Origin of the sequence: Escherichia sp. MOD1-EC5495, assembly GCF_002965965.1 — a bacterium.
GTDB classification, from domain to species: domain Bacteria; phylum Pseudomonadota; class Gammaproteobacteria; order Enterobacterales; family Enterobacteriaceae; genus Escherichia; species Escherichia ruysiae.
The window spans coordinates 1-57,671 of sequence record NZ_PTRI01000024.1; the positions used below are offsets into that span (position 1 = coordinate 1).

Below are 57,671 nucleotides of genomic sequence, written 5' to 3' on the forward strand. Positions count from 1 at the left end.
AATCCGTATCTTCGAGTGCCCACACAGATTGTCTGATAAATTGTTAAAGAGCAGTTGCGACGCGGCTTTCAGCTCACTGTCGCGAGGTGGCGTATATTACGCTTTCCTCTTTCAGAGTCAACCCTGAATTTCAGGATTTTTCTCTTCAACCGAACCGGCTGTTTGTGTGAAGTGATTCACATCCGCCGTGTCGATGGAGGCGCATTATAGGGAGTCGTTTCAGGAAGACAAGCGGAAAAATGCATTTTTATTTCAACCGCTCATCTTTTAATCACTACGCCGGTTTTTGCTGCTTTTTTATCGCTTGCGGCAGGTCTGCCAGGCTATTTAACACCCAATCCGCCGCGTTTTCTGCTTCAGGCGTAATAGGTTTACCCGTACGCACCAGCACTTTTGTTCCCACGTTCGCCGCAGCCGCTGCCTGCATATCTTCTAATTTATCGCCCACCATATAAGAAGCGGCCATATCAATATGCAAATAATCGCGTGCTGACAAAAGCATCCCCGGATGTGGTTTGCGGCAATCGCAGACCTGGCGAAACTCTTCAACACTACCCTGCGGATGATGCGGGCAATAATAGATGCCATCCAGATCGACATCGCGGACCGCCAGCGACCAGTCCATCCACTCGGTCAGCGTTTCAAACTGTGCTTCAGTAAATTTACCGCGAGCAATGCCAGACTGGTTGGTTACTACCACCAGCGCAAAGCCTATTTTTTTCAGCTCGCGCATGGCGTCAATAACACCGTCGATAAATTCAAAGTTGTCGATCTCATGGACATAGCCGTGATCGACATTAATGGTGCCATCACGGTCAAGAAAAATTGCGGGTACGCTCTTCGCCACCTTTTATAGCTCCTTAATAAGGCATGTGACGCTAGTATCGCATGTTTCGACCTGCAAGAAAGTGCTCTTCGCATAAACCTGATTGATTTAGACGTCTGGATGCCTTAACATCCATTTCATTAACGGCGTTGCCCGTTCCAGGCATTCGAAATGCCACGACTAACTTAATGACGATAATAAATAATCAATGATAAAACTTTCGAATATCACCAAAGTGTTCCACCAGGGCACCCGCACCATCCAGGCGTTGAACAACGTCAGCCTGCATGTGCCAGCTGGACAAATTTATGGCGTTATCGGTGCCTCAGGCGCGGGTAAGAGTACGCTTATACGTTGTGTAAACCTGCTGGAGCGCCCAACCGAGGGTAGCGTGCTGGTAGATGGCCAGGAACTGACTACGCTGTCAGAATCCGAGTTGACCAAAGCTCGCCGCCAGATTGGTATGATTTTCCAGCATTTTAACCTGCTCTCTTCGCGTACTGTTTTTGGCAACGTGGCGCTGCCGCTGGAGCTGGACAACACGCCGAAAGACGAGATTAAACGTCGCGTGACAGAATTGCTGTCATTGGTTGGCCTTGGCGATAAGCATGATAGCTACCCGTCGAACCTTTCCGGCGGGCAGAAACAACGTGTGGCGATTGCCCGTGCATTAGCCAGCAATCCCAAAGTATTGCTGTGCGATGAAGCCACCAGCGCGCTGGACCCGGCAACCACGCGTTCTATTCTCGAACTGCTAAAAGACATCAACCGCCGTCTGGGTTTGACGATTCTGTTGATCACCCACGAAATGGACGTTGTTAAGCGCATTTGTGATTGTGTGGCGGTCATCAGCAATGGCGAACTGATCGAGCAAGACACGGTAAGCGAAGTGTTCTCGCATCCGAAAACGCCGCTGGCGCAGAAGTTTATTCAGTCAACCCTGCATCTGGATATCCCGGAAGATTATCAGGAACGTCTGCAAGCGGAGCCATTCGCAGACTGCGTACCGATGCTGCGCCTTGAGTTTACCGGCCAGTCGGTCGATGCCCCGCTGCTTTCTGAAACCGCGCGTCGTTTCAATGTCAACAACAACATTATTAGCGCGCAGATGGATTACGCCGGTGGCGTTAAGTTCGGCATCATGCTGACTGAAATGCACGGCACACAACAAGATACGCAAGCCGCCATTGCCTGGCTGCAGGAACACCATGTAAAAGTAGAGGTACTGGGTTATGTCTGAGCCGATGATGTGGCTGCTGGTTCGTGGCGTATGGGAAACGCTGGCAATGACCTTCGTATCCGGTTTTTTTGGGTTTGTGATTGGTCTGCCGGTTGGCGTCCTGCTTTATGTCACGCGTCCGGGGCAAATTATTGCTAACGCGAAGTTGTATCGTACCGTTTCAGCGATTGTGAACATTTTCCGTTCCATCCCGTTCATTATCTTGCTGGTATGGATGATTCCGTTTACTCGCGTTATTGTCGGTACATCGATTGGTTTGCAGGCAGCGATTGTTCCACTGACCGTTGGTGCAGCACCGTTTATTGCGCGTATGGTCGAGAACGCCCTGCTGGAGATCCCAACCGGGTTAATTGAAGCCTCCCGCGCAATGGGTGCCACGCCAATGCAGATCGTCCGTAAAGTGCTGTTACCGGAAGCGTTGCCGGGTCTGGTAAACGCCGCAACTATCACCCTGATTACCCTGGTCGGTTATTCCGCAATGGGTGGCGCAGTCGGTGCCGGTGGTTTAGGTCAGATTGGCTATCAGTATGGCTACATCGGCTATAACGCGACAGTGATGAATACGGTACTGGTATTGCTGGTCATTCTGGTTTATTTAATTCAGTTCGCAGGCGACCGCATCGTCCGGGCTGTCACTCGCAAGTAACGTTCAACACAACATAAATAATTGAAGAAGGAATAAGGTATGGCGTTCAAATTCAAAACCTTTGCGGCAGTGGGAGCCCTGATTGGATCACTGGCACTGGTAGGTTGCGGTCAGGATGAAAAAGATCCGAACCACATTAAAGTCGGCGTCATTGTCGGTGCCGAACAGCAGGTTGCAGAAGTCGCGCAAAAAGTCGCGAAAGACAAATATGGTCTGGACGTTGAACTGGTAACCTTCAACGACTATGTTCTGCCAAACGAAGCATTGAGCAAAGGCGATATCGACGCTAACGCTTTCCAGCACAAGCCGTACCTTGATCAGCAACTGAAAGATCGTGGCTACAAACTGGTAGCTGTAGGCAACACTTTTGTTTATCCAATTGCCGGTTACTCCAAGAAGATCAAATCTCTGGATGAACTGCAGGATGGTTCGCAGGTTGCAGTTCCAAACGACCCAACTAACCTCGGTCGTTCACTGCTGCTGCTGCAAAAAGTGGGCTTGATCAAACTGAAAGATGGCGTTGGCCTGCTGCCGACCGTTCTTGATGTTGTTGAGAACCCAAAAAACCTGAAAATTGTTGAACTGGAAGCACCACAGCTGCCGCGCTCTCTGGACGACGCGCAAATCGCTCTGGCAGTTATCAACACCACCTATGCCAGCCAGATTGGCCTGACTCCGGCGAAAGACGGTATCTTTGTCGAAGATAAAGAGTCTCCGTACGTAAACCTGATCGTAACGCGTGAAGATAACAAAGACGCGGAAAACGTGAAGAAATTCGTCCAGGCTTATCAGTCTGACGAAGTTTATGAAGCAGCAAACAACGTGTTTAACGGCGGTGCAGTTAAAGGCTGGTAATTTTTAGGCTGTTTCCACAATTTGTAATATCATTCAGGACGGGCGCTTGCCCGTCTTGTCATTTTTATAAGCGCCTGATTCAATATTGACGTTTTGATCATACATTGAGGAAATACTATGCGTGCTTTACCGATCTGTTTATTAGCACTCATGCTGAGCGGCTGTTCCATGTTAAGCAGATCCCCTGTCGAACCTGTTCAAAGCACCGCACCCCAGCCAAAAGCGGAGCCAGCAAAACCGAAAGCACCGCGCGCCACGCCGGTCCGAATTTATACTAATGCTGAAGAATTAGTCGGTAAGCCATTCCGCGATCTTGGGGAAGTCAGTGGTGATTCTTGCCAGGCCTCTAATCAGGATTCTCCGCCGAGCATCCCGACCGCGCGCAAACGAATGCAAATCAACGCCTCTAAAATGAAAGCCAATGCGGTTTTACTGCATAGCTGTGAAGTCACCAGCGGTACGCCAGGCTGCTATCGTCAGGCTGTATGTATCGGTTCTGCGCTTAACATTACGGCAAAATGAGCAGTTTCCAGTTTGAGCAAATAGGCGTTATTCGCTCGCCCTATAAAGAAAAATTCGCCGTTCCGCGCCAGCCAGGTCTGGTAAAAAGCGCCAACGGCGAACTGCATCTCATTGCTCCCTACAACCAGGCCGACGCCGTGCGCGGCCTGGAAGCGTTCAGCCATTTATGGATCCTTTTCGTCTTTCATCAAACGATGGAAGGCGGCTGGCGTCCGACTGTGCGTCCGCCTCGTCTTGGCGGTAATGCCAGAATGGGTGTTTTCGCCACACGCTCTACTTTCCGCCCTAACCCGATTGGTATGTCGCTGGTAGAGCTGAAAGAGGTTGTTTGCCATAAAGACAGCGTGATTCTGAAGCTCGGCAGTCTGGATCTGGTCGATGGTACGCCGGTAGTGGATATCAAACCGTATCTCCCCTTTGCCGAATCGCTTCCCGATGCCAGTGCCAGCTATGCGCAAAGTGCGCCAGTGGCAGAGATGGCAGTAAGCTTTACCGCAGACGTTGAAAAGCAACTTTTGACGCTGGAGAAGCGTTATCCGCAGTTAACGCTGTTTATCCGCGAAGTACTGGCGCAGGACCCGCGCCCGGCCTATCGTAAAGGTGAGGAAACGGGCAAAACCTATGCCGTCTGGCTGCATGATTTTAACGTTCGCTGGCGCGTCACCGACGCAGGTTTCGAAGTCTTTGCGCTGGAACCGCGTTAAATTCACGCCCTTCTCTTTTGACATTTCTTTTGCACTGGTAAACTAAATCACTTTTTTTGTCCCAGGCTCGCCTTGAGCCTGTTCTACCTTCCAACTGGAACCGTAACAACATGCGTACTAGCCAATACCTGCTCTCCACTCTCAAGGAGACACCTGCCGACGCCGAGGTGATCAGCCATCAGCTGATGCTACGCGCCGGGATGATCCGCAAGCTGGCCTCCGGGTTATATACCTGGCTGCCGACCGGCGTGCGCGTTCTAAAAAAAGTCGAAAACATCGTGCGTGAAGAGATGAACAACGCCGGTGCGATCGAGGTGTCGATGCCGGTGGTTCAGCCAGCCGATTTGTGGCAAGAGAGTGGTCGTTGGGAACAGTACGGTCCGGAACTGCTGCGTTTTGTTGACCGTGGCGAGCGTCCGTTCGTACTCGGCCCGACTCACGAAGAAGTGATCACTGACCTGATTCGTAACGAGCTTAGCTCTTACAAACAGCTGCCGCTGAACTTCTATCAGATCCAGACCAAGTTCCGTGATGAAGTGCGTCCGCGTTTCGGCGTCATGCGTTCCCGCGAATTCCTGATGAAAGATGCTTACTCTTTCCACACTTCTCAGGAATCCCTGCAGGAAACCTACGATGCAATGTATGCGGCCTACAGCAAAATCTTTAGCCGTATGGGGCTGGATTTCCGCGCCGTACAGGCTGACACCGGTTCTATCGGCGGCAGCGCCTCTCACGAATTCCAGGTGCTGGCGCAGAGCGGTGAAGACGATGTGGTTTTCTCCGACACCTCTGACTATGCAGCGAACATTGAACTGGCAGAAGCTATCGCGCCGAAAGAACCGCGCGCTGCTGCCACCCAGGAAATGACTCTGGTTGATACGCCGAACGCGAAAACCATCGCTGAACTTGTTGAACAGTTCAATCTGCCGATTGAGAAAACGGTTAAGACTCTGCTGGTTAAAGCGGTTGAAGGCAGTAGCTTCCCGCTGGTTGCGTTGCTGGTGCGTGGTGACCACGAGCTGAACGAAGTTAAAGCAGAAAAACTGCCACAGGTTGCCAGCCCGCTGACTTTCGCGACCGAAGAAGAAATTCGTGCCGTGGTTAAAGCAGGCCCAGGCTCACTGGGTCCGGTAAACATGCCGATTCCGGTGGTGATTGACCGTACCGTTGCGGCAATGAGTGATTTTGCTGCCGGTGCTAACATCGATGGCAAACACTACTTCGGTATCAACTGGGATCGCGATGTCGCCACCCCGGAAGTTGCTGATATCCGTAACGTGGTGGCAGGCGATCCAAGCCCGGATGGTCAGGGTACGCTGCTGATCAAACGTGGTATCGAAGTCGGTCACATCTTCCAGCTGGGTACTAAGTACTCCGAAGCACTGAAAGCCTCCGTTCAGGGCGAAGATGGTCGTAACCAGATCCTGACGATGGGTTGCTACGGTATCGGGGTAACGCGCGTAGTCGCTGCGGCGATTGAGCAGAACTACGACGAACGCGGCATCGTATGGCCTGACGCTATCGCACCGTTCCAGGTCGCAATTCTGCCGATGAACATGCACAAATCCTTCCGCGTACAAGAGCTGGCTGAGAAACTGTACAGCGAACTGCGTGCGCAGGGTATCGAAGTGCTGCTGGATGACCGCAAAGAGCGTCCGGGCGTGATGTTTGCTGATATGGAACTGATCGGTATTCCGCACACTATTGTGCTTGGCGACCGTAACCTCGACAACGACGATATCGAATACAAATATCGTCGTAACGGCGAGAAACAGTTAATTAAGACCGGTGACATCGTCGATTATCTGGTGAAACAGATTAAAGGCTGATGCCAGAAAGGGTCCTGAATTTCAGGGCCCTTTTTTACATGGATTGTATAAAATGGATAAACCAAAGGCGTACTACCGCCTGCTTCTCCCCAGCTTTCTTTTACTTTCGGCCTGTACCGTTGATATCAGCCAGCCAGACTCCTCTGCCACAGCGGTAGATGTCGAGGCAAAAACATGGGCTGTCAAATTCCAGCATCAAAGCTCTTTCACCGAACAATCAATAAAAGAAATAACGGTACCTGATCTCAAACCCGGCGATTTGCTGTTCTCCTCAAGCCTTGGGGTAACCTCATTTGGAATCCGCGTCTTCAGCACTTCCTCTGTGAGTCACGTTGCAATCTATCTGGGTGATAATAACGTTGCAGAAGCGACAGGGGATGGTGTCCAGATTGTTTCCCTTAAAAAAGCGATGAAGCATAGTGATAAGCTTTTCGTCTTACGAGTCCCGGATCTTACCCCGCAACAAGCCACAGATATCACCGCGTTTGCCAATAAAATCAAAGATAGCGGTTATAACTATCGCGGCATTGTCGAATTTATTCCATTTATGGTGACTCGCCAGATGTGCTCACTGAATCCGTTCTCCGAGGATTTTCGCCAACAGTGCGTCAGCGGCCTGGCGAAAGCGCAGTTAAGCAGTGTGGGCGAAGGAGACAAAAAGTCGTGGTTTTGTTCGGAATTTGTCACTGATGCATTTGCCAAAGCCGGGCATCCGCTTACGCTGGCGCAATCGGGCTGGATTAGCCCTGCCGATCTGATGCATATGCGTATTGGTGATGTCTCTGCGTTTAAGCCAGAAACGCAGTTACAGTATATTGGGCACCTGAAGCCAGGAATTTATATCAAAGCGGGTCGCTTTGTTGGGCTGACTCGGTGATAAAAGCCAGCCTCGTGCACAAAATGCCGGATGCGGCGTGAACGCCTTATCCGGCCTACAAAATCGTGCTAATTCAAAATGTTGCACTATATGCTGTAGGCCTGATAAGCGCAGCGCATCAGGCAATTTTTCGTTTGTTTCTGTCTCAAAAACGGGCTACTGCCCCAAACTACTGCAATCCTTGTTCGGGTAAAATTTACCCGCCGTATCGGGCGCTAATACTTTGGTCGGCGCACCGGTATCCGGGTTAGCCTCAAGCGTAAAGTGACCTTCTACAGACAGTAACACGGATTTTTCACTGTTACCGCGCGCAGCCAGGTAGCCCCGTTCCAGCTCTGCGTTATTCGCCACCATGAAACGTTTTCCGGTCGCGCAATCAGTAAAGGTCGCCGCATCAGCCATATAAAAATACATGCCACGCAGAGTCATCGGTGTCATGGGGAGGCTGGACTTTGCAGGTTCCAGCGTGTAGTTGAACTGCGATTCAATCGGATTACCTTCACGATCGAGCATCTCCAGCGCATCCCCTTTCGCCCGATAATATGACTTTTCACCTTTGCTGTCGGTTAATACCAGCTTGTCAGCGGTTCGCGCCCATGTACCGTAGGAAGCGAAAGAGGAAGGCTCTTCACGCGCCCCCAGATAACGTTCATTCATCACCCATGTTCCGTCTTTTTCGAGGAACAGAGAGGTTTCGATTCCTTCGCAATCGGCACACGGCAGCACGCCGCGCCAACTTTGCGGCATCGGTTTCAGTTCGGCAGCCTGCGCCGGGGAAAGCGTATCGACTTCGGCCCGATTATTACATCCCATTAGAGTAAAGAGGCTGATTACAGCCATCGCCGTCACTATCGCTTTTTTCACCATCCATTCCTTACTTTTTATTCCCGACCGCTGCGCACTTTGCCGCGCATCGCCTTCACGCTTGATTTTTGTGCTTTCGATACCAGCCTGCGCTCTTTCGATGCACGGGTGGGGCGCGTGGGTCGCCGGGCTTTTTGTTCTGTTGTTAAATCTTTAATCACAGCCACCAGCCGGGCCAGCGCCGCTTCACGGTTTAGCTCCTGGCTGCGGTATTCCTGTGCCTTAATGACAATCACTCCATCACTGCTGATCAAATGATGGCTGGCGGCGAGCAGGCGCTCTTTATAATACTCTGGCAGGCTGGACGCCCGAATGTCAAAACGCAGATGAATAGCCGTTGAGGTCTTATTAACATGCTGCCCGCCCGCACCCTGCGCACGAATGGCGGTGATCTCAAGCTCACCATCGGGGATAGCGACATGTCGGGAAATCACAATCATGAAGGTTGTTGCCAGGCGGTTAAGTTCACTTCCAGATTATTCTTATCATCCGATAACCAGATAACACCATCCTGAATCGTTGCCTGCAGCGTCATGGTACGATCGGCAAAGGCGCTCACTTTTGCCAGTTGCTCGTCGTCCAGATACCAGACGGAAAGATTGGCAAACTGCGCGCATTTGCTCTGATTTTGCTGCCACCAGATTTGCGCGGCCCGACTATTATAGGCAAACAGCGCCACTTCTGCGGCCTGAGTACAGGCTTTCTTAACCCGCCGCTCATCCGGCAGCCCCAGCTCAATCCACAAATCAATACCCAGGTGATCGTTACGCAGCCACGCTTCCGGCTCATCATCGGCACACAAGCCACGGGTAAATTGCAAACGTTCATCAGCATATTTCAGCCACGCCAGCAGGCGCAGCATCATACGCTCCTGGGTTTCTGAAGGATGGCGCGCCAGCGTCAGAGAGGCATCGAGAAACTGGTTGCGGTCGAGATCGGCTACATTAACCGTCGCTTTATAAATTGTCGCTTTAAGCGCCATAAGAAAACTCCTTTCGAATCAGGAGGCCATTGTAACGGAATACGTGCAGTTGCGACGCTGATATTGCAGAAATGAGTGTGGTATAGTCACCTTGCGAAACAGAGTTTATCTTCGTAGGCTTAGACTTGCATCCACGGTTAAGTCAGAGTGCTGACAGGAGGGCATGTGGAAAAATATTGTGAGTTAATACGCAAGCGGTACGCGGAAATCGCCAGCGGAGACTTAGGATACGTTCCGGACGCGCTGGGCTGCGTTTTGAAAGTGCTGAATGAAATGGCTGCCGACGACGCCCTTTCAGAGGCTGTCAGGGAAAAAGCAGCATACGCTGCGGCAAACTTACTGGTGAGCGATTATGTCAATGAATGATACGTATCAACCAATCAATTGTGATGATTACGATAATCTTGAGCTCGCCTGCCAGCATCATTTAATGCTGACACTTGAGATGAAAGATGGTGAAAAATTGCAGGGGAAGGCCAGCGATTTAGTCTCCCGCAAAAATGTGGAGTATCTGGTCGTCGAAGCCGCTGGCGAAACCCGCGAGCTACGTCTGGATAAAATTACCAGCTTTAGCCACCCGGAAATCGGTACGGTGGTGGTGAGCGAGTCCTGATTCACTTTTGCCGGATGCGACGCTTGATACGTCTTATCCGGCTTTCACTTACTAAGCGTTTCTCTGCCAGACAAAACTTACGCCATTCTCACCTTCAGCCACACCGTCTTGCGTCACAAAAACCTCCGCCGCCGCAATCAGCGTTTCGCCATAAAACAGCAACGGCGTAGTGTCGCGCAACCACGGCGGCACGCCCAGTTCCTGCCAGATTTTCTTTAACTTACGCCCACCGTTGCGCCCGACAATATGCAGCAATCCCGACGCTTTAAAACGCACGCTGACCGCTTCGTCTGCACGCGGAGGGCGAATATCTCCACCCGCAATAAGTTGCACACTTCCCAGACTTGCCGGTAATTCCAGCGGCTGTTGCCACGCCTGCCACGGCACAACCGTTTCGCTTTGTCCGGCAACGGATTTAATCCACCACAATTGCGACTGATAGCGACGTATTTCAAACGCACCAAATCGCAAGCAAGGAGAAGCATCTTCCCGCGCCAGCGCCACTTCTTGCCAGATGCGCACCATCGCGTCGCGGGAAGGCATCGGAGCATTCTGCCCTGCCAGCCAGCGGCGGATAATCGCCGCGCGACGGGCGTCGCTCATCGTCATCATTGGCGCAATCTGCAACGTCCCCTGCGGCGTTTGACAGTGCGCTAAATCATCCGCCAGCAATTCATCTAACAGGCTCTCTTGTTCAGCGCAAAGTGCGGCGCTGCGGGCCGTTGCTTCGGTAAAATGCGGCCAACGCTGCTGCAATAACGGCACCACGCGCAGGCGCAGGAAATTACGATCGTAGGAATCATCCTGATTACTTTCGTCTTCAATCCAGCGTAAATCATGCTCACGCGCCCACAGCTCCAGTTCCCCCCGCGTGCGGGCGAGCAACGGGCGGATAAGCCGCGTTCCGGCAAAATCGGAGACTTCCCCCATAGCCGAAAGCCCGGCAGGGCCGCTACCGCGTTTTAGCGCCAGCAGAAAGGTTTCACATTGATCGTCAAGATGCTGCGCGGTAACCAGCACTTCGCCAGGTAACAAGGTACGAGCAAATGCCTGATAACGCGCCTGCCGTGCCTGGGCCTCAATACCTAGCCCCTCTTGCGCAAGTTGTACGCGCTCAACCACCAGTGGCACCTGCCACTGGTGGCAGATATTTTCGCAATGCGTAACCCAGGCATCGGCATTGGCACTTAAACCGTGATGCACATGGATAGCGCGCAGAGTGACGCCCGGATTTTCCGTCCGCCACTGCACCAGCTGATGCAGCAGAACGGTAGAGTCAAGCCCGCCGCTAAAGGCCACCAGAATCTGGCGTGAGGTGAGAAGTTGTCTATTCAGCGTGAGTGTCATGATGGTGCGATTTTACAGTAGCAATGCCCGGCACGTTACCGGGCAAATGCGGCGATGACAAGCCTTACTGCTCATACAGTTCCAGCGGCAGCCCGTCAGGATCGTTAAAGAACGTGAAGCGTCTTTGCGTGTATGGATCGACACGGATGGCTTCACACTTCACGTTATAGCTTTCAAGGTTCGCCACTGCCGCATCGATATCATCAACGCTAAACGCCAGATGCCTCAGGCCGCAGGCTTCTGGTCGGCTGGGACGCTCCGGCGGGAACGGAAATGAGAAAAGTTCAATCACATATTGCCCGTTAAGCGCCAAATCCCCTTTCCACGAATCGCGCTCTTCACGATAGACTTCACTTTGCAGCGTGAAGCCGAGAATATCGCAGTAGAAAGCTTTGCTCACCGCATAATCCGTCGCAATAATCGCAATATGGTGAACCTGTTTTAAACCCAACATAGAATCTCCTGCATTGATATGATACGCACGTGCATCGCGATATATTGATAATACGCATAAATTGCAGGAAAGATGAATCGGACATTTACACTGACTTTAAAACAACATCTCAAACGCCTGTAATAGCGGTTGAGATGCGGTTTGGTGAAGCGTTTTACGGGAGATTACTCTGCGCTATTCTTGCTAACACTCTCAGCAATGCGGCGCAAATATTCGTTATTCTTAAACGCTATCATAATTAATTCGAAAGTCATACGACAGCTTATAAGACCAATGACGGTATAAGCTAACCCTAAGAGAAAGTTTCCGCTAAATATGGAGAAGACACCGCCTATCAGTGTCAGCACCATAGCCAGCCAGTAAAAAAACACCAGTACACGCGGCATAAGAAGACGATCAAATCCTAAAATTGCTTTCATATTTTATCCTTAAAAATTCTATGAGCCTGATAAATTTATATTATTTTTAACTACTGTGTATATTGGTATATGCCTCCGAAATCGGAGTTATCAACATGAGTTCAAGAGTTTTTGGGATGAGGGAAATGAAAGTAAGATTATCTAAATGTATTTATAATATGACTAAATAAACCACATACAAAAAAGGTCACCGAAGTGACCCTTTTCAGAACATTTGCTGATTACGCGTAGCCGTAGCTCATCAGGCGCTGATAACGACGATTTTTTAAATCTTCAGTGCTTAACACGTCGAGATCGGCCAGATCCGCCAGCAGTTGCGCTTTCAAAGACGCCGCCATCGCTTCCGGGTTACGGTGAGCGCCGCCCAGCGGTTCCGGGATGATGGAGTCGATCAATTTCAGTTCTTTCAGACGCGGAGCGATGATGCCCATCGCTTCAGCCGCCAGCGGCGCTTTATCGGCGCTCTTCCACAGAATGGACGCACAACCTTCCGGCGAGATAACAGAATAGGTGCTGTATTGCAGCATATTCACTTTATCACCCACGCCAATCGCCAGCGCGCCACCGGAACCACCTTCACCAATAACGGTACAAATAGTCGGTACGCTCAGGCGAGACATTTCACGCAGGTTACGCGCGATGGCTTCAGACTGACCACGCTCTTCTGCGCCCACGCCTGGATATGCCCCCGGTGTGTCGATAAAGGTGATGATTGGCATCTTAAAGCGTTCAGCCATTTGCATCAGACGCAGTGCTTTGCGGTAACCTTCTGGCGCTGGCATACCAAAGTTACGGCGAATTTTCTCTTTGGTTTCACGACCTTTCTGGTGACCAATAATCATCACCGGACGACCATCGAGACGGGCGATACCACCAACGATAGCTTTGTCATCTGCATACGCGCGGTCACCTGCCAGTTCGTCAAATTCATCAAATGCCAGGCGAACGTAATCCAGGGTATAAGGACGCTGTGGATGGCGAGCCAGTTGCGCAATTTGCCATGCACCGAGATCGGCGAAGATTTTACGCGTCAGTTCTACGCTTTTTTCACGCAGACGATGCACTTCTTCATCGATGTTAATATCCAGTTTCTCATCCTGGCGGCTAACCGCAGTCAGAGAATCGATTTTCGCTTCCAGCTCTGCAATCGGCTGTTCAAAATCAAGGAAATTCAGACTCATAGTATTCCTGTATTAGTCAAACTCCAGTTCCACCTGCTCCGAACCAATGAGGCCACGGAGATCGTTTAATAAACGATCGCTCGGAGAGACACGCCACGTCGCGCCAAAACGCAACCGCGCGCGTGCATCCGCCCTCTGATAGTAGAGATGTACTGGAATTGTCCCAGAGCGGTGGGGTTCCAGAGACTGACGGAGTCGGTTTAAAAGCTGGTCATCAATTTGCCTGTCCGTCAGCGAGATAGCAAGCCCACGAGCATATTTTTCCCGGGCTTCGTCAATATCCATCACTTCGCGAGCGGTCATTTTAAGCCCACCGCTGAAGTCATCAAAGCTGACCTGTCCGCTGACGATAAGTATGCGGTCTTTTTCCAGCAATTGCTGGTATTTATCCAGGGCGTCAGTAAACAACATGACTTCCAGCCGCCCGGAACGGTCATCCAGCGTGCAGATACCGATACGATTGCCGCGCTTGGTGACCATAACCCGCGCGGCAATAACGAGCCCCGCAGCCGTGGTGACTTTACCACGTTCTGTCGGGTGCATGTCTTTCAGCCTTACGCCTCCGACATAACGCTCAATCTCTTTTAAATACTGGTTGATAGGGTGGCCCGTCAGGTACAGACCTAACGTTTCACGTTCCCCATCTAACACCACCTGTTCCGGCCACGGCTGGCAGCTAGCGTAAGATTGTTCAATTTGCTCCGGCTCTTCCGCCAGTACGCCAAACATATCGGCCTGGCCGATGGCTTCTGCTTTCGCGTGTTGATCTGCCGCTTTTAACGCATCGCCCAGCGAGTTCATCAGCGCCGCGCGGTGTGGCCCCAGACGGTCAAACGCCCCGGACATGATCAGTTTTTCCAGCACACGACGGTTCAACTTTTTGGTGTCGGTGCGGGCGCAGAGATCAAACAGTTCGCGAAAGTAGCCGCCTTTATTACGGGCTTCGATGATGGCCTCAATTGGCCCCTCACCTACCCCTTTGATGGCGCCAATACCATACACGATTTCGCCGTCATCGTTGACGTGGAAATGGTAAAGACCGGAGTTTATATCTGGTGGCAGGATTTTCAGCCCCATCCGCCAGCACTCATCCACCAGGCCAACCACCTTCTCGGTATTATCCATATCGGCGGTCATCACCGCCGCCATAAACTCTGCCGGATAGTGCGCTTTCAGCCATAACGTTTGATATGACACCAAAGCATAGGCCGCAGAGTGCGATTTGTTAAATCCGTAACCGGCGAATTTCTCCACCAGGTCGAAGATTTTCATCGCCAGTTCGGCGTTGATCCCGTTCTTTTCTGCACCTTCAGCAAAAACAGAACGCTGCTTAGCCATCTCTTCCGGCTTTTTCTTACCCATCGCACGACGCAACATATCTGCACCGCCGAGGGTATAACCAGAAAGTACCTGGGCAATCTGCATTACCTGTTCCTGATACAGGATAATGCCGTAAGTCGGTTCCAGTACTGGTTTCAGACTTTCATGCTGCCACTGCACGTCCGGATAGGAGATCTCTTCGCGACCATGTTTACGGTCGATAAAGTTATCCACCATCCCTGATTGCAACGGACCGGGGCGGAATAGTGCCACCAGTGCGATCATATCTTCGAAGCAGTCAGGTTGCAGACGCTTGATCAGGTCTTTCATGCCGCGCGATTCAAGCTGGAATACCGCCGTGGTTTCCGAGCGTTGCAGCATGTCAAAACTTTTCTTGTCATCCAGCGGGATCGCAGCGATATCCAGCGGCGGCTCGCCATTCTTCGCCCGCCGCTTGTTGATCATCTCCAGCGCCCAGTTGATGATGGTGAGCGTACGCAAACCGAGGAAGTCGAACTTCACCAGCCCGGCGTATTCAACGTCGCTTTTATCAAACTGCGTGACCGGATGTTTGCCCTCTTCATCGCAATAAAGCGGCGCAAAATCGGTAATTTTGGTCGGCGCGATAACCACCCCACCGGCGTGTTTACCGGCGTTACGGGTGACCCCTTCCAGTTTGCGCGCCATGTCGATCAGCGCCTTAACTTCTTCGTCCGCTTCGTAGATTTCCGGCAGCTGCGGCTCTGCTTCAAACGCTTTCGCCAGCGTCATCCCCGGATCGGGCGGGATCAGTTTCGAGATACGATCGACAAAGCCGTACGGATGCCCCAGCACGCGGCCTACGTCGCGGATCACCGCTTTCGCCGCCATCGTACCGAAGGTGATAATCTGCGATACCGCATCACGACCGTACATGTCCGCTACGTGTTCGATAACCTGATCGCGTTTCTCCATACAGAAGTCAACGTCGAAGTCAGGCATGGAGACACGTTCCGGGTTAAGGAAACGTTCGAACAGCAGGTCAAATTCCAGCGGATCGAGGTCGGTGATTTTCAGCGCGTAGGCCACCAGTGAACCCGCACCGGAGCCACGGCCTGGCCCTACCGGTACGCCGTTATCTTTCGACCACTGGATAAATTCCATAACGATGAGGAAGTAGCCCGGGAAGCCCATCTGGTTGATAACCTGAAGTTCAGTCTCCAGACGTTCGTCATATTCCGGGCGACGCTTAAGACGTTCTTCCTCGTCAGGGAATAAAAATGCCAGACGCTCTTCCAGCCCTTCTTTTGCGCGCTTGACCAGATAATCTTCGGTGCTCATGTCCCCGGTCGGGAACTGTGGCAGGAAGTATTCGCCAAGACGCACAGTCACGTTACAACGTTTGGCGATCTCAACGGTGTTGGCAAGGGCTTCGGGGATGTCGGCAAACAGCTCGCACATCTCCTCTTCGCTACGCATATATTGCTGCGGCGAATAGTTACGTGGGCGTTTAGGATCATCGAGGGTAAAGCCGTCGTGGATCGCGACGCGGATTTCGTGCGCGTCAAAGTCGCTGCTGTCGATAAAGCGCACGTCGTTGGTCGCCACGACGGGCAAACCGCGCGCTTCCGCCAGTTCTACCGCCGCGTGCAGATAGCTTTCTTCGTCCGGCCTGCCGGTGCGAATCAATTCGAGAAAATAGCGATCCGGGAAGTGTTCTTCATAAAACGCGACACACTCATCTACCAGCGCGCTGTTACCACGCAAAAGGCTGCGCCCGACGTCGCCCATGCGCCCGCCGGAAAGGAGGATCAGCCCTTCGTTTAATTCGATAAGCCAGTCGCGATCGATGATCGGCCCGGCGGCACCGTACCCGCGCTGATACGCTTTTGAGATCAGCAACGTCAGATTCTGATAGCCGGTATTGTTAGCCGCCAGTACCGTCAGGTGAGTTAACTCATCCCCCAACAGATCGCACTGGACGTTAAAATCCGCCCCGACGATGGGTTTAATCCCTGCGCCATGTCCCGCTCCGTAGAACTTCACCAGACCGCAAAGGTTGGTGAAATCGGTGATCGCCAGTGCTGGCATACCCAACGCCGCCGCCTTTTTTACCAGCGGCGCGGTTTTTGCCAGGCCATCGATCATCGAGTAGTCGCTGTGCACCCGTAGGTGAACGAAACGTGGTTCAGACATCTTCAGATTCCGGTTTACTTAATCTCGACACAAGAATCAGGACGCAAGTCCCAGTGCGCGTTTGACAGGGCCAAAGCTGCGCCGATGGTGTTCGGTCGCGCCGTGTTCAGCCAGTTTTTCAAGATGAAAAGCTGTTGGATACCCTTTGTGTTGGGCAAAACCATATTGTGGATAAACGATGTCCAGCGCCGCCATTTCAGCGTCGCGCGTGACTTTCGCCAGAATAGACGCGGCACTGATTTCCGGCACGCGGCTGTCACCTTTAACTACAGCCATCGACGGCATTGGTAATTTCGGGCAGCGGTTACCATCAATCAACACATATTCCGGGACGATATGCAGCCCCGCAACCGCACGCTGCATCGCCAGCATGGTCGCGTGTAGAATATTCAGTTCGTCGATTTCATGGGGTTCCGCGCGACCCAGACTCCAGCTTAACGCTTTCTCTTTAATCTCTTCATACAGCGCCAGACGGCGTTTTTCGCTCAGCTTTTTGGAATCATTCAGCCCGACAATCGGACGCGCCGGGTCGAGGATCACGGCAGCGGTGACAACCGCGCCAACCAACGGCCCGCGCCCGACTTCATCCACACCCGCAACAAGCTGCGTGTGCGGATAAACAAATTCGATCATTGTGCTAACTCCAGAACGGCTTGTGCCGCCTGCTCATCGGCATTGCAGCGGATCTGCTGATGCAGTTCGCGGAAGGTGTCGTGCATTGCGTGGCTGGTTTTACCATCCGCCAACAGCGGTAACAGCGCCGCAGCCAGTTTTTGCGGCTCACACTCTTCCTGCAATAACTCTTTGACTAACTCTCTGCCCGCCAGCAAATTGGGTAGAGAGACATAATCAGTTTTCACCAGTCGCTTCGCCAGCCAGAAGGTGAAAGGCTTCATGCGATACCCCACCACCATCGGGCATTTCGCCAGCATACACTCGAGTGCCGCCGTGCCCGACGCCAGTAACGCCGCATCGCTTGCCACCATCGCCTCACGCCCCAATCCATCTAAGAGATGAACAGCAAGGTCTGGCGCAACTTCAGCTTTGATGCATTCAAACTGCTCGCGGCGTTTGGCATTCACCAGCGGCACCACAATCTCAAGATCGGGATATGTCTGGCGCAAAAGCTGGGCCGTTTTCAGGAAATCGGCACTAAGCATCTCAACTTCCGCGCCACGACTGCCAGGCAGCAACGCCAGGCAGTGGGCATCGTGGGGTATCCCCAACACATCACGGGCGGCGTTTTTATCTGGATCTAACGGCATGGCATCAGCCATGGTGTGACCGATAAAACGGCACGGCACGTTGTATTTGTCATAAAACGCTTTTTCGAAAGGCAGAAATGCGAGCACCAGATCGGTGGCTCTGCCTATTTTGAAAACGCGTTTCTGTCGCCACGCCCACACGGACGGACTGACGTAATGAATGGTTTTGATACCCTGCTTTTTGAGGTTACCTTCGAGGGTAATATTGAAGTCAGGCGCATCAATGCCGACAAAAACATCTGGCTTTAGCTCACCAAAACGTTTCGTCAGATCGGCTCGAATATGCAGTAAGCGACGCAAACGACCGAGCACTTCAACAATGCCCATCACCGCCAGCTCTTCCATTTCGTACCAGGCTTCGCAGCCTTCAGCCTGCATCCGTGGCCCGGCAACACCAACAAAACGGGCGTTGGGCACACGTTCTTTCAGAGCGCGGATTAAACCGGCCCCCAGGATATCGCCGGAGGTTTCTCCGGCGACCAGGGCAATCGTTAATGGACGCTGTTCAGCCATTAACGAATCAGACCGCGCGTTGAGCGTGCAAAGAAATCGGTAAACGCTTTCACTTCCGGATAAGTTTCCGCCAGTTCAGCAATTTCCGGTTTCACTTCATCGAGCGTTTTTCCGCTGCGATAAATCAGCTTATACGCATTGCGGATAGCGGTAATCGCCTCACGACTAAAACCGCGACGCTTCAGCCCTTCGATATTGACACCGAACGGCGTTGCGTGGTTACCCTGCGCAATGACATAAGGAGGGACGTCCTGCGCCACACCGGAGCAACCGCCAACCATCACGTGCGCACCAATGATGCAGAACTGATGGACTGCGGTCATGCCGCCGATGATCGCGAAGTCATCTACCGATACGTGCCCCGCCAGCGTTGCGTTGTTGGCGAGAATACAGCGGTTACCTACCGTACAATCGTGCGCAATGTGAGCATTGATCATCAGTAAGTTGTCGCTGCCCACCTTCGTCAATCCACCGCCCTGGACTGTGCCACGATGAATGGTGACGCTTTCGCGAATGCGGTTACGATCGCCGATTTCCACACGGGTCGGTTCGCCAGCATATTTCAGATCCTGGTTAACTTCGCCGATGGAGGCGAACTGATAAATCTCATTGTCGCGACCAATTTTAGTATGGCCATTCACGACAACGTGAGATTTCAGTACGGTACCCTCACCAATTTCGACATGGGGTCCAACGATACAAAAAGGACCAATGTGAGCATTGGCGCCAATCGACGCGCCCTCTTCCACAATGGCGGTTGGATGCACAAAGGCGGATTTATCAATCACGTATCAGGCCTCCCGGCTACGAGCACACATCATCGTTGCTTCGCAAACTACTTTACCGTCGACCAGAGCAACCCCTTTAAAACGGGTCAGGCCACGGCGCGTTTTTTCGAAAGTGACTTCCATGATCATTTGATCGCCTGGCACGACCGGGCGCTTAAAGCGCGCTTCGTCAATACCGGCGAAGTAGTACAGCTCACCCGGTTCCAGTTTTCCTACGCTTTTAAACGCCAGAATACCTGTTGCCTGTGCCATTGCTTCCAGAATCAGCACACCCGGGAAAATCGGTTTTCCAGGGAAATGGCCCTGGAAGAATGGCTCATTGACAGAGACATTTTTTACTGCGCGCAGAAAACGACCTTCTTCAAAATCCAGCACGCGATCCACCAGTAAGAACGGGAAACGGTGTGGCAGAAGTTCTAAAATCTCTTCAATCTGCAGAGTATGAGTGTTAGTAGTCAAGATACTCTTCCTGTCAAAATATAAGAAACGACAATAATAACACGGCCTGCCGCAATCGTAAGAATGAGACAGGCCGTAAAGTTTGGCGAACAAAAGATGGAACGTTAGTCTTGTTGATTAACCTTGCGCTCAAGCGATTTCAGACGCTTGCTCATATCATCAATGTTCATCACCAGTGCAGCGGTTTTGCGCCAGACTTTGTTGGGTTGCAGCGGAATGCCTGAGGAATAGACGCCAGGTTCAGTGATAGGACGCATCACCATACCCATGCCCGTAACCGTCACTTTATCGCATATTTCCATATGCCCGTTGATTACGCTGGCACCGCCGATCATGCAGTAACGACCAATTTTCAGGCTGCCCGCCATAATGACGCCACCGGCAACCGCCGTATTGTCGCCAATCACAACGTTATGTGCAATCTGGCACTGGTTATCAATGATCACGCCATTACCGATAATGGTGTCATCCAGAGCACCACGATCGATAGTAGTACAGGCACCGATCTCCACGCGATCGCCAATAATCACGCGACCAATCTGAGGGATCTTCACCCAGTTACCCCGATCGTTGGCATAGCCAAAACCGTCCGCACCTACCACCGTTCCGGATTGGATCAGGCAATTCTGACCGATCTGGATCTCATGGTAAATGGTTACGTTCGCCCAAAGGCGCGAACCTGCGCCGATTTTGCTGTTTTTACCAACGAAGCAACCGGCACCAATAATCACGTTATCGCCCAGCTCAACACCGGACTCAATCACCGCGTTCGCGCCAATCGAAACGTTGTTACCCAGCTTCGCCGTCGCGTCGATCACTGCACTCGGTGCAATGTCCTGCGCGGGCTGCGGCGTGGTATCTAAAATTTGCGCCATGCGCGCGTAAGTCAGGTAGGGATTCTTCACTACCAGCGCGGCACTTTTCGCGAAAGGAAGATCGTCCTGGGTCATGACAACCGCAGACGCCTGGCACAAGCCTAAATGCTCACGGTATTTTGGGTTAACCATGAACGTGATGTGACCTGTTTGTGCAGATTGCATGGACGCAACGCCGGTGATGACGATATCGCCATCACCGTGTAGTTCTGCATCCAACTGCTGCGCTAAATCAGCCAGTCGAATTGAAGGCATTACTTATTTAACCTGTTTCAGTACGTCGGCAGTGATGTCTTTTACATCGCTGCTGTTGTAAGCAACGGCGTTTGCATCAACAACCAGATCGATATCCTGGCTGTTGGCAACGGATTTCACAGCAGTCTGGATACGAGTAACCAGTTTGCCGCGTTCTTCGTTGGAACGACGTGCGCGATCCTGCTCAAAAGCCTGCGCTTTCTGAGCAAAAGTCTGGCGCTGAGCCATCACGTCTTTTTCCAGCTTAGTACGATCGCTACCGGCTTTCATAGACTGCAGCTTTTTCATTTTAGCTTGCAGATCGGTTTCCATACGCTGCAGTTCGCTGGCACGGCCTTTGAACTCATTTTCCAGCGTGTTAGAAACACCGGTTTTCTGTGCTACCTGCTGGAACAGGCTGCCCATATTGACGATTGCAATTTTGTCAGCCGCCTGAGCAGAAGTTGCCAGTGCTAAACCGAGACCTGCAGCTAATAACCACTTTTTCACAATAAACTCCTTACCATCCCATTTGCACCGGAGGGTGCAGTTCTTTGCGTGGCCCGGCGATCTTATATTGATCGCCTAAAGTCATCGCTACACTACCACTACATTCCTTTGTGGAGAACACTTACCAGGTTTTACCGATGTTAAACTGGAACTGTTCTGCCTTGTCTCCATCGTACTTTTTGAACGGCTGGGCGTAGGAGAACACCAACGGCCCCAATGGGGACATCCATTGTAAGGCGATACCCGCAGACATACGGATATTGCTTGGATCGCTATAGTCCGGATATCCAGAATATTGGCTGGAATCCCAGTTTGTATCCCAAACGGTGCCCATATCCCAGAAGAAGGAAGTACGAACCGAGTTAGCATACTTGTCGCTAATGAATGGCGTCGGGGTGATGAGTTCGAGGCTGGCAACCGCCATGGCGTTACCACCTACAGCATCATCCGATTTACACAGGTCTTTCGCTCCGTCCTGAGTCGCACATTCGTAATCGTAGTCCGGATCATAATTACTGGCCTGATGCGGGAAGTAAACTGCTTTCGGACCAATGGTGTTGGACTGGAAGCCACGCACGGTGCTGGAACCACCGGCATAGAAGTTCTCGTAGAACGGCATCTCTTTGCCGCCTAAACCATCACCGTAACCCCAACGAGTACGACCCAGAACAACCCATTTGTGATCGTCATCGATCGGTACATAAGTCGCCGTGTCTAACGTCACTTTGTAGTATTCGTTATCCGATCCCGGAATGGTCACTTTACCCGTCAAGTTGACACGCGAACCATCTGTCGGGAAGTACCCACGGTCAAGTTTGTTATAGGTCCAACCATAGTTGAACGTGAAGTCGTCCGTTTTGAAGCTGTTATCCTGATCAGAGGTGCTCGGATGTTCACCCATAGAGTACAGATAACGCCACATCGCAACCTGCGGCTGCATGTTGGACAGGGAGTTATGCACATAACCCAGACCTGCACGCAACGAGTTATATTCGTTGATCGGGAAGCCCAACGTCACGTCTGTACCATAACTCTTGTTGGTATAGTCGGACAGGTCGGCGTCATCTGCCTGGAAGTCATTATAGAAGAGACGGCCACCGAGGCTTACGCCATCTACGGTGAAGTACGGGTTGGTTACCGACAGTTCAGCATAGGTCTGGTAATCGTTTTTGGTTCCGTTGATACCAACAGCATAACCCGTACCTAACCAGTTATCCTGTTGCACGCCAGCCTGGAAGCTCACGCCACTTTCAGTACCGTAACCAATACCAAAGTTGAAGCTACCGGTGTTACGTTCTTTGACCTTGTAGACCACATCAACCTGATCCGGGCTACCCGGAACACGCTGAGTGTCAGTGTCGACTGTTTCAAAGAAGCCCAGACGATTCAGACGCTCTTTACCCTGATCGACCAGATCGCTACCCAGCCATGCCCCTTCCATCTGGCGCATTTCACGGCGCAGAACAGCATCTTTCGACGTGTCGTTACCTTCAAAACGGATCTTACGCACATAGAAACGGTTACCCGCATCAACGTTCACACGTAATTTAACGGTCTTGTCGGCATCGTTAATTTCAGGCATCGACTGTACGCGCGGATAGGCATAACCATAGCGACCGAGAAGCTTTTTAATGTCATCTTCCATTTTGGTCACTTTGGTGCCGTTATACAGCTCGCCCGGCTCGATCTTAGTCAACTGCTCAATTTCAGCGGAGTGCCCGGCAAGGTTACCGCTCACTTCAACGCCAGAAAGCTTGTACTGATCGCCTTCGGTGATGTTCACCGTGACGTAGATACCTTTTTTATCCGGCGTCAGACTGACCTGGGTCGAGTCGATGTTGAAACGGGCATAACCGCGATCCAGATAGTAACTGCGCAGGGTTTCAAGGTCGCCCGCCAGTTTCTGTTTCTGGTATTTACGATCGCCTACCACGTTCCACCACGGCACTTCGTCACGCAGCTGGAAATGAGAGATCAGTTCGTCGGTGGTGAAAGCATGGTTACCAACAATATTGATTTGTTGGATTTCTGCTGACACACCTTCCTGGAACACCAGTTTAAGGTCAACACGGTTACGCGGCAGTGGAGTCACGACAGCTTTTACGCTGGCGCTATATTTACCGACGCTGTAGTAGAAGTCTTCCAGACCTTTTTCGATATCAGCAATGGTGGTGCGATCAAGAGATTCGCCCACACGCACGCCAGAAGCCTCGAGGTTTTGCTTCAGCATGTCATCTTTCACCGATTTGTTCCCGGAGAAAGTGATGCTGGCAATGGTCGGACGTTCTTTTACCTGAACCAGAAGGGTATCACCATCACGAAGGACACGAACATCCTCAAAGTTGCCGGTAGCAAACAGAGCGCGAATGGTATTACTGATATCTTCATCATTAACCGTGTCGCCTGTGCGCACCGGCATACTGAGGAGGGCCGCACCAACGGCGACACGCTGAAGGCCTTCGAAATGAATATCTTTCACTACGAACCCTTCAGCACCGTATACGGTGGCGCTGCTAAACAGCAGCGACGCTATGAGCAACTTTTTCATCGCCATCGTTATTATGCGTTCTTCCTAACTAACTCTCATAACCGAGAGAAATCATTGAAAAGTGCAAGCCCCATTAACAGCACCAGCAGAATCGAGCCAATGCGATAACAAAAGTCTTGAACCCGCTCGGATACCGGTCCGCCCTTGATCTTTTCGATCGCAAGGAACAGCAGATGCCCCCCGTCAAGTACGGGCAACGGAAACAGGTTAATTATCCCTAAGTTCACGCTAATAAGCGCAAGAAACGGTAGATAATAAACAACCCCGAGTTCCGCTGTCATCCCAGCCCCCTTGGCGATAGAGATCGGCCCACTGAGGTTGTTCAGTTTCACATCACCGGTGATCAATTTTCCCAGCATACTGACCGTCAGCTTCATCAACTGCCACGTTTTGTCCGTGGCTTCGACGATGGCGTTGAACGGCCCATACTGGCGTACAACTTTATACTCATCTGGCAAAGGAATGACTTTCGGCTCAATGCCGACAAAACCAATCGCCTTACCATTGCCCGGTTTGCTCTCCGGGACTAATGTTAAAGACAAGGGACTCCCCTGCCTTTCGATTTCCAACGCTAAGTATTTACCCGGATTATCCCGGACAAGCATCACAAAGGTCACCCATTGCGTTAATGGCTGACCATCGACTTTAACGATCCTGTCGCCTGCTTGCAAACCCGCCTTGTTTGCCGCCGAATTTGGCTGCACATTTTCCACTACAGGTTCAATTTGCGGCCCACGGGGACGAATCCCCAAAGAAGATACTGGATCTTCTTTATCAGGCTCAAACGCCCACTGACGTAAATCGAGCTTTACATCTCGCCGCTGGTCGCTACCAAATGGTGCTACGGTAATGATGGTGCTTTCATCACCAATTTTATCGACCAACTGCAAACGCACGGCATCCCAATCAGGCGTTTCGATACCATCTACGGCTTTTAGTTCCGTTCCTGGTGCAATTTGTGCTTGTGCAGCTATCGAATTGGCTGATATTTCACCAACCACCGGGCGTACGCCAGGCACACCAATGATAAAAACCAGCCAGTAAGCAAAGATAGCAAAAATGAAGTTTGCAACCGGACCTGCGGCAATGATCGCCGCACGTTGGCCAACAGATTTATTATTGAAGGCATGGTGGCGAAGCTCCGGAGCAACCGGTTCAGCACGCTCATCCAGCATTTTGACATAACCGCCCAAAGGGATCAGGGCGATGACATATTCGGTGCCTAGCTTATCAGTTCGGCGCCAGAGCGCCTTACCAAAACCTATAGAGAAACGCTCAACGCGAACACCGCAACGCCGGGCAACCCAGAAATGACCAAATTCATGCACGGTGATAAGTACACCCAATGCAACGATGAACGAAGCCAAATCCCAGAGAAAACTCAGCATAATACCTTCCGTTAAAGCGTCCTGAATACCAGCAACAGCAGGCAAGCAAAGACCGGTACAGCAGCCGTCAGGCTATCAATACGATCCAAAATACCGCCATGTCCTGGAATTAAATGACCGCTGTCCTTAATTCCTGCTTCACGCTTAAACATGCTCTCGGTCAGATCGCCAAGCACTGAGGCTAACGCTGCGACAATAGAGCAAATGAGTAAGGTGACGGGTGCAACGTCCAGATTCGCCCACATGCCATAACCCCATGAGATTACCGCTGCGGTCGCGAGTCCGCCAATAAAGCCTTGCCAGGTTTTACCCGGAGAAACCTTCGGTGCCAGCTTATGTTTGCCAAACAATTTGCCAAACATATATGCGCCAGAGTCAGCGCCCCAGACCAGGATCATGACATAGAGCAGCCATATCGCGCCACTGTAATGATTCTCGTCATAGTGCCAGGCTCGTAACGCCAACATGCCCCAAAAGAAGGGAACAATAGTTAGCACGCCAAAGATAATGCGCAATGTTTTGGACTTACGCCATATTGTCGCGGAACCGGGATAGAATAACACCAGCAATAACGCGACAACCCACCAGCCAAGCGAAGCCCAAAGTGAGACCTCAACCAGTGGTTGATGGATATTTCGGTGATATTCCGGCAACAGAAAAAGCATCAGCGCCAACAATAACCCGCACAGCACCGCCAGCCATACCCGCTGCGAGCGAGAGGTAAAACCGCTAAGCTGTCCCCATTCCCACGCTGCCAGCATACAGACTACCAGCGTAACAATAGCGAACCCCACCGGCGGCAATAAAAATAGCGCCGCGATGACGACAGGTATTAAAACAAAAGCAGATATCAGGCGATACTTCAGCAAAAGCGACCCCCATCAGGCTGTTTCATCACCGGGCTCGGTGCCGCCGAAACGACGCTCTCGATTAGCAAAGGCATTTAGTGCCCCTTCAAAGTCTTGTTCATCGAAATCGGGCCAGAGAACATCTGTAAAGTAAAGTTCGGCATAGGCAATTTGCCAAAGCAAAAAGTTACTAATGCGATGCTCCCCCCCAGTCCTAATTACTAAATCTACAGGAGCCAGTTCATGCATACAGACATGCTGGTTTAGCATCTCTTCATCTATCTGATCCGGTTGCAGGTTTCCTTGCTGCACCTTTTCAGCCAGTTGCCTGACGCCCTGGACTATATCCCAACGTCCACCGTAGTTCGCCGCAATATTCAACGTCAGACCGGTATTCCCGGCAGTTAACGCTTCAGATTTACGAATACGTTCTTGCAAACGCGAGTTAAAACGACTGGTATCGCCAATAATACGCAGACGCACGTTATGTCGGTGCAGGCTTTTTACTTCGCTATCGAGCGCCCACACAAACAGTTCCATTAACGCACTGACTTCCTGCGCTGGTCGGTTCCAGTTTTCACTACTAAAGGCATACAGCGTTAACGCCTCAATACCGTTGTTGGCCGCAAAAGAGACCGCCCGGCGGACCGATTTAGCCCCGGCTTTATGCCCAAAGGCACGAATCTTCCCTTGCTTTTTTGCCCAGCGCCCGTTGCCATCCATAATGATCGCGACATGGCGACAGCCATGAACTGGCAATTTTTCGCTAAGTGGTTGAGTAGCAGACAACATCACGCGTTTCTTATTCCCTGACAGGGTTTACGGTACTCAGGAATACTGAAGCCTATACAAAAAAAAGCCGTGTAAAACCACGGCATACCTGACCTTAGAAAGCCAACTACTTACGATCAGATGGCGCAGACTATATCACTGAAGCCCTACGCTAACAAATAGCACGACTCTCTGTAGCCGGATTATCCTCAGCTTGCGAGACGCATCACCTCTTTTCTGGCGACCTCACGCGCACAGGCATCGACAGACAACACATCGTCCACGCATTGAGGTTCACGCATATCCATATTTTCCAGAACGGATAAATTCAATGCGGCGATATCCGTAAAGCGGATTTGTTGCGCAAGAAATGCAGCAACGGTGATTTCGTTTGCGGCATTCAATGCGGTCGTCGCAGCCTGGCCTTGTTCGAAAGCATCCATCGCCAGTTTCAGGCATGGATAGCGATCATAATCCGGTGCGGCAAATGTCAACGCACTCAGTTTGCAAAAGTCGAGCGGCTTCACGCCAGAGTTCACGCGATTCGGCCATGCCATGGTGTGGGCAATTGGCGTACGCATATCGGGTTCTCCCAGTTGCGCCAGAACGCTGCCGTCCTGATAACGCACCATTGAGTGAATCACTGACTGCGGGTGAATCAGCACTTCCATCTGGCTGGCACTGGCGTTAAACAACCAGCGCGCTTCAATGTATTCCAGACCTTTGTTCATCATGGTAGCCGAATCGACAGAAATTTTACGTCCCATCGACCAGTTCGGATGACGGCAGGCTTGATCGGGCGTCATTGTTGCCAAATCGTGCAATGGCGTCTCACGGAAAGGGCCACCAGACCCGGTAAGCAAAATGGACACCACGCCATTTTGCTCAAGGTCAGCGTATCCCAGATTGTGCTGGATAGGTTGCGGTAAACTCTGAAAAATGGCGTTATGTTCGCTATCGACCGGTAATAACTGCGCTTTACTCTGCTTTACGGCGTCCATAAACAGACGTCCACAGGTGACCAGTGATTCTTTGTTGGCCAGCAGTATGGTTTTACCCGCGCGGATAGCGGCAAGCGTAGGTAACAGGCCTGCAGCACCGACAATCGCCGCCATCACCTGATCAACATCTTCAAGCGCCGCCATATCACAGGCAGCCTGCTGACCGCTTAAGACTTCGGTGCAACTACCATGTTGTTGTAGCGTCGTTTTAAGAAGTTTCGCACTCGCTTCATCGTCCATTACGGCATAACGGGGAGAGAATTCCAGGCACTGTTCTACCATGCGAGTGACATTTTTGCCTGCCACCAGCGCAACTACGCGGAAGTGTTCGGGATTATGGCGCACCACGTCCAGCGTGCTGCAACCAATCGAGCCGGTCGAGCCCAGAATGGTGAGTTGCTTCATGAAACATCCAGAGTTGAGACAGAATAAAAAGCAAAACGCCGCCAGCCGATCCGCAAGGATCTACTGAGCGGCGTTTTTTGTCGTTCAAGAAATCAGAACTGCATCAGTTCTGCTTCTTTGTCTGCCAGCGCCGCTTCAATTTTCTTGATTGCAGCATCAGTCAGTTTCTGTACATCGTCCTGAGAACGGCGATCGTCGTCTTCGCTGATCTCTTTATCTTTCAACAGTGCTTTCACTTTATCGTTCGCATCACGACGCACGTTACGTACTGCAACACGCGCCTGTTCAGCTTCACCACGAACGATTTTAGTCAGATCTTTACGACGTTCTTCCGTCAGCGGCGGCAGCGGAACACGGATGTCGCTACCTGCAGAGTTCGGGTTCAGGCCGAGATCGGACGCCATAATCGCTTTTTCAACGGCCGGAGACATTGAACGATCAAACACGTTGATTTTCAGAGTGCGGGAATCTTCTACCGTTACGCTTGCCAGCTGACGCAGCGGCGTCGGCGTGCCGTAATATTCCACGACAATGCCATCCAGCAGGCTGGGAGAAGCACGACCCGTGCGTATTTTGCTGATTTGGGTTTTGAACGCTTCGACGCATTTGTCCATGCGTACTTCAGCATCTTTTCTGATATCGCTAATCACGTTACGAATCCTTGAAAACTTGTCTCAGTCAGACCAGACAGTCACACACAGTGGAAGTGTGCTAAGTATAGCCCTGATTAAACATATTACGGGTAATCGTCTGGATTATTAGGCTATTTTATTTGCCATTTTGCCCCCGGGCAGTGCTCGCCATCCTCACGTACTTATGTACGCTCCGGTTGCTGCGCGCTGACCGTGACCAAACTGCCTGCAACAATAACGCCTTATAACCAGACTTACGCCCCCGCGATACTTATGCGGAATCTTACCCTTATTTATCCATCACGGGAATTATTCCGTGATTAAAGTCCCTTCTTTTTCACCCATTACCACACGGCGCAGCGCACCCGGTTTATTCATGTTGAAAACACGAATCGGTAATTTGTGGTCACGAGCCAGCGTGAAGGCCGCCAGGTCCATTACTTTCAGCTCTTTTTCCAGAACTTCACTGTAGGTCAGCTGCTCGTACATAGTTGCAGTTGGATCTTTCGCCGGGTCAGCGGTAAACACACCGTCAACTTTGGTTGCTTTCAGCACCACATCGGCTTCAATTTCGATACCACGCAGGCAAGCTGCGGAGTCAGTGGTAAAGAATGGATTACCAGTACCGGCGGAGAGGATCACCACACGGTTGTTGCGCAACAGACTGATAGCTTCTGCCCAGCTGTAGCTGTCGCATACGCCATTCAATGGAATAGCGGACATCAGACGAGCGTTCACATAGGCGCGGTGCAGTGCATCACGCATTGCCAGACCGTTCATTACGGTAGCCAGCATCCCCATGTGGTCGCCCACAACGCGGTTCATACCCGCTTTCGCCAGACCAGCGCCACGGAACAGGTTACCCCCACCAATCACCACACCAACCTGAATACCCAGTTCAACCAGTTCTTTGATTTCCTGAGCCATGCGATCCAGTATGCTTGCATCAATACCGAAGCCTTCAGTGCCCTGCAGAGCTTCGCCACTCAACTTAAGCAGAATGCGTTTATAGACGGGTTTTGCATTGGTAGCCATGTTTCTTTCCTGAGACTGTCAACGATTGAAATGAATTAATACTAGCGACATTGTACGTCGCTTTTCAGCGCAGCCCCATAAGGGTTAACTGAATTTACAAGATGGGCGCAAAAAGAAGCCGCCCTCAGGCGGCTCCTTTTCGATAATTAAGACTGCTTGGACATCGCAGCAACTTCTGCTGCAAAGTCAGTCTCAACTTTCTCGATGCCTTCACCCACTTCGAAGCGGATGAAGCCAGTCACTTCAGCGTTATGCTCTTTCAGCAGCTGACCAACAGTTTTTGCCGGTTCCATTACGAACGGCTGACCGGTCAGAGAAACTTCGCCGGTGAATTTCTTCATGCGGCCTTCAACCATTTTCTCTGCGATTTCTTTCGGCTTACCAGACTGCATCGCGATATCCAGCTGTACCTGGTATTCTTTCTCTACCACTTCAGCAGATACGTCTTCCGGCTTGATGAATTCCGGCTTGCTTGCAGCAACGTGCATAGCGATGTGTTTAACCAGCTCTTCGTCAGCGCCTTTAGCAGCAACCAGAACGCCGATACGCGCACCGTGCTGATAAGAACCCAGAACGTCGCCTTCCAGCGCAGCAACGCGGCGAATGTTGATGTTTTCACCGATTTTCGCTACCAGCGCAACGCGTTCTTCTTCGAACTGTGCTTTCAGAACTTCAACGTCAGTGATTTTGCCAGCTACAGCTGCGTCCAGAACTTTGTCTGCGAACGCCTGGAAACCAGCGTCTTTTGCTACGAAGTCAGTCTGGCAGTTAACTTCCAGAATGATGCCGTAGTTGCCGTCGATTTTGGTTTTGATCACGCCGTCAGCAGCAACGTTGCCTGCTTTTTTCGCTGCTTTGATAGCACCGGACTTACGCATGTTTTCGATTGCCAGCTCGATGTCGCCGTTAGCTTCAGTCAGTGCTTTTTTGCAATCCATCATGCCTGCGCCAGTACGCTCACGCAGCTCTTTTACCAGGGATGCGGTAATTTCAGCCATTCTAAAATCCTCGGAAATGTGATCTGCCCGGCATTAAACCGCACAGATATAAAAGTGAAAAAGGGGGCCATATGCAGGCCCCCTAACCAAACGTGTACTACCTGGTCTATAAGGGCTCGTACGAGCGTGCCTTATTACTCAGCTTCTACGAAGCTTTCTTCCGCCTGGGAAGCCAGATCCTGAGAACGGCCTTCACGTACGGTTGCAGCAACAGCGCCCAGGTACAGGGTCACAGCACGGATTGCGTCGTCGTTACCCGGGATAACGAAGTCAACACCGTCCGGATCAGAGTTGGTATCAACGATAGCAAATACCGGAATACCCAGGTTGTTTGCTTCTTTGATAGCAATGTGTTCGTGGTCAGCATCGATTACAAACAGAGCGTCCGGCAGACCGCCCATGTCTTTGATACCGCCCAGGCTGTTTTCCAGTTTCTCCAGCTCACGAGTACGCATCAGCGCTTCTTTCTTGGTCAGCTTGTCGAAAGTACCGTCCTGAGACTGAGTTTCCAGGTCTTTCAGACGTTTGATGGACTGACGAACGGTTTTCCAGTTAGTCAGCATACCGCCCAGCCAGCGATGGTTCACGAAGAACTGGTCGCAGCTCAGAGCAGCGTCTTTCACCGCTTCGCTTGCAGCGCGTTTAGTACCAACGAAAAGGATTTTACCTTTGCGAGAAGCAATCTTGTTCAGTTCAGCCAGAGCCTCGTTGAACATCGGTACAGTTTTCTCAAGGTTGATGATGTGAACTTTGTTACGCGCACCGAAGATGAACGGCTTCATTTTCGGGTTCCAGTAACGGGTCTGGTGACCAAAGTGAACACCAGCCTTGAGCATGTCGCGCATGGAAACAGTTGCCATGATTAAAACCTCTATATAAAAGTTGGGGTTATGCCTCCACGTATCCCATATTACCGACCCCAAAGGGCACCCCGGAATATGTGCCGATACGTGTGTGTTGTTACACAAAGTGAGATTGTCGCTTCCGTCCAGTCTGTGTATACGAAATGGATCGGAAGTCCGGCGCGCTTTATACCACAAATACGCCGTGGACTCCAATAATTGTTGGCGCTGTGTACAGCATCAGACGCTGAATTTTCTATTATAGAAAACCCTCGGTGGCACGTTTCGCGAAGTTCAGAATGATTCTCAATTTGACAGGGTGTGATACCATTGACAGCACTTACATATATATTGTCGGTATCACCGACGCTGATGGACAGAATTAATGGCTATCTCAATCAAGACCCCTGAAGATATCGAAAAAATGCGCGTCGCTGGCCGCCTGGCTGCCGAAGTGCTGGAAATGATCGAACCCTATGTTAAACCGGGCATCAGCACCGGCGAGCTGGATCGCATCTGTAATGATTACATTGTGAATGAACAACACGCGGTTTCTGCCTGCCTCGGCTATCACGGTTATCCGAAATCCGTTTGCATCTCTATTAATGAAGTGGTGTGCCACGGTATCCCGGACGACGCCAAGCTGCTGAAAGACGGCGATATCGTTAACATTGACGTCACCGTAATTAAAGACGGTTTCCACGGCGACACCTCGAAAATGTTTATCGTCGGTAAGCCAACCATCATGGGCGAACGCCTGTGCCGCATCACGCAAGAGAGCCTGTACCTGGCGCTGCGTATGGTAAAACCAGGCATCAATCTGCGCGAAATCGGCGCGGCGATTCAGAAATTTGTCGAAGCAGAAGGCTTCTCCGTCGTTCGTGAATATTGCGGTCACGGTATTGGTCGCGGCTTCCATGAAGAACCGCAGGTGCTGCACTATGACTCTCCTGAAACCAATGTCGTGCTGAAACCAGGGATGACGTTCACCATCGAGCCAATGGTCAACGCGGGTAAAAAAGAGATCCGCACCATGAAAGATGGCTGGACGGTAAAAACCAAAGATCGCAGCTTGTCTGCACAATACGAGCATACTATTGTGGTGACTGATAACGGCTGCGAAATTCTGACGCTACGCAAGGATGACACCATCCCGGCGATAATCTCGCACGACGAATAAGAGGCAGACAAACGCAAAAATGCCTGATGTGCAACGCTTATCAGGCCTACCTTCTCCATTTGCAAGGAGTTGTAGGCTGGAGCACCCGGCATGAACAAAGCGTACTTTGTCAACAATCTGAAGCCGGCGAATGCCGGCTTTTTTAATGCGATAATTTAATCCTATGGGTGGCGCACAATGAATACCCTTCCAGAACAGTACGCAAATACCGCTCTCCCCACCCTGCCCGGTCAACCGCAAAATCCATGCGTCTGGCCCCGTGACGAATTAACCGTCTCTGGGATAAAAGCCCATATTGATACCTTCCAGCGTTGGCTGGGCGATGCCTTTGATAGCGGGATCTCCGCAGAACAATTGATTGAAGCCCGTACCGAGTTTATCGACCAACTCCTGCAACGGTTATGGATTGAAGCCGGTTTCAGCCAGATTGCCGACCTGGCGCTGGTCGCTGTCGGTGGCTATGGTCGTGGCGAGCTGCATCCGCTTTCAGACGTCGATTTACTGATCTTAAGCCGTAAGAAACTCCCGGACGACCAGGCACAAAAAGTAGGCGAGCTGTTAACGCTGCTCTGGGATGTGAAACTGGAAGTTGGTCATAGCGTACGTACGCTTGAAGAATGCATCCTGGAAGGGTTATCGGATTTAACCGTCGCCACCAATTTAATTGAATCACGCCTGTTGATTGGCGATGTGGCGCTATTTCTCGAACTGCAAAAACACATTTTCAGCGAAGGATTCTGGCCTTCCGACAAGTTCTACGCGGCGAAAGTTGAAGAACAGAACCAGCGCCATCAGCGTTACCACGGCACCAGCTACAACCTTGAGCCAGACATCAAAAGCAGCCCCGGTGGCTTACGTGATATACACACTTTACAGTGGGTGGCCCGCCGCCATTTTGGCGCAACATCGCTGGATGAAATGGTGGGATTTGGCTTCTTAACCTCAGCGGAGCGGGCGGAATTAAACGAATGTCTGCATATATTGTGGCGTATTCGCTTTGCCCTGCATCTGGTCGTCAGCCGTTACGATAATCGCCTGTTATTCGATCGCCAGCTTAGCGTCGCCCAGCGTCTGAATTACAGTGGTGAAGGTAACGAACCGGTCGAGCGGATGATGAAGGACTATTTCCGCGTCACGCGCCGCGTCAGCGAACTCAACCAGATGCTGCTACAACTGTTTGATGAAGCCATCCTCGCCCTGCCCGCCGATGAAAAGCCGCGTCCGATTGACGATGAATTTCAGCTACGCGGTACGCTTATCGACCTGCGCGATGAAACGCTGTTTATGCGCCAGCCAGAAGCCATCTTGCGTATGTTCTACACCATGGTGCGTAATAGCGCGATCACCGGCATTTACTCCACCACGCTGCGCCAGTTACGTCACGCCCGCCGTCATCTGCAACAACCACTGTGCAACATTCCTGAAGCGCGAAAGCTATTTTTGAGCATTCTGCGTCACCCCGGCGCAATGCGTCGCGGGTTACTGCCGATGCATCGCCATAGCGTGCTGGGCGCCTATATGCCCCAATGGTCGCATATCGTCGGGCAGATGCAGTTTGACCTGTTCCACGCTTACACAGTGGATGAACATACCATTCGCGTTATGTTGAAACTGGAGAGTTTTGCCAGTGAAGAAACGCGCCAGCGCCATCCGTTGTGTGTGGACGTCTGGCCGCGCCTGCCGTCACCGGAGCTGATTTTCATCGCCGCACTGTTTCACGATATCGCCAAAGGGCGCGGCGGCGACCACTCCATACTCGGCGCACAAGACGTGGTGCATTTTGCCGAACTCCACGGGCTGAACTCACGCGAAACGCAACTGGTCGCCTGGCTGGTTCGCCAGCACTTGCTGATGTCGGTCACCGCCCAGCGCCGCGATATTCAGGATCCGGAAGTCATCAAACAATTCGCCGAAGAAGTACAAACGGAAAATCGACTGCGTTTTCTGGTCTGTTTAACGGTAGCCGATATTTGCGCCACTAACGAAACACTGTGGAATAGCTGGAAGCAAAGTCTGTTGCGCGAACTCTATTTTGCCACCGAAAAACAGCTACGACGCGGAATGCAAAACACGCCAGATATGCGCGAACGGGTTCGCCATCACCAGCTTCAGGCACTGGCGCTGCTGCGTATGGACAATATCGACGAAGAGGCGCTACACCAGATCTGGTCTCGCTGTCGCGCTAACTATTTTGTCCGCCATAGCCCAAATCAACTGGCCTGGCACGCTCGCCATTTATTACAGCATGATTTAAGCAAGCCGCTGGTATTACTTAGCCCACAGGCTACGCGCGGCGGCACCGAGATTTTTATCTGGAGCCCGGACCGCCCCTATCTGTTTGCCGCCGTCTGTGCCGAATTAGACCGCCGCAATTTAAGTGTCCACGACGCACAAATTTTCACCACTCGCGACGGTATGGCGATGGATACCTTCATCGTGCTGGAACCCGATGGTAGCCCGCTATCCGCAGATCGTCATGAGGTTATTCGGTTTGGTCTGGAGCAAGTACTGACACAAAGTAGCTGGCAACCGCCACAGCCGCGTCGCCAACCGGCTAAATTACGTCACTTTACTGTTGAAACCGAAGTGACGTTTTTGCCGACCCATACCGACCGAAAATCATTCCTCGAATTGATCGCGCTGGATCAACCAGGCTTGCTGGCGAGGGTGGGGAAAATTTTTGCCGATCTGGGAATTTCGCTTCATGGCGCCCGAATTACAACCATTGGTGAGCGAGTAGAAGATTTATTCATAATCGCCACCGCCGACCGACGTGCACTTAATAATGAGTTGCAGCAGGAAGTGCATCAGCGGTTGACAGAGGCCCTCAATCCAAACGATAAAGGGTGATGTGTTTACTGATATGAAAAGAGTTTAACAATGCAGCAGTTACAGAACATTATTGAAACCGCTTTTGAACGCCGTGCCGAAATCACGCCAGCCAATGCAGACACCGTTACCCGCGAAGCGGTAAATCAGGTGATCTCGCTGCTGGACTCCGGCGCTCTGCGTGTTGCGGAAAAAATCGACGGTCAGTGGGTGACGCATCAGTGGTTGAAAAAAGCGGTGCTGCTCTCTTTCCGTATTAATGATAATCAGGTGATCGAAGGGGCAGAAAGCCGCTACTTCGATAAAGTGCCGATGAAATTCGCCAACTACGACGAAGCGCGTTTCCAGAAAGAAGGTTTCCGCGTAGTACCGCCAGCGGCAGTGCGTCAGGGTGCGTTTATTGCCCGTAACACCGTGCTGATGCCGTCTTACGTCAACATCGGCGCATACGTTGATGAAGGCACCATGGTTGATACCTGGGCGACCGTCGGTTCTTGTGCGCAGATTGGTAAAAACGTCCACCTGTCTGGTGGTGTAGGCATTGGTGGTGTGCTGGAGCCGCTGCAGGCTAACCCGACCATCATTGAAGATAACTGCTTCATCGGCGCGCGCTCTGAAGTGGTTGAAGGCGTAATTGTCGAAGAAGGCTCCGTCATTTCCATGGGCGTATATATCGGTCAGAGCACCCGTATTTACGACCGTGAAACCGGCGAAATCCACTACGGCCGCGTTCCGGCAGGTTCTGTGGTTGTTTCTGGCAACCTGCCGTCGAAAGATGGCAAATACAGCCTTTATTGTGCAGTTATCGTGAAGAAAGTTGACGCGAAAACTCGCGGCAAAGTCGGCATTAACGAACTGCTGCGTACCATCGACTAAAAGTATGCAAACGGGCAGCACGATGCTGCCCGTGTGCTTTCTGGCTCAGAATAATTCGTCCTACTCATTCTTCCTCCCCCCCCCTTTTTTAAATACTTTTTCATCTTGTTTCGGACTGTCATGTAATTCGCAAAACGAAGATAAATGTGCTAATCCATCCCATGGAATATCGCCAGAATAAAGCAGGTAATTTTTTGATTTTTACGCCATGATAGAAGTCTGGAAGAAAAAGGCTTTCTGCGATCACAGTCGAGCCGGGCGGGCCAGGCCAAATGCTAAGATAAGCACAATTTACTGACTCATTTTGAGGTAACGCTATGTACGACAATCTGAAAAGTCTGGGTATTACCAATCCTGAAGAAATTGATCGTTACAGCCTCCGGCAGGAAGCCAACAACGATATTCTGAAAATCTATTTTCAGAAAGACAAAGGTGAGTTTTTCGCCAAGAGCGTGAAGTTTAAATATCCGCGTCAGCGCAAAACGGTGGTCGCCGATGGTGTGGGTCAGGGTTATAAAGAAGTGCAGGAAATCAGCCCGAATCTTCGTTATATCATTGATGAGCTTGATCAAATCTGCCAGCGTGACCGTAGCGAAGTTGATCTTAAGCGTAAGATCCTCGATGACTTGCGTCACCTGGAGTCAGTGGTAACCAATAAGATCAGTGAGATTGAAGCGGATCTGGAAAAGCTGACACGCAAATAATAGTAACTGATGTCATTCTGCGAGCCGGGTAAAGTATCACCCGGCTTTAATTTTGTTATGAACCTACCGCTCTTCATCCAGTTGCAGCGCCACATACAGCAGCAACCTGTCATCAAAATTGCCCAAATCAAGCCCGGTCAGTTCTGATATACGATTAAGTCGATACTCCAGCGTATTTCGGTGAATAAACAGCGCCTTTGACGTTGCCAGCGGTTGCACATTGTGGCGAAACCACGCCGCCAGCGTTCGCCGCAGCAAGCCGTTAGTGTCCATCGCTTTCAATCGCGCCAGTGGTCGCGCCAGTTCGTTGGCCTGCCAGTCGCCGCGCAAACTATCAAGTAAGACTGGCAGCATCAAATCCTGATAAAAATAGCAGCGATTTTCGGGCATTCGCTGTTTACCAACCACCATCGTTGTTTTCGCCGTGCGGTAAGAGCGAGCAATACTGCCAGGTCCGGTAAAATAATTACCCAACGAAACGCGAAATCGCAGCTGACCGTACTCTTTCATACGAGTAATGAGCTGCTCAACTCGCTTACAATGTTCTTCTGCATCCCAGCGCCCAAACGGATTCAACGCCGGTTTCAACACCACCATTTCGGTCAGCGAGACAATCGCCACCAGATTATTACGCTCGGGTGTAATCAGCGCGTTTTGCAATTGCTGTAACTCCGCCATTGCGCTATCTACGCCAAGCTGACCGCTGTCGACCTCGACAATAGCCACCACTCGCGGCTGATTGAGGTCTATCCCCAGCCGTTGCGCCCATTCAGTGAGTGCGGGTGTATTCTCCTCGGCCTGAATCAGGTTCATCACCAGTTCTTCCCGCAAACGACTATCCTGCGCCAGCAGGTGCATCAACCGCGACTGCTCCAGCATCATTTCAGCCGTCATACAGACCAGTTCGCCATATTTGCGCAGATTCTCTGGTTCACCAGTCAGGCCAATTACGCCGACAATCTCACCTTCCAGCCGTAACGGTAGATTAATCCCCTGCCGCACACCGTGCAGATGACGTGCTACCGCGTCATCGATATCGACTACTCGTCCCTGCGAAAGTACCAGCAACGCACCTTCGTGCAATTCACCAATACGTTCACGATCGCCGCTGCCAATAATGCGCCCGCGAGCATCCATTACATTGATATTGGTATCGATAATGCGCATGGTGCGCGCCACAATGTCCTGCGCCATTTTGGTATCAAGATGCCAGCCAGCCATAAGCCCTCCGTTGTGCACGGTTTAGCATAAGGAAGTGAGGGAAGCGCGGCATTGTGCAAATGCCCAAAGGAACGAAGATATATATGGAGTTGTGGGGTAGTTCACAGATTGCATGAAGACCCCCTTCCCTGGGCAGGAAGGGGTTAAGGGAGATTACTGCATTAACAGGTAGATGGTGCTGTCGCCGCGCTGAATGTTCAGTGCCAGCACGGACGGTTTGCTGTCGAGAACTTTACGCAGTTCAGCGATGTTTTTCACTGCCTGCTGGTTCGCGCCAATAATCACATCACCTTTTTTCAGGCCAATCTGTGCAGCCGGGGTGCCCGTTTTCACGTTGTTCACGACGACGCCCTGATCTTTGCCTTTGTTGCTCATCTCAGCGCCTTCAATGCCGTTGAAGATGGAGCTGGAATCAACCTGATTCTGGCTGCTCTGCTGCAGTTCCAGGTTCACGTTAACCTGCTTACCGTCGCGCAGTAAGCCCAGAGTCAGTTTGCTGCCCACTGGCATAGTGCCAACCTGAGCTCGCAGCGCGGCAAAGCTGCTGATTGGCTTACCGTTCAGGGAGGTGATCACATCACCTGCTTTAATACCAGCTTTCGCGGCAGAAGAATTCGGCAGAACCTGACTTACGAATGCACCGCGCTGGGCGTCAACTTTCATCGCTTTCGCCAGTTCGGAGTTCAGTTCGGTTCCCATAATACCCAGCTCACCGCGTTTCACTTGGCCGTATTCCACCATCTGCGAGGTCAGGTTTTTCACCATGTTGCTCGGGATAGCAAAACCGATACCGATGTTGCCGCCGTCCGGTGCGAGGATCGCGGTGTTGATACCGATCAGTTCGCCGTTCAGGTTAACCAGCGCACCACCGGAGTTACCACGGTTGATCGCCGCATCGGTCTGGATGAAGTTTTCGTAGTTTTCGGCATTCAGGCCGCTACGCCCCAACGCAGAGACGATACCGGAAGTTACCGTCTCGCCCAGACCAAACGGGTTACCGATAGCGACGGTGTAATCCCCCACGCGCAGCGCGTCGGAATCCGCCATCTTAATTGCAGTCAGGTTTTTCGGGTTCTGGATTTGGATCAGCGCGATATCAGAACGCGGATCTTTGCCGACCATTTTCGCGTCAAACTTACGACCATCACTTAACTGAACTTTAATGACCGTCGCGTTATCGACAACGTGGTTGTTGGTGACGACATAGCCTTTATCGGCATCAATAATAACGCCAGACCCCAGCGCCATAAATTTTTGTTGCTGGCCGCCGCCGTTACCGCCCTGCCCGCCCTGGCAGAACGGAGAGCTCTGGAACGGAGAACCTTCCTGGCAGAACGGAGAATCATCGCCGAAGAACTGCTGGAAATTGCGCGGCATACGCGGCGTATTGACGGTTGTGCTACCTTCTACGTTAATGCTGACCACTGAAGGCATCACCTTTTCGAGCATCGGTGCAAGGCTTGGCATCTGCTGGGCTGTCGTTGCTGAAGAAGTCTCAGCCGCCGTTGCAGAGAGCGGAGATAATGCCAAACCTAAACTCAGAGCCAGTGCACTCAGTGCTAATGTGGTTTTTTTCATGTATTTCAGTCTCGATTAACAGATAACGCAAAATTGCTGTGTTCTTCAGATTCGTTTTATAGCGCGAAGTTCCGAACTAAAGTTTCTGCAAAAAGTAAAAATTTATTGTCCGTCTTTACAAAAGCCTGGTTATTGTTCTACCGCCATCAGCCGCCGATATTCATCCCACGCATAAAGGTCCGTCATGCCACTGATATAATCCTGTAACAGCCGACAACGATAATAATATTCCCATAACGGGAACTCAGGAGAATCTGACGATAATTTACTGACAGCCTCGACATAGGCCAGCCGATGGCGCGTTGAGAGCTTATGGAATAAGCGTGATTCAATGGGGAAACGTTTTACTCGCTCTTTTTCTACCAGTTCAGTAAAGTCTGATAATGACATGCTTAATAAAGGACGATAAATCTCTAATAACCCGCTAATCACCCGATACCCCTGCAACTCAAGCTGCTCGACATCTGGATGGCTAAACACATGTTTTACGGCGACATTTTTATATAACTTCAAAAGTTCACTACATTCACTGGCATCTTCTAACAGGGCATGATTAAACGTTCCGGCAAAAATCGTCGGCAAATTATCAATAAATCGTTGTGCCGCATAGGGCACCAGCTTATTGAGGGTGTTCACCCGTAAATACATAAAAAACTGATCTTCCGTACTGCGGCTTAAACTATTTGAGCGCGATTTTTCCCAGGCATTTTCTACCACTTGTGCAAACAGAGAACCTTTCTCATGCTGACCCCACGCATCATGCAAATGATGATAAAGCTGCTCAACGGTAAATATTCTTTTCTCTACCGCATCTTCAAGATCAGCCACACAATAAGAGATATCGTCAGCTGCTTCCATAATCCACGTTAATGGAAAACGACTGTAAAGCGCCAAATTAAGTTCTTTACGCAAACGGGCAATATAGACTTCTTCAGAAAGATAATAGCCCGGTTTTTTCATTAAATAGTGGTGAGTCTCAGGCGTTTCACCACGCCACCACGCCGGACGAGTATATTTTAAAATACCGCCAACCTGCGCCCAGGTGAGATTCATACGCATCAATGTATGCACCAGACGAATACCTTGTGCATTACCTTCAAAATGACATAAGTCCTGACGAATTTTGCGCCGCAGCTCGTTAAGTTGTTCCTCTCCTTCCCGCAATCGCAACGCTGTCACGCTACAGCGATCGTCAGTCAGCGGCTGACTTTCGGCATCCGCCGGGTACAAACGCTGGCGAAACCAGTCATTTATAGCCGCTTCGCCAAAATGACCAAACGGTGGATTACCGATATCGTGCATCAGGCATGACATCTCGACAATGCTTTCAAACGGCCCGGTCAGTTCATCCAGGCCGTACTCCTCCAGCAATTTAAGTTCTTTCAGACGACTTAAAATCTCTTTGGCGATATAGCGCCCCACCTGCTGAACTTCCATTGAATGGGTAAGACGCGTGCGTACGGCGGCATTGCGCTCAAGTGGAAAAACCTGGGTCTTTTGTTGCAGACGACGAATCGCCGGAGAGTTGATAATACGTCCGCGATCGCTTTCGAAGATCCGCAAGATCTCATGCTCGGTTTTAACACCCTGCGGTGAACGATAACGACGATGCCAGTTTATTTTTTTTCGGAAATCAATCTGTGCCATGTCCTCTCCCGCGTGAGAAATACGCTTCCCCGTAAGCGCATGATAAACTATGCCCTCAAATCGGGCTTATCGCGAGTAAATCTATGAAAATCGGCATCATTGGTGCAATGGAAGAAGAAGTTACGCTGCTGCGTGACAAAATCGAAAACCGTCAAACTCTCCGTCTGGGTGGCTGTGAAATCTACACAGGTCAACTGAACGGAACCGAGGTTGCGCTTCTGAAATCGGGCATCGGTAAAGTCGCTGCGGCGCTGGGTGCGACTCTGCTGCTGGAACACTGCAAACCAGATGTGATTATTAACACCGGTTCTGCAGGGGGCCTGGCGCCAACGCTGAAAGTGGGCGATATCGTTGTCTCTGACGAAGCACGCTATCACGACGCGGATGTCACGGCATTTGGTTATGAATATGGTCAGTTACCTGGCTGTCCGGCAGGCTTCAAAGCTGATGATAAACTGATCGCTGCCGCCGAGTCCTGCATTGCCGAACTGAATCTTAACGCTGTACGTGGCCTGATTGTCAGCGGCGACGCGTTCATCAACGGCTCTGTTGGTCTGGCGAAAATCCGCCACAACTTCCCGCAGGCCATTGCGGTAGAGATGGAAGCGACAGCTATCGCTCATGTTTGCCACAATTTTAACGTACCGTTTGTGGTGGTACGCGCCATCTCCGACGTGGCCGATCAACAGTCTCATCTCAGCTTCGACGAATTTCTGGCCGTTGCAGCCAAACAGTCCAGCCTGATGGTTGAGTCACTGGTGCAGAAACTGGCTCATGGCTAAGTCACTGTTCAGGGCGCTGGTCGCCCTGTCTTTTCTCGCGCCGCTGTGGCTCAACGCCGCGCCGCGCGTTATCACACTTTCCCCCGCCAACACTGAACTTGCCTTTGCCGCCGGGATCACGCCGGTAGGGGTCAGTAGTTATTCCGACTATCCGCCAGAAGCGCAGACTATTGAGCAGGTTTCCACCTGGCAAGGGATGAATCTGGAACGCATCGTGGCGCTGAAACCCGATTTGGTGGTTGCCTGGCGCGGAGGCAATGCCGAGCGGCAGGTTGACCAGCTTGCTTCGCTGGGAATAAAAGTCATGTGGGTCGATGCGACAAGCATTGAACAAATTGCCGATGCGTTACGTCAACTGGCCCCCTGGAGTCCGCAACCTGACAAGGCCGGGAAAGCCGCGCAAACCTTACTGGAGCAGTATGCGCAACTGAAAGCGCAATATGCTGATAAACCGAAAAAACGTGTTTTCTTACAATTCGGCATTAATCCGCCGTTCACCAGCGGAAAAGAGTCGATTCAGAACCAGATACTGGAAGTTTGCGGCGGAGAAAACATCTTTAAAGACAGTCGAGTTCCCTGGCCGCAGGTTAGCCGTGAGCAAGTATTAGCACGCGCGCCGCAGGCCATTGTCATCACTGGCGGAGCGGATAAAATTCCTAAAATAAAGCAATACTGGGGCGAACAACTCAAAATTCCCGTTATTCCTCTCACAAGTGACTGGTTTGAACGCGCAAGCCCACGTATTATCCTCGCTGCACAACAACTCTGTAATGCGCTTTCACAAGTGGATTAGCGCCTGACCTTTCAGGTGCTCAGTGGGGATTGAAAAATGCTCGTCTATTGGCTGGATATAGTCGGTACAGCGGTATTTGCCATCTCCGGCGTTTTGCTGGCCGGAAAATTGCGTATGGACCCTTTTGGCGTCCTGGTTCTGGGCGTGGTTACCGCAGTAGGTGGCGGGACAATTCGCGACATGGCGCTGGATCACGGTCCGGTATTTTGGGTGAAAGATCCCACCGATCTGGTTGTCGCGATGGTGACCAGTATGCTGACTATCGTTCTGGTACGCCAGCCAAGGCGCTTACCCAAATGGATGCTGCCGGTGCTGGATGCTGTTGGTCTGGCTGTGTTCGTTGGCATTGGCGTCAACAAAGCCTTTAATGCGGAAGCCGGCCCGTTAATCGCGGTTTGTATGGGTGTGATCACCGGCGTTGGCGGCGGGATCATCCGCGATGTACTGGCGCGCGAAATCCCCATGATATTACGCACAGAAATCTACGCGACGGCCTGTATTATCGGCGGTATTGTCCATGCTACAGCTCATTACACCTTCTCCGTACCGCTGGAAACAGCCAGTATGATGGGAATGGTTGTAACGCTATTGATACGGCTGGCGGCTATTCGGTGGCATCTGAAATTGCCGACGTTTGCGCTGGATGAGAATGGGCGTTGAAGAGAGAAGATGTGCCGGATAGTTTATCCGGCACATTAACAGCAGATTAGATGCTGAAGGAAGAACCGCAACCGCAGGTGCTTTTCGCATTCGGGTTGGTTACGATGAAGCGTGAACCTTCCAGACCTTCGGTATAATCAACGGAACCGCCGACCAGATATTGCAGGCTCATCGGGTCAACCACCAGGCCAACGCCCTGTTTTTCGATGGTCATATCGCCTTCGTTCACCTGATCATCAAAGGTGAAACCATACTGGAAGCCGCTGCAACCGCCACCGGTGATATACACGCGTAATTTCAGATTCGGGTTATCTTCGTCAGCGATCAGGCTTTTAACTTTGTTGGCTGCTGCGTCGGTAAACTCCAGCGGCAGTGCTACGTCATCACTCATATTTTGCTCCAAACGACATCGGCAATTGGGCAAATTCTAACCCAATAATAACTGCCATTATCTAATACCCTGGTATTTCGTTCAAGTATTCTCGCTGGCAGCCACGGCCTTGCTTCGCGCCAGCTGCTCCGCTTCCTGTTTTGCCAGCGTGCGGGCAAGAATCGCCGAGTATAACGGTTTTCCACCAGTAAATTGTGCTAATAGTGTTGCGCCAAGACCGGTAATAATCATTGGCAAAATGAGCTGATAGTTATCTGTCATCTCAAGTACCAGGATGATCCCGGTCAACGGCGCACGAACAGAGGCCGCCAGTAACGCCCCCATTCCAGCAATAGCAAATGTCCCTGCTTCAAGGTGGTATTGCGGAAATATCTCCGTGGCAGCCATGCCAAATGCCGTTCCCAAAACCGTACCGAGCGCCAGCATCGGAGCGAAAATACCGCCCGGCGCACCGGAAGAGAAGCAAAGCAGCGTAGTGATCACCCGTGCGACAAAAATAAAAATCAGCATTCCCATGCTGAAATTCCCCGCTGTGGCGATAGGAATCAGGTTAAAACCGCCGCCTGAAGTTTCTGGCGCAACGAACCCCAGCAAACCGCACAGACCGCCAATCGCACCGCCCATCAGCACCCATTTAGTGATATTGCCGCCGTGCACACGGTGCAGTAAATCCTGCATCCCCAGCACCCATTTATTAAAAATAGGGCCGAAAATACCAAAAATAATACCGAGGATCAGATAAAGCCACAGCGTATTGAGCGGCGCGTCAGAAAGTTTACCGACGTCAATTAACGCGACTTCGTGATTAAATATCCGGTACATAATGGTCGACATAATGACGCCAATAAATACCGCCTTAATCGAAATCAGCGTATAGCGAAATTGCGGACGCATCTCTTCGATAATAAATAGAATACCCGCCAGCGGCGCGTTAAAGGCCGCCGCCAGACCAGCCGCTGCACCGGTTGCCAGCAACGTGTGGCGAGCTTCATCACCTTTCATGCGGAAAATATCAAGCACCATACGGCCAATGTTACCGCCGATTTGCACGGTTGGTCCTTCACGCCCAAGAACCATGCCACCACCGAGTGTCCCCAACCCGCCAAAGAATTTCACCGGCAATACACGCCACCAGCGAACGGGACGTTGATCTTCCAGCGCCCCTTCAATTTCCGGAATCCCCGAACCACCTGCTTCTGGCGCGTATTTACGCACCAGAAAGTAGCCGAACATTGCCAGCACCGCCGAACAAAGAAAAGCGACGACTAACAGAAGTGGGTAATTATCAGCGGTATGTACCAGCGCGCCCATACGTTGGTTTTGCAACCAGGCGACGCCTTTGTCAAAAGCAACTGCCGCCAGCCCGACAAGGGTGCCGACGACCGCCGCCATAAACAAAATGGCTAATGGCGTTTTGTCGCGCTCAAGAAGTTGGCGAATCAGTTGTCTGCGTCGCAGACGCGCGGCCTGCGGTATTTCATAAGAAGGAGTTTCGGTTTTCATCCAATGATCACATATTGGTCATACAAATAAGATGACGGCATTTTACTCGCTCGTTCCATGAAAATCCTTTGCAAAGCGTAATGTTTCAAATACTCAAAACTTTTATACTCTTAGAAATCCAGGTTGCAGCAGTATAAGCAACCTGATGTTTGACGAGTATTTAACTTGTTATGAATAACATAGAATAGCAGCCATTCACTTTTTCTACGAATCAGGAACCCTCCATGAGTAAGTCTGAAAACCTTTACAGCGCAGCGCGCGAGCTGATCCCTGGCGGTGTGAACTCTCCTGTTCGCGCCTTTACCGGCGTGGGCGGCACTCCACTGTTTATCGAAAAAGCGGACGGTGCTTATCTGTACGACGTTGATGGCAAAGCCTATATCGATTATGTCGGTTCCTGGGGGCCGATGGTGCTGGGTCATAATCATCCGGCGATCCGCAATGCAGTGATTGAAGCCGCTGAACGTGGTCTGAGCTTTGGCGCGCCGACCGAAATGGAAGTAAAAATGGCGGAGCTGGTGACCGAACTCGTGCCGACGATGGATATGGTGCGCATGGTGAACTCCGGCACCGAAGCAACGATGAGCGCCATCCGCCTGGCGCGTGGTTTTACCGGTCGCGACAAAATCATTAAATTCGAAGGTTGTTACCACGGTCACGCTGACTGCCTGCTGGTGAAAGCTGGTTCTGGCGCGCTCACGTTAGGTCAGCCAAACTCTCCGGGCGTTCCGGCAGATTTCGCCAAACATACCTTAACCTGTACCTATAACGATCTGGCGTCTGTACGCGCCGCGTTTGAACAGTATCCGCAAGAGATTGCCTGCATTATCGTCGAGCCAGTGGCAGGCAACATGAACTGTGTTCCTCCGCTGCCAGAGTTCCTGCCGGGTCTGCGCGCGCTGTGTGACGAGTTTGGCGCATTGCTGATCATCGATGAAGTTATGACCGGCTTCCGCGTGGCGCTGGCAGGCGCACAGGATTATTACGGCGTGGTGCCGGATCTCACCTGCCTCGGCAAAATCATCGGCGGTGGGATGCCAGTAGGCGCATTCGGCGGTCGTCGTGATGTAATGGATGCACTGGCTCCGACCGGCCCGGTCTATCAGGCTGGTACGCTTTCCGGTAACCCAATTGCGATGGCAGCAGGTTTCGCCTGTCTGAATGAAGTCGCGCAGCCGGGCATTCACGAAACGCTGAATGAGTTAACCACGCGTTTGGCAGAAGGTCTGCTGGAAGCGGCAGAAGAAGCGGGAATTCCGCTGGTCGTTAACCATGTTGGCGGCATGTTCGGTATTTTCTTTACCGACGCCGAGTCCGTGACGTGCTACCAGGACGTGATGGCCTGTGACGTGGAACGCTTTAAGCGTTTCTTCCATATGATGCTGGATGAAGGTGTATATCTGGCACCGTCAGCGTTTGAAGCGGGCTTTATGTCTGTAGCGCACAGCATGGAAGATATCAACAACACCATCGATGCTGCGCGTCGGGTGTTTGCGAAATTGTGATGATTTTGCCTCGCCCACCGGGCGAGGCATTCAATTAACGGCTCTGCTTTCTCAACAAATAGATAAAGTACGGCGCGCCAATAAACGTCGATAGCAGCCCCGCTGGGATCTGGAACGGAAACAGCACCATCCGCCCACACCAGTCAGCGAATACCAGCAATAAACCTCCCACCAACGCCGAAATCACAATGTGCGGCATCGTCCGTCGAAAGCCCATCATCCGCGCGATATGCGGTGCCATCAGACCAACAAAACTCAACGGTCCAATAGTCATCGTCGCGGTCGCTGTCAGACAGGCCGCCAGCATCAGCAACGCAATTCGCGTCGGCGTCAGCGCCATTCCCACAGCTCGTGCGGTATCACCACCCAGCGGTAAAATGGTCAGCCAGCGGCGGCACAGCGGAGTAATCGCCAGCAAAATCACCATCACAATTCCGGTGCGCCAGACCTGTGCATCGGTCGCGTTGTAGGTCGAACCGGAAATCCAGGTCAGCACTTGCGCCATTCGCGGGTCACCACTCGCCTGCAACATCATCAAAAGCATGGTGAACGCGGTGCTTAACGCCATCCCCGCAAGCAACATCCGGTGTGGGGAAAAACCTCCGCGACCGGCAGCGATCATAATGATTAACAAGGTCACCGCCGCGCCGAGACTTCCCGCAGGCAACAGCCAGCCAAAGGCGTTGCCCGGCACCAGAAACAGCATCAACACGACGCCAAACGCCGCACCGGAACTAATCCCCAGCACTTCCGGGCTTGCCATCGGGTTGCCAGTCAGCCGCTGAATAATGCAGCCCGCCACCGCCAGCATTACGCCCGCAAACAGTGCTGCCATAATTCGCGGCCAGCGCCAGGGCATTAAATCATCAAGCAGCGCCCCGCTCGCCCACGTCCAGCCGTGCGCATCACGGCCAAACGACAGCGCCACCACCACAGCAATCAGCAGCAGCACGCCGCCCGCGAGGGCAAACGCCAGCACATGTTGGCGTTCAGTCGCGACACGATCGTTAACCTTCATATCCGGCGCGCTAATGCTGCGTAAACGCGGCAGCAGCCACAGTAGCAGCGGCGCACCTATCAACGCAGTCACCGATCCGGTGGAAACTTCCATCCACACGCGAGTCAGCCAGAGGATGATTTGATCGGAAAGCCAGAGGATCAACGCACCAATCAGCGACGCCAGCAGCAGTCGTGGCAGCAAACGCCGCGCCCCCAGCATTTTTGCCAGCAGTGGCGCGAACAAGCCGATAAAGCCGATAATCCCTACCGCGTTCACCAGCAGAGCACTGATGACAATCGCCAGCGACAGCGCCGCCAGACGCGCGAGCGACAAGGCCAGCCCGAGATTGCGCGCCACGCCATCATCAAGCCCCATCAGGGTTAACGGACGCAATAGCAGTAACGTCAGCATCACGCCACCCAGCAGCTGCGGCCATAAACGCTCAACGCCGCCCCAGTCGGTTTGCGTCAGCGTTCCGGTGCTCCACAGGAACATGCTTTGCAACTGGTCGTGATGGAAGATAACCAGTAACTGGTTGATGGCTCCACAATAAAGGCTCACCACCAGCCCCGCGAGGATCAGCGTTACCGGCGAAAGCCGTTTCCCCCACGCGACGCCAAAGACAATTAAGCCAACGACACAAGCCCCTGCCAACGCGGCAAACTGGCTCGCCATCGCGCCGGGGATCGCCCAGAGCGTGGTGACGGTAATTCCCAGTTGCGCGCCCGTTGCGACGCCCAGCGTGGTCGGTTCTGCCAAAGGGTTACGCAACACTTGCTGAAACAGCACGCCCACCAGCCCCAGACCTGCGCCAACCAACAGCGAAATAGCCAGACGCGGCAGCAAGCTGTAGTGAAAAATCATCTGTTCAATGACATCGATATCCGGCGACCAGGCAGCCTGCGCCCACTGACTACGCGGCAGCGCCTGCGAGAAGTTCATCCAGGTCAACGCCGCAGCGGCAATCACCAACAGCACCAGCAATAACACCGGGAAAAGCGCAATACGTTTACTCACGCTTTACCTCCAATGGCGTTATCCAGAATCCGCACAAAGTGCATTGCTGAAAGCGTCGCACCATAGAACCAGACTGCGGGTACGCGCTGAAAGCGTCCGGCACGGACAAACGGCATGGCCTGCCACAGCGGCGTCGCCATTAACGCGTCCATCTCTTTGCTGTTATCGTGATCAAAACAGAGCACATCAACATCTTTGTACGCTGCCAAACGATCGATACTGACGGCGATACTGCCCCAGAAGTTGGTTTCACCCTGCCAGGCATTTGGGATGCCGTATTCATCGAGAATTTCCTGGAACAGGCTGTTTGGACCGAAGACCAGCATATGGCGCGGATCAATCAATGTTGTCAGCAATAATGGACGCGCTCCTCGCTTCACAAAGCGGGGTTTCATGCTGCGGATAAAGTCTTCATATTGCGCTAAATGCGTTTCTGCTGCGCTTTTCAGGTTAAGTAAATCGGCCATTTCCGCCAGCGATTTACGCGCCATCGCCAGCGGCTGTTTGCCGTCGCTGAAGTTAAATCCGCGTCCCGGCGCAATACGAGCCAACATTTCTGGTGAAGGACCATATCCCGCCGACCAGACCATAAACGACGGTTTCATTTCGGTCAGCAGTTCGAGGTTAGGTTCTGTACGCAAACCAACGTCAATCACCGACTCCGGCAACGGCGGTTCGCTGACCCACAGACGATAATTGATGGTGTCCGCCACACCGTAAGGCACGATGCCGAGCGCCAGTAGTAACTCCACCGGCAACCACTCCAGTGCCACAATACGATTTGGATCAATAGCCGCCGCACGGGCGGTATTCATCTGCCATAACAACGGAGAAAGCGCCATCGCCGTTAACAGTCGGCGGCGCGAAATAAGAGGTAAGCCGCTCATTAATAAACAAAACTCACAGGTGCTGCACCCGCCGGATGCGGCAAAATACCCATCGGGATGCCATAAATCATTTCGAGGGTTTCGCCGCGCATAATTTCCGCAGGCGTTCCCTGAGCAATCATTTCACCGCCGCGCAGGGCGACCAGATAATCACAGTAACGCGCTGCCATATTGATATCGTGCAGCACGGCAATGACCGTCAGACCACGTTCCTGACTTAAACGATGCACCAGCGCCAGTACGTCAACCTGGTGCGCAATATCCAGCGCCGAGGTCGGTTCGTCGAGCAACAGACAGCGGCTATCCTGCGCCACCAGCATGGCGATCCAGGCCCGCTGACGTTCGCCGCCAGAGAGACTATCGACCAGACGATGCGCCAGCGGTTTTAAACCAACCAGCGAGATAGCTTCCTCGACCTTTTCGCGATCTGCCGCACCAAAGCGCCCCAGCGCGCCATGCCACGGGTAACGACCAATTGCCACCAGTTCACGCACGGTCATCCCTTCTGCCGGAGGAAGCTGCTGCGGCAAATAAGCCACTTTGCGGGCGAAGGCTTTGCTGCTCCAGCTTTCCAGCGGCTGGGCATCAAGAAGAATTTCACCTTCCGACGGCGGCTGATGACGACCGAGCATTTTGAGCAGAGTGGATTTACCAGAACCGTTGTGACCAATCAGACCAGTCACTTTCCCGGCAGGAAAGGTTAACGACAGCGGATGCAAAAGCGTGCGCCCGGGCACACGAAAGGAGATATTACGCAGTGCAAAAGTGGTATCGGAATGATTCGTGTATTCCTGCATAACAGCCAACTTGTGAAACGGGCACGGAAATCCGTGCCCCAAAAGAGAAATTAGAAACGGAAGGTTGCGGTTGCAACGACCTGACGTTCTGCGCCCCAGAAGCAGCCATAGGTATTAAAGCAGCTGGCGACGTATTCACGATCGAACAGGTTGTTGACATGCAGCGCCACGTTGGAGCCAGCCATACCGACTCGCGCCAGATCATAACGCACTAACGCATCCACGACCGTATAACTTCCCACTTTAAAGGAGTTAGCCGGATCACCATAGCTGGAGCCAGTATAACGACCACCAGTGCCCAGCGTCAGACCTGAAAGTGGGCCGTCAAAGAAGGTGTAGTCAGCCCACAGAGAAGCCATGTGTTTTGGCACCTGCGCAGGCGTATTGCCTTTGTAGGTAGTATCGGTGGTGTATTCCGCATCGGTGTAGGTATAAGAACCCACCACGTTAACACTCGCCGACAACGCCGCTTTTGCTTCGATTTCTACGCCACGTGCGCGGATCTCGCCACCTTCAACCGAGAAGAAAGAACCCTCAGGGTCCGCCATCAGGTTATTGGTTTTGGTGAGATTATACAGTGCACCTGTCACCACAATTGGGCGATCTTCCGGCACATATTTCACGCCGACTTCGTACTGCTTACCTTTAGACGGTGCGAAAATATTACCATCCTTTCCGACCTGGGAAGAAGGTTCAAACGATTCGCTATAGCTGAAGTACGGTGTTACGCCATTATCAAACAGGTAGTTAACACCACCACGCCAGGTAAACTGTTTGTCATCACGTTTATCGGTCGTCCCGGCAACGCGGTTAAGAGATTCTTGATCCGCCCAGTCATAACGGCCACCCAGGGTGACCAGAACTTTATCCCACTGCGCCTGATCCTGAACGTAAATACCCGTTTGCTTCTGCTTATTCAGAATGCGGTAAGGGCCGGAGTTTGCCGGATCTTTCGCATTGAAGTCGAAATCGGTATTCACCGGATTGTACAGATCGAGCAGCGGTACGGAGTCGTCGTAACCAAACCAGGCGTTGATGTCGTTACGCATACGCATGAAATCAACACCGGTCAGCAGGGTGTGGTCGATATCGCCAGTGGCAAACTTGCTCTGCAACTGGGTATCAACAGAGAAGTTTTGCAGTTTCTCATCATCAACGACGTATTTACGTGCCAGATAATGGCCTTTGTCCGCAGGCGCTAATGCCGCACATTGTTGGCTGTAAGCATTCGCCGGATCGGAGCAGACACCGTAACCATAAACGCTGTTTTGCGAGGTTTTGTTTTCCGCAAAGCGCAGGTTCTGACGCACGGTAAAGGTATCGTTAAATTCGTGGTCGAAGCTGTACCCTACCATCTTCTCATTACGAGAATAGGTGTTGTTTTTCGCGCCTTCGTTAAAGTCCGTCGGCAGACGCTTACCGTTCGGCAGCGGCTCAACGGTTCCCTCTTTTGGCAACCAGCCGTAATAACCGGTTTCCGGCTCGTTCTGGAAGTAAGAAAGGAAGGTGAAATTGGTTTTATCGTCCGGACGCCAGGTGAACGCCGGTGCAATAGCATAACGCTGCTCTTCTGACCCTTTCTGCTGAGCATTGGCAGAACGCGCAAGACCGGTCAGACGATAAGAGTAAACGCCGTCATCATCCAGCGCATCACTAAAGTCAAAACCGGTCTGGAACAGGCTGTCAGTACCGGCTTTAAACTGAACTTCTTTCAGAGGTTCGGTAGTCGGGCGTTTGCTGACCATGTTCAACAGGCCGCCAGGGCTGCTTTTACCGTAAAGCACGGAAACCGGGCCACGCATAATTTCAGCACGTTCCAGCATATACGGGTCAATGACCGCATCGTTATAGAAGTTACCCTGCAACTTCAGGCCGTTCAGATAGTTATTCTGGCTTTGGCCTTCTGCGGCAAAACCGCGAATGATCAGGTGGTCATAGGTGTTGGATGCGCCACGCGTACCAACAGAGACACCCGGCGTGTAGCTAAGTGCCTCTTTGACTGACTTAGGCTGATGCAGCGCCATCTCTTCGGCGGTCACAACAGAAATAGACTGTGGCACTTTTTGAATCGGCGTATCTGTTTTGGTGCCGGTAGCGGATTGTCGCGCTGCTATGGTAGCCGCCGGCCCCCACGCGCTTTCTTGCGGTGCAGGTGCTGCGGTAACGGTGATAGTGTCTTCTTTCGGTTCAACCGCTGCCTGTGCATAAACAGACATGCCGCTAACCGCTGTGGCTACTACAACTGCGATTTTACGCAGCGAGTGTTTTGGCTGAGCAGTTTTGTAACGCGCCATTGGTATATCTCTGATGTAAAGTGAATGATAACGTAAACGAGAATGATTATTATAAAGATAAGATAATATTCGAAAGGCTGACGGGTTCGCAAGCGGTACGCAATATGCGCGCCCCTGAAGGGTCAATAAACAATCAGATGAAAAGAAAGGGTTAATTGTTTAGGCGGGATGTTACTGAACTTGATTTATCTACGCCCTGTGTTCATTCACTCCACAAGGCGTAGTGATTTATTCCCCAGTCTACACAAGCAGCGTCAGGATAGCGCTTTCAGAAGAAGCTGCGCGCGGTGCTCATCGCTCACGGCCTCCCAGGCTTCCGCGAGCTGAACGTGCGCTTGTTTACTGATATCTATAGAAACCGCCAGACCTTCATCAACTTCCGGCGCCTGAGTGTTGTTCTCACTCTGTTCAATGGCACGGAAAATTGCTTCATTCATGGTGGCGGTATCGAGCGAACCCAGACGGCTTTTTAGTGCCTGAGCCGTAGAGGCAGAAACCCACATGCGGACGATCTCTTCATTCACCGGTTCACTCTGCACGCGAAAATAGCAAAGATTCTAGTCTGACGGCAGCGGCACGTCAAAATATGGCTGGATCTTGATACCCGCACTCGTCGTCACTGAATAGCGTTTCTGCTTTGTATCCCGGTCATATATCCACAAACTTTTGCTGGCCTTACGTGCCCCTTTAGCTGGAGTAACATTCCATACTGCTGTGTACTGCTCCGGATTTGGCGGGATCATCCGCTCTTCAAAATAGAGGAATTCCGTCAGACTATCCTCCCATAGCAGCCAGCCTGTACGCATATCAGGGGTCTTATGAGGTGCGGCATCTCTTACCGTTTGCGTTCGACGTTCAATAAGCTCTGCGTATTGCTGGAAGACGTCATGCATCACATCGTTAGCATCACGAGTGGTATCATCAATACGGATCGAACGCGTTGCAGCTGGGTGCATAAGCGTAGTACCGCAGACTGACTTGATCGGTCTGTCCCGCAGGCCTGCTATGCGCAAGAGTTTCATCTCCAGCCCCAATCCCTGATAATTGACATCAATATGTAAATTGCTCCAGCCACCATCGGGAATATTTTTTGCCAGGCAGTAAACGCGGCTCCAGTCGCCTTCCTCCAGCTTTCTGCCCATCATGGCGGCAACCTGAGTTGCCAACCACCGTTTAGCAAATACCTTTTCAGTATCAGTAAATGCTTGTAAGTATGCCATTACAACGGGTCCTTATTACCTTCCAAAAGAGCAATTGCCTGAGACCTGAAGGTCGCGAAGTCCAACATTTTCCCATGCAGTAAAAGACTTTCAGCCAGATATTCGCTGTAGAGAGTGCGATAATCAATATCAGCCTCACGTTTAACGTGCAGATAAGGAAGCACGGGGATCGTACCATTTCGCTGGCTCAGAAATTCCTTAACTGAAATAGTTTTCGCCTCCGCCGTTGACACTGCTCGCTTGTTGCCATTTTCAACTTTACGACAATGCAGCATGAGATCAGCACCTGCGGTGTTATCGCTAACAAATTGCTTAAACGTACCGTGCTGCTTGTCGAAAATATCGATCCTTTCAATGGTAAAACCAGCATCCAGCACGGCATTACGCAGACGATTCCAGATATCTTCCGAAGAGTTCATAAATACCAACACCATCCAGTGTCCAGGTCTTAGCACACGATAACTTTCAGCCAGACTCTGCGTCATTAATTCCTGATATCTGTTGGCATCCTTTTTTTGTACGCGATTAACTATGGCTTCATCCGTGGCATCCGTATAGGACATTAACCAGGACTCCCACAACATATTCATTTCGCTATAGTTAATGTTGGCTCCAAACGGCGGATCGGTGAAAATCAAATCAACACTATTATCCGGCAGAAACGAAAGATCGGTCGCGGAACCCGTTTTAACCTGACAACGACCAACGTAGGCTTTAGCCGTGGTTTCAAGGTGATCAATAATTGATCTGGCTTTGCGTTCGAAGGTCAAAAAGATATTTGCTTCATTGAAAATATAAGGGACATTTAAATTTGCCGTATTACCGCTGCCGCCCCAAAAACGGTACTCAGAAAGCCGGGTCACACGCTGATAGAGCGAAGTGAAAACAAAGCCGAGAAATGCGGCAATATTAGTATCTTCAACGCGATGAATCGCTTTCCACAACTGGCTCATCGCCGCCAGATTTCTGGCAGTATAAAAATGCTTTATGTTAGTCAGACCATGACGCTTGGGCTGTGCCAGATTCACTCCATCTGGCAGCTCGAAATCCGGGATGAACTCCTCAGCAAGATATTTGCCTGCGTCAATTGCGGCAATGAGCTTAAGATCGGCCTCCACAGGCGGCACCTCAGACTGAACTTTACCGCAGCATTTGTACCCCACAAGAACCGGCACAGGCGTCGTTCGGGCAAGGCGCGATTTTTTGACCTGATGATGGCAATGAGGGCACGGGAACTCGCGCAAAAATTTATGTTCACGCACAGTGTTACCGTAGCTACGGCATTCGTCCCAAAGCACAAACTCCTTACTACACTCGCTGCAAATGACTTTGTATGACCAGACAGTAAAGAGCAACTCCGCCTCTTTTCCACAGGTACGGCATTGCGTTGTGTAAAGGGTTTTACGCAGATCCGCCAGACTATCAGTAACTACTTTTACCGCCGCCGCGAGCGCAGCGGGATCGCATTGCGATGTAAATCGATTAGCGATAAAACTGGCTGCAGGTGACAGTTCATTGAGAATGGCATCATGACCGGTCGTCAGCGCCGCAACCCCTGTCATGCCGCTTCCCGCAAAGGGATCAAGTACCAGTCCGCCTTCGGGCAAATATTTTTGCAGCACCTGGGCAATCCCTTGAGGCGGAACTTTGGTGTGATATGTATGCGCGTCATAAGTATACGTATTCTTTCCTGCTGAAACGCCCTCCGCTACAGCCTCTTTCACGGTCTGCGCGGCTTCAGGATGCGATGAAAGAATTTCAGCCAACTGGTATTCACCATTGCCCCAAAGTTCTCCTTTTTTAAGTCGGGAGAGCAGAGCCGGGCCCGGCTCATCGCGCAGCACAATCGTGCCTTCATATTTGTCGGCTGTGGTTTTTTTACGTATCCCACGAGAGGCGAATGTTCGTGTCGTATTCAGATTTGCAAGATCGATCGCCAGACCCGCATTGAGCTTCGCAAGTAGCTCATGCAATTCTTTTATCGTATCGGCACTGGGTTCAATATCTCCGCGAATCCAGCGAGTAACTGCAATGTAAGAAGTGCCGAGATACTGCGCCACGCCTTTCGGATCCATGCCACTTAATGCCATAATTTCCTGCAATAATGCCTGATAGTGATTCTCAGGATGTGATACTTGCTGACCAGAGCGCATCATCTTTTGCCCCCCTCATTAATACCAATAACAACGTTGAGAGATACCTCATTAGCGTGCACTGCTATAGTCATTCACTATTTACCTTTTTGATTCGCTTTCTCATTAAGTCCGGCAAAGGCTATGTCGATACGCTTTCATCGACCATTCTGAGAGGATGTCTTTTGGCATCAAAGGAAGAATGCTTCACGCAAAAAATATTTAAATTCATTGCGTTGAATATTAAACAGGTCAATTTCTTCTGATATTTGCATCCCACTAAATTTAGCAGGTTCCCTGTATCAACAGAGAACCTGCCATTAGTATCAACGCATTACTGCCTGAGAACGTTAATTACTGCCAAACATATCCTTGATCCAGCCTGCTACGCCGTCGCTGTCTTTCTGCTCCTGTTGCGCAGGCTGCTGCGGCTGAGAAGACTGATCAAACGGATTGCCCGACGGCTGCTGTTGAATCTCGCTTTGCTGGCACAACGAATCTGGATCGCTGGTCCATACTGGCAAAGTTCTCATACCACCGCTGCAAACAAAGTTACCGTCGTAGTCTACGCCCATATCCACAATATCCTCCGGCGGTACAAGATTCAGCGGCGTTGGCGTCTGGTTAGCCAGATAACGCTGGTAAATCGACATTGCCCCGCTGGCACCATACAGCTTAGTTGGCTGGTT

General features: G+C 51.6%; 56 protein-coding genes (1 of these 56 running past the window's edge). 17 read left to right on the forward strand and 39 right to left on the reverse strand.

Annotation, left to right across the window (positions count from 1 at the left end):
• Positions 1 to 274 precede the first annotated feature (274 nt).
• Positions 275 to 847, reverse strand: coding sequence for a D-glycero-beta-D-manno-heptose 1,7-bisphosphate 7-phosphatase (gene gmhB, locus BEG40_RS17890; RefSeq protein ID WP_105285868.1), 573 nt, complete (start codon positions 845 to 847; stop codon positions 275 to 277).
• Positions 848 to 1,034: 187 nt separating this feature from the next.
• On the opposite strand from gmhB, the gene metN reads away from it, so the two are divergent.
• The 7 genes from metN to BEG40_RS17925 all read left to right on the forward strand — a co-directional run bounded on the left by metN (position 1,035) and on the right by BEG40_RS17925 (position 7,499).
• Positions 1,035 to 2,066 (forward strand): methionine ABC transporter ATP-binding protein MetN, encoded by a 1,032-nt coding sequence (gene metN / locus BEG40_RS17895; RefSeq protein WP_000593991.1) that lies wholly within the window; start codon positions 1,035 to 1,037, stop codon positions 2,064 to 2,066.
• Entirely contained in the window at positions 2,059 to 2,712 is a 654-nt protein-coding gene (locus BEG40_RS17900) for a methionine ABC transporter permease MetI (RefSeq protein ID WP_001294600.1), read from the forward strand. Before metN ends, BEG40_RS17900 begins: the two co-directional genes overlap by 8 nt.
• Positions 2,713 to 2,751: 39 nt before the next feature.
• Positions 2,752 to 3,567, forward strand: a complete 816-nt coding sequence (metQ, locus tag BEG40_RS17905) for a methionine ABC transporter substrate-binding lipoprotein MetQ (RefSeq protein ID WP_105285869.1) — start codon at positions 2,752 to 2,754, stop codon at positions 3,565 to 3,567.
• Positions 3,568 to 3,684: 117 nt separating this feature from the next.
• Positions 3,685 to 4,089 carry an envelope stress sensor lipoprotein RcsF gene (gene rcsF, locus BEG40_RS17910; protein WP_001202318.1) on the forward strand — a complete coding sequence of 135 codons (405 nt, stop codon included), beginning with the start codon at positions 3,685 to 3,687 and terminating at the stop codon, positions 4,087 to 4,089.
• Positions 4,086 to 4,793, forward strand: a complete 708-nt coding sequence (gene tsaA, locus BEG40_RS17915; RefSeq protein ID WP_000094021.1) for a tRNA (N6-threonylcarbamoyladenosine(37)-N6)-methyltransferase TrmO — start codon at positions 4,086 to 4,088, stop codon at positions 4,791 to 4,793. Before rcsF ends, tsaA begins: the two co-directional genes overlap by 4 nt.
• A gap of 110 nt (positions 4,794 to 4,903) precedes the next feature.
• Positions 4,904 to 6,622 carry a proline--tRNA ligase gene (gene proS, locus BEG40_RS17920; RefSeq protein ID WP_001260711.1) on the forward strand — a complete coding sequence of 573 codons (1,719 nt, stop codon included), beginning with the start codon at positions 4,904 to 4,906 and terminating at the stop codon, positions 6,620 to 6,622.
• A gap of 52 nt (positions 6,623 to 6,674) precedes the next feature.
• Positions 6,675 to 7,499 carry a YaeF family permuted papain-like enzyme gene (locus BEG40_RS17925; protein ID WP_105285870.1) on the forward strand — a complete coding sequence of 275 codons (825 nt, stop codon included), beginning with the start codon at positions 6,675 to 6,677 and terminating at the stop codon, positions 7,497 to 7,499.
• 156 nt (positions 7,500 to 7,655) lie between these two features.
• Here BEG40_RS17925 and nlpE read toward each other — a convergent pair whose 3' ends face one another.
• The 3 genes from nlpE to BEG40_RS17940 are packed head-to-tail and all read right to left on the reverse strand — an operon-like array spanning position 7,656 to position 9,345.
• On the reverse strand, positions 7,656 to 8,366 hold the full coding sequence (gene nlpE, locus BEG40_RS17930) for an envelope stress response activation lipoprotein NlpE (RefSeq protein WP_105285871.1): 711 nt from the start codon (positions 8,364 to 8,366) through the stop codon (positions 7,656 to 7,658).
• A gap of 14 nt (positions 8,367 to 8,380) precedes the next feature.
• Entirely contained in the window at positions 8,381 to 8,803 is a 423-nt protein-coding gene (gene arfB, locus BEG40_RS17935) for an alternative ribosome rescue aminoacyl-tRNA hydrolase ArfB (RefSeq protein ID WP_016159349.1), read from the reverse strand.
• A complete protein-coding gene (locus tag BEG40_RS17940; RefSeq protein WP_001185297.1) occupies positions 8,800 to 9,345 on the reverse strand; it encodes a YaeQ family protein in 546 nt (181 codons plus the stop codon). The genes arfB and BEG40_RS17940 overlap by 4 nt, the downstream gene beginning before the upstream one ends.
• A gap of 165 nt (positions 9,346 to 9,510) precedes the next feature.
• On the opposite strand from BEG40_RS17940, the gene BEG40_RS17945 reads away from it, so the two are divergent.
• Entirely contained in the window at positions 9,511 to 9,711 is a 201-nt protein-coding gene (locus tag BEG40_RS17945) for a YaeP family protein (protein WP_000417058.1), read from the forward strand.
• Positions 9,698 to 9,958 (forward strand): Rho-binding antiterminator, encoded by a 261-nt coding sequence (rof, locus tag BEG40_RS17950; protein WP_000062320.1) that lies wholly within the window; start codon positions 9,698 to 9,700, stop codon positions 9,956 to 9,958. Before BEG40_RS17945 ends, rof begins: the two co-directional genes overlap by 14 nt.
• A gap of 51 nt (positions 9,959 to 10,009) precedes the next feature.
• Here rof and tilS read toward each other — a convergent pair whose 3' ends face one another.
• The 20 genes from tilS to rpsB form a co-directional block, all read right to left on the reverse strand.
• The gene (gene tilS, locus BEG40_RS17955) at positions 10,010 to 11,305 is read right to left on the reverse strand and encodes a tRNA lysidine(34) synthetase TilS (protein ID WP_105285872.1); all 1,296 of its coding nucleotides are present in this window, start codon (positions 11,303 to 11,305) and stop codon (positions 10,010 to 10,012) included.
• Between the two features lie 64 nt (positions 11,306 to 11,369).
• Positions 11,370 to 11,759 (reverse strand): VOC family protein, encoded by a 390-nt coding sequence (locus tag BEG40_RS17960; RefSeq protein WP_105285873.1) that lies wholly within the window; start codon positions 11,757 to 11,759, stop codon positions 11,370 to 11,372.
• A 164-nt stretch (positions 11,760 to 11,923) separates the two neighbouring features.
• On the reverse strand, positions 11,924 to 12,178 hold the full coding sequence (locus BEG40_RS17965) for a DUF4282 domain-containing protein (protein WP_000644313.1): 255 nt from the start codon (positions 12,176 to 12,178) through the stop codon (positions 11,924 to 11,926).
• A gap of 221 nt (positions 12,179 to 12,399) precedes the next feature.
• Positions 12,400 to 13,359: an acetyl-CoA carboxylase carboxyl transferase subunit alpha gene (gene accA / locus BEG40_RS17970; RefSeq protein WP_000055746.1), complete on the reverse strand. Its 960-nt coding sequence runs from the start codon at positions 13,357 to 13,359 to the stop codon at positions 12,400 to 12,402.
• A gap of 12 nt (positions 13,360 to 13,371) precedes the next feature.
• The gene (gene dnaE / locus BEG40_RS17975; protein WP_105282597.1) at positions 13,372 to 16,854 is read right to left on the reverse strand and encodes a DNA polymerase III subunit alpha; all 3,483 of its coding nucleotides are present in this window, start codon (positions 16,852 to 16,854) and stop codon (positions 13,372 to 13,374) included.
• A gap of 36 nt (positions 16,855 to 16,890) precedes the next feature.
• A complete protein-coding gene (gene rnhB, locus BEG40_RS17980; protein WP_000569438.1) occupies positions 16,891 to 17,487 on the reverse strand; it encodes a ribonuclease HII in 597 nt (198 codons plus the stop codon).
• A complete protein-coding gene (gene lpxB, locus BEG40_RS17985; RefSeq protein WP_105285874.1) occupies positions 17,484 to 18,632 on the reverse strand; it encodes a lipid-A-disaccharide synthase in 1,149 nt (382 codons plus the stop codon). Before lpxB ends, rnhB begins: the two co-directional genes overlap by 4 nt.
• A complete protein-coding gene (gene lpxA, locus BEG40_RS17990) occupies positions 18,632 to 19,420 on the reverse strand; it encodes an acyl-ACP--UDP-N-acetylglucosamine O-acyltransferase (protein ID WP_000565966.1) in 789 nt (262 codons plus the stop codon). The genes lpxB and lpxA overlap by 1 nt, the downstream gene beginning before the upstream one ends.
• A gap of 3 nt (positions 19,421 to 19,423) precedes the next feature.
• Positions 19,424 to 19,879 carry a 3-hydroxyacyl-ACP dehydratase FabZ gene (gene fabZ / locus BEG40_RS17995; protein WP_000210739.1) on the reverse strand — a complete coding sequence of 152 codons (456 nt, stop codon included), beginning with the start codon at positions 19,877 to 19,879 and terminating at the stop codon, positions 19,424 to 19,426.
• A gap of 104 nt (positions 19,880 to 19,983) precedes the next feature.
• Positions 19,984 to 21,009, reverse strand: a complete 1,026-nt coding sequence (lpxD, locus tag BEG40_RS18000; RefSeq protein WP_001139274.1) for a UDP-3-O-(3-hydroxymyristoyl)glucosamine N-acyltransferase — start codon at positions 21,007 to 21,009, stop codon at positions 19,984 to 19,986.
• 3 nt (positions 21,010 to 21,012) lie between these two features.
• Entirely contained in the window at positions 21,013 to 21,498 is a 486-nt protein-coding gene (gene skp, locus BEG40_RS18005; protein WP_000758956.1) for a molecular chaperone Skp, read from the reverse strand.
• Positions 21,499 to 21,619: 121 nt separating this feature from the next.
• The gene (gene bamA, locus BEG40_RS18010; protein ID WP_001240898.1) at positions 21,620 to 24,052 is read right to left on the reverse strand and encodes an outer membrane protein assembly factor BamA; all 2,433 of its coding nucleotides are present in this window, start codon (positions 24,050 to 24,052) and stop codon (positions 21,620 to 21,622) included.
• 29 nt (positions 24,053 to 24,081) lie between these two features.
• A complete protein-coding gene (gene rseP / locus BEG40_RS18015) occupies positions 24,082 to 25,434 on the reverse strand; it encodes a sigma E protease regulator RseP (protein WP_105285875.1) in 1,353 nt (450 codons plus the stop codon).
• A gap of 11 nt (positions 25,435 to 25,445) precedes the next feature.
• Complete coding sequence (gene cdsA, locus BEG40_RS18020) at positions 25,446 to 26,303, reverse strand: phosphatidate cytidylyltransferase (protein WP_000922433.1); 858 nt, start codon at positions 26,301 to 26,303, stop codon at positions 25,446 to 25,448.
• A 12-nt stretch (positions 26,304 to 26,315) separates the two neighbouring features.
• Complete coding sequence (gene ispU / locus BEG40_RS18025) at positions 26,316 to 27,074, reverse strand: (2E,6E)-farnesyl-diphosphate-specific ditrans,polycis-undecaprenyl-diphosphate synthase (RefSeq protein WP_001517776.1); 759 nt, start codon at positions 27,072 to 27,074, stop codon at positions 26,316 to 26,318.
• A 188-nt stretch (positions 27,075 to 27,262) separates the two neighbouring features.
• Entirely contained in the window at positions 27,263 to 28,459 is a 1,197-nt protein-coding gene (gene ispC, locus BEG40_RS18030; protein ID WP_000811944.1) for a 1-deoxy-D-xylulose-5-phosphate reductoisomerase, read from the reverse strand.
• Between the two features lie 92 nt (positions 28,460 to 28,551).
• Positions 28,552 to 29,109 carry a ribosome recycling factor gene (gene frr / locus BEG40_RS18035; protein WP_000622418.1) on the reverse strand — a complete coding sequence of 186 codons (558 nt, stop codon included), beginning with the start codon at positions 29,107 to 29,109 and terminating at the stop codon, positions 28,552 to 28,554.
• A gap of 291 nt (positions 29,110 to 29,400) precedes the next feature.
• Positions 29,401 to 30,126: a UMP kinase gene (gene pyrH / locus BEG40_RS18040; protein ID WP_000224573.1), complete on the reverse strand. Its 726-nt coding sequence runs from the start codon at positions 30,124 to 30,126 to the stop codon at positions 29,401 to 29,403.
• Positions 30,127 to 30,272: 146 nt separating this feature from the next.
• Positions 30,273 to 31,124 (reverse strand): translation elongation factor Ts, encoded by an 852-nt coding sequence (gene tsf, locus BEG40_RS18045; RefSeq protein ID WP_000818112.1) that lies wholly within the window; start codon positions 31,122 to 31,124, stop codon positions 30,273 to 30,275.
• A 134-nt stretch (positions 31,125 to 31,258) separates the two neighbouring features.
• The gene (gene rpsB, locus BEG40_RS18050; RefSeq protein WP_000246882.1) at positions 31,259 to 31,984 is read right to left on the reverse strand and encodes a 30S ribosomal protein S2; all 726 of its coding nucleotides are present in this window, start codon (positions 31,982 to 31,984) and stop codon (positions 31,259 to 31,261) included.
• A 367-nt stretch (positions 31,985 to 32,351) separates the two neighbouring features.
• Between rpsB and map the strand changes: the two genes are divergently transcribed.
• The 4 genes from map (at position 32,352) to BEG40_RS18075 (ending at position 37,555) form a co-directional block, all read left to right on the forward strand.
• Positions 32,352 to 33,146, forward strand: a complete 795-nt coding sequence (map, locus tag BEG40_RS18060; RefSeq protein WP_001018187.1) for a type I methionyl aminopeptidase — start codon at positions 32,352 to 32,354, stop codon at positions 33,144 to 33,146.
• Positions 33,147 to 33,323: 177 nt separating this feature from the next.
• The gene (glnD, locus tag BEG40_RS18065) at positions 33,324 to 35,996 is read left to right on the forward strand and encodes a bifunctional uridylyltransferase/uridylyl-removing protein GlnD (RefSeq protein ID WP_001094592.1); all 2,673 of its coding nucleotides are present in this window, start codon (positions 33,324 to 33,326) and stop codon (positions 35,994 to 35,996) included.
• Between the two features lie 30 nt (positions 35,997 to 36,026).
• Positions 36,027 to 36,851: a 2,3,4,5-tetrahydropyridine-2,6-dicarboxylate N-succinyltransferase gene (dapD, locus tag BEG40_RS18070; protein WP_001186663.1), complete on the forward strand. Its 825-nt coding sequence runs from the start codon at positions 36,027 to 36,029 to the stop codon at positions 36,849 to 36,851.
• A gap of 317 nt (positions 36,852 to 37,168) precedes the next feature.
• The gene (locus tag BEG40_RS18075) at positions 37,169 to 37,555 is read left to right on the forward strand and encodes a DUF3461 family protein (protein WP_000272188.1); all 387 of its coding nucleotides are present in this window, start codon (positions 37,169 to 37,171) and stop codon (positions 37,553 to 37,555) included.
• A 63-nt stretch (positions 37,556 to 37,618) separates the two neighbouring features.
• On the opposite strand, the gene cdaR is transcribed toward BEG40_RS18075, so the two are convergent.
• The 3 genes from cdaR to dgt all read right to left on the reverse strand — a co-directional run bounded on the left by cdaR (position 37,619) and on the right by dgt (position 42,001).
• The gene (cdaR, locus tag BEG40_RS18080; RefSeq protein ID WP_000929428.1) at positions 37,619 to 38,776 is read right to left on the reverse strand and encodes a DNA-binding transcriptional regulator CdaR; all 1,158 of its coding nucleotides are present in this window, start codon (positions 38,774 to 38,776) and stop codon (positions 37,619 to 37,621) included.
• A gap of 153 nt (positions 38,777 to 38,929) precedes the next feature.
• On the reverse strand, positions 38,930 to 40,354 hold the full coding sequence (gene degP / locus BEG40_RS18085; RefSeq protein WP_000753946.1) for a serine endoprotease DegP: 1,425 nt from the start codon (positions 40,352 to 40,354) through the stop codon (positions 38,930 to 38,932).
• A gap of 129 nt (positions 40,355 to 40,483) precedes the next feature.
• Positions 40,484 to 42,001, reverse strand: coding sequence for a dGTPase (gene dgt, locus BEG40_RS18095; RefSeq protein WP_105285876.1), 1,518 nt, complete (start codon positions 41,999 to 42,001; stop codon positions 40,484 to 40,486).
• An 83-nt stretch (positions 42,002 to 42,084) separates the two neighbouring features.
• On the opposite strand from dgt, the gene mtnN reads away from it, so the two are divergent.
• The 3 genes from mtnN to BEG40_RS18110 are packed head-to-tail and all read left to right on the forward strand — an operon-like array spanning position 42,085 to position 44,236.
• Positions 42,085 to 42,783, forward strand: a complete 699-nt coding sequence (gene mtnN / locus BEG40_RS18100) for a 5'-methylthioadenosine/S-adenosylhomocysteine nucleosidase (RefSeq protein ID WP_000689855.1) — start codon at positions 42,085 to 42,087, stop codon at positions 42,781 to 42,783.
• Positions 42,776 to 43,576, forward strand: coding sequence for a vitamin B12 ABC transporter substrate-binding protein BtuF (gene btuF / locus BEG40_RS18105; RefSeq protein ID WP_105285877.1), 801 nt, complete (start codon positions 42,776 to 42,778; stop codon positions 43,574 to 43,576). Before mtnN ends, btuF begins: the two co-directional genes overlap by 8 nt.
• Before the next feature lie 36 nt (positions 43,577 to 43,612).
• Positions 43,613 to 44,236: a TRIC cation channel family protein gene (locus BEG40_RS18110; protein WP_000964220.1), complete on the forward strand. Its 624-nt coding sequence runs from the start codon at positions 43,613 to 43,615 to the stop codon at positions 44,234 to 44,236.
• A gap of 46 nt (positions 44,237 to 44,282) precedes the next feature.
• Here BEG40_RS18110 and erpA read toward each other — a convergent pair whose 3' ends face one another.
• Genes erpA through BEG40_RS22175 form a run of 4 tightly spaced genes read right to left on the reverse strand, consistent with a single transcriptional unit; the run spans position 44,283 to position 46,189 of the window.
• Positions 44,283 to 44,627 carry an iron-sulfur cluster insertion protein ErpA gene (gene erpA, locus BEG40_RS18115; protein ID WP_001295564.1) on the reverse strand — a complete coding sequence of 115 codons (345 nt, stop codon included), beginning with the start codon at positions 44,625 to 44,627 and terminating at the stop codon, positions 44,283 to 44,285.
• Positions 44,620 to 44,685: a small protein YadW gene (gene yadW, locus BEG40_RS21810; RefSeq protein ID WP_122998795.1), complete on the reverse strand. Its 66-nt coding sequence runs from the start codon at positions 44,683 to 44,685 to the stop codon at positions 44,620 to 44,622. The genes erpA and yadW overlap by 8 nt, the downstream gene beginning before the upstream one ends.
• A 23-nt stretch (positions 44,686 to 44,708) precedes the next feature.
• Complete coding sequence (gene clcA, locus BEG40_RS18120; protein ID WP_105285878.1) at positions 44,709 to 46,130, reverse strand: H(+)/Cl(-) exchange transporter ClcA; 1,422 nt, start codon at positions 46,128 to 46,130, stop codon at positions 44,709 to 44,711.
• Positions 46,127 to 46,189: a hypothetical protein gene (locus tag BEG40_RS22175; protein ID WP_212741837.1), complete on the reverse strand. Its 63-nt coding sequence runs from the start codon at positions 46,187 to 46,189 to the stop codon at positions 46,127 to 46,129. The genes clcA and BEG40_RS22175 overlap by 4 nt, the downstream gene beginning before the upstream one ends.
• A gap of 165 nt (positions 46,190 to 46,354) precedes the next feature.
• Here BEG40_RS22175 and hemL point away from each other — a divergent pair, with 165 nt between their 5' ends.
• A complete protein-coding gene (gene hemL / locus BEG40_RS18125) occupies positions 46,355 to 47,635 on the forward strand; it encodes a glutamate-1-semialdehyde 2,1-aminomutase (RefSeq protein ID WP_000045244.1) in 1,281 nt (426 codons plus the stop codon).
• 34 nt (positions 47,636 to 47,669) lie between these two features.
• On the opposite strand, the gene fhuB is transcribed toward hemL, so the two are convergent.
• The 8 genes from fhuB to mrcB form a co-directional block, all read right to left on the reverse strand.
• On the reverse strand, positions 47,670 to 49,652 hold the full coding sequence (gene fhuB / locus BEG40_RS18130) for a Fe(3+)-hydroxamate ABC transporter permease FhuB (RefSeq protein WP_105285879.1): 1,983 nt from the start codon (positions 49,650 to 49,652) through the stop codon (positions 47,670 to 47,672).
• Positions 49,649 to 50,539 carry a Fe(3+)-hydroxamate ABC transporter substrate-binding protein FhuD gene (gene fhuD / locus BEG40_RS18135; RefSeq protein ID WP_000016001.1) on the reverse strand — a complete coding sequence of 297 codons (891 nt, stop codon included), beginning with the start codon at positions 50,537 to 50,539 and terminating at the stop codon, positions 49,649 to 49,651. Before fhuD ends, fhuB begins: the two co-directional genes overlap by 4 nt.
• Positions 50,539 to 51,336, reverse strand: a complete 798-nt coding sequence (fhuC, locus tag BEG40_RS18140; protein ID WP_001158929.1) for a Fe3+-hydroxamate ABC transporter ATP-binding protein FhuC — start codon at positions 51,334 to 51,336, stop codon at positions 50,539 to 50,541. Before fhuC ends, fhuD begins: the two co-directional genes overlap by 1 nt.
• 50 nt (positions 51,337 to 51,386) lie before the next feature.
• Positions 51,387 to 53,630, reverse strand: coding sequence for a ferrichrome porin FhuA (gene fhuA, locus BEG40_RS18145; RefSeq protein ID WP_000135208.1), 2,244 nt, complete (start codon positions 53,628 to 53,630; stop codon positions 51,387 to 51,389).
• A 254-nt stretch (positions 53,631 to 53,884) separates the two neighbouring features.
• The gene (locus BEG40_RS22180) at positions 53,885 to 54,154 is read right to left on the reverse strand and encodes a hypothetical protein (RefSeq protein WP_286135150.1); all 270 of its coding nucleotides are present in this window, start codon (positions 54,152 to 54,154) and stop codon (positions 53,885 to 53,887) included.
• Positions 54,155 to 54,187: 33 nt separating this feature from the next.
• Positions 54,188 to 54,850, reverse strand: coding sequence for a hypothetical protein (locus BEG40_RS18150; RefSeq protein ID WP_286135151.1), 663 nt, complete (start codon positions 54,848 to 54,850; stop codon positions 54,188 to 54,190).
• A complete protein-coding gene (locus tag BEG40_RS18155; protein ID WP_105285880.1) occupies positions 54,850 to 57,006 on the reverse strand; it encodes a DNA methyltransferase in 2,157 nt (718 codons plus the stop codon). Before BEG40_RS18155 ends, BEG40_RS18150 begins: the two co-directional genes overlap by 1 nt.
• A gap of 326 nt (positions 57,007 to 57,332) precedes the next feature.
• Positions 57,333 to 57,671: the 3' portion of a bifunctional glycosyl transferase/transpeptidase gene (mrcB, locus tag BEG40_RS18160; RefSeq protein ID WP_000918200.1), read on the reverse strand. It continues 2,166 nt past the right edge of the window; 339 of the gene's 2,505 nt are visible here — the last part of the coding sequence; the start codon falls outside the window, past its right edge; it ends in the stop codon at positions 57,333 to 57,335.

Excerpts from the sequence above, each read along its gene's own strand:
- metN (WP_000593991.1), top strand. The coding sequence starts at position 1,035 with ATGATAAAACTTTCGAATATCACCAAAGTGTTCCACCAGGGCACCCGC.
- BEG40_RS17900 (WP_001294600.1), top strand. The coding sequence starts at position 2,059 with ATGTCTGAGCCGATGATGTGGCTGCTGGTTCGTGGCGTATGGGAAACG.
- metQ (WP_105285869.1), top strand. The coding sequence starts at position 2,752 with ATGGCGTTCAAATTCAAAACCTTTGCGGCAGTGGGAGCCCTGATTGGA.
- rcsF (WP_001202318.1), top strand. The coding sequence starts at position 3,685 with ATGCGTGCTTTACCGATCTGTTTATTAGCACTCATGCTGAGCGGCTGT.
- tsaA (WP_000094021.1), top strand. The coding sequence starts at position 4,086 with ATGAGCAGTTTCCAGTTTGAGCAAATAGGCGTTATTCGCTCGCCCTAT.
- proS (WP_001260711.1), top strand. The coding sequence starts at position 4,904 with ATGCGTACTAGCCAATACCTGCTCTCCACTCTCAAGGAGACACCTGCC.
- BEG40_RS17925 (WP_105285870.1), top strand. The coding sequence starts at position 6,675 with ATGGATAAACCAAAGGCGTACTACCGCCTGCTTCTCCCCAGCTTTCTT.
- nlpE (WP_105285871.1), bottom strand. The coding sequence starts at position 8,366 with ATGGTGAAAAAAGCGATAGTGACGGCGATGGCTGTAATCAGCCTCTTT.
- arfB (WP_016159349.1), bottom strand. The coding sequence starts at position 8,803 with ATGATTGTGATTTCCCGACATGTCGCTATCCCCGATGGTGAGCTTGAG.
- BEG40_RS17940 (WP_001185297.1), bottom strand. The coding sequence starts at position 9,345 with ATGGCGCTTAAAGCGACAATTTATAAAGCGACGGTTAATGTAGCCGAT.
- rof (WP_000062320.1), top strand. The coding sequence starts at position 9,698 with ATGTCAATGAATGATACGTATCAACCAATCAATTGTGATGATTACGAT.
- tilS (WP_105285872.1), bottom strand. The coding sequence starts at position 11,305 with ATGACACTCACGCTGAATAGACAACTTCTCACCTCACGCCAGATTCTG.
- BEG40_RS17960 (WP_105285873.1), bottom strand. The coding sequence starts at position 11,759 with ATGTTGGGTTTAAAACAGGTTCACCATATTGCGATTATTGCGACGGAT.
- BEG40_RS17965 (WP_000644313.1), bottom strand. The coding sequence starts at position 12,178 with ATGAAAGCAATTTTAGGATTTGATCGTCTTCTTATGCCGCGTGTACTG.
- accA (WP_000055746.1), bottom strand. The coding sequence starts at position 13,359 with ATGAGTCTGAATTTCCTTGATTTTGAACAGCCGATTGCAGAGCTGGAA.
- dnaE (WP_105282597.1), bottom strand. The coding sequence starts at position 16,854 with ATGTCTGAACCACGTTTCGTTCACCTACGGGTGCACAGCGACTACTCG.
- rnhB (WP_000569438.1), bottom strand. The coding sequence starts at position 17,487 with ATGATCGAATTTGTTTATCCGCACACGCAGCTTGTTGCGGGTGTGGAT.
- lpxB (WP_105285874.1), bottom strand. The coding sequence starts at position 18,632 with ATGGCTGAACAGCGTCCATTAACGATTGCCCTGGTCGCCGGAGAAACC.
- lpxD (WP_001139274.1), bottom strand. The coding sequence starts at position 21,009 with ATGCCTTCAATTCGACTGGCTGATTTAGCGCAGCAGTTGGATGCAGAA.
- bamA (WP_001240898.1), bottom strand. The coding sequence starts at position 24,052 with ATGGCGATGAAAAAGTTGCTCATAGCGTCGCTGCTGTTTAGCAGCGCC.
- rseP (WP_105285875.1), bottom strand. The coding sequence starts at position 25,434 with ATGCTGAGTTTTCTCTGGGATTTGGCTTCGTTCATCGTTGCATTGGGT.
- ispU (WP_001517776.1), bottom strand. The coding sequence starts at position 27,074 with ATGTTGTCTGCTACTCAACCACTTAGCGAAAAATTGCCAGTTCATGGC.
- ispC (WP_000811944.1), bottom strand. The coding sequence starts at position 28,459 with ATGAAGCAACTCACCATTCTGGGCTCGACCGGCTCGATTGGTTGCAGC.
- pyrH (WP_000224573.1), bottom strand. The coding sequence starts at position 30,126 with ATGGCTACCAATGCAAAACCCGTCTATAAACGCATTCTGCTTAAGTTG.
- tsf (WP_000818112.1), bottom strand. The coding sequence starts at position 31,124 with ATGGCTGAAATTACCGCATCCCTGGTAAAAGAGCTGCGTGAGCGTACT.
- rpsB (WP_000246882.1), bottom strand. The coding sequence starts at position 31,984 with ATGGCAACTGTTTCCATGCGCGACATGCTCAAGGCTGGTGTTCACTTT.
- map (WP_001018187.1), top strand. The coding sequence starts at position 32,352 with ATGGCTATCTCAATCAAGACCCCTGAAGATATCGAAAAAATGCGCGTC.
- glnD (WP_001094592.1), top strand. The coding sequence starts at position 33,324 with ATGAATACCCTTCCAGAACAGTACGCAAATACCGCTCTCCCCACCCTG.
- dapD (WP_001186663.1), top strand. The coding sequence starts at position 36,027 with ATGCAGCAGTTACAGAACATTATTGAAACCGCTTTTGAACGCCGTGCC.
- BEG40_RS18075 (WP_000272188.1), top strand. The coding sequence starts at position 37,169 with ATGTACGACAATCTGAAAAGTCTGGGTATTACCAATCCTGAAGAAATT.
- cdaR (WP_000929428.1), bottom strand. The coding sequence starts at position 38,776 with ATGGCTGGCTGGCATCTTGATACCAAAATGGCGCAGGACATTGTGGCG.
- degP (WP_000753946.1), bottom strand. The coding sequence starts at position 40,354 with ATGAAAAAAACCACATTAGCACTGAGTGCACTGGCTCTGAGTTTAGGT.
- dgt (WP_105285876.1), bottom strand. The coding sequence starts at position 42,001 with ATGGCACAGATTGATTTCCGAAAAAAAATAAACTGGCATCGTCGTTAT.
- mtnN (WP_000689855.1), top strand. The coding sequence starts at position 42,085 with ATGAAAATCGGCATCATTGGTGCAATGGAAGAAGAAGTTACGCTGCTG.
- btuF (WP_105285877.1), top strand. The coding sequence starts at position 42,776 with ATGGCTAAGTCACTGTTCAGGGCGCTGGTCGCCCTGTCTTTTCTCGCG.
- BEG40_RS18110 (WP_000964220.1), top strand. The coding sequence starts at position 43,613 with ATGCTCGTCTATTGGCTGGATATAGTCGGTACAGCGGTATTTGCCATC.
- erpA (WP_001295564.1), bottom strand. The coding sequence starts at position 44,627 with ATGAGTGATGACGTAGCACTGCCGCTGGAGTTTACCGACGCAGCAGCC.
- clcA (WP_105285878.1), bottom strand. The coding sequence starts at position 46,130 with ATGAAAACCGAAACTCCTTCTTATGAAATACCGCAGGCCGCGCGTCTG.
- hemL (WP_000045244.1), top strand. The coding sequence starts at position 46,355 with ATGAGTAAGTCTGAAAACCTTTACAGCGCAGCGCGCGAGCTGATCCCT.
- fhuD (WP_000016001.1), bottom strand. The coding sequence starts at position 50,539 with ATGAGCGGCTTACCTCTTATTTCGCGCCGCCGACTGTTAACGGCGATG.
- fhuC (WP_001158929.1), bottom strand. The coding sequence starts at position 51,336 with ATGCAGGAATACACGAATCATTCCGATACCACTTTTGCACTGCGTAAT.
- fhuA (WP_000135208.1), bottom strand. The coding sequence starts at position 53,630 with ATGGCGCGTTACAAAACTGCTCAGCCAAAACACTCGCTGCGTAAAATC.
- BEG40_RS18150 (WP_286135151.1), bottom strand. The coding sequence starts at position 54,850 with ATGGCATACTTACAAGCATTTACTGATACTGAAAAGGTATTTGCTAAA.
- BEG40_RS18155 (WP_105285880.1), bottom strand. The coding sequence starts at position 57,006 with ATGATGCGCTCTGGTCAGCAAGTATCACATCCTGAGAATCACTATCAG.